This is a genomic window from Brevibacillus soli, from assembly GCF_044759095.2.
Taxonomy (GTDB): Bacteria; Bacillota; Bacilli; order Brevibacillales; family Brevibacillaceae; genus JBIYSM02.
In genome coordinates, this window is sequence record NZ_JBIYSM020000002.1 from 1 (window position 1) to 57,671 (window position 57,671).

Below are 57,671 nucleotides of genomic sequence, written 5' to 3' on the forward strand. Positions count from 1 at the left end.
TTCGGAATCTGGGCTCATAACCTCAGAAGAGCAGCCCAAATGGCCAAATAAGCAACGATTAACGGATACAGTTACACGGTAGCCCCCTGAGATTCACCACAATGAGATGCTTCTGCCAAAAAACGATTTTTTCAGGAGTAACTAGCTAGCGCTGCGCCGGGCGGGGCCCCGAACCCTTTCCTAGTGGCTGTATTGAATGTCCAATTTTATTCATTCTCATACACCAAAAAAGCGCCCCAAGCAATCAGGGCGCTATGGAGAGAACATCAGGAGGAACTATGAATACCAATCGAAAGGGGTCATTTCAGGATCTGAATGCCCTTTTTGTCTTTGGCGCATGTTCTGTCTTGCTGATTCACATCCTCGGCTTTTTCATCGAGGCTCAGGCAGAATATCCCTGGAATGACGACATTGAGGCTCTTGGCATTATCTTGTTCAGGTTTGGTCGTTCCCTTTTTATTTTTGCTACAGGCATGCTGCTGTTTTACTGGTACAAGCACAAGGACATGGACTGGGCAGCCTTCTGGCGAAAACGCTGGAAGGTCATCGTTCTGCCTTATGTGATCTGGACCGCCATCTATACGGTTTGCAAACTGCAGTCTCTGGACCCGACCGTCCTGGTTCCGCAGTTTTTGGACAGCCTGCTGACAGGCAGTTCGTTCTATCATCTCTATTACATTCCGCTGTACCTGCAATTGAATCTGCTGTTTCTCCTGTGCAAGCGGCTGTTTGAGCGGTATCTAACCTTCCCGCTCCTCACTTTTCTGTTCTTTTTGCAGATCGGTGTGTACCTTGTCTATCACTATCTGTTTGTCGATCCGCTCGTCTTTGGGATCGACTGGACGTCTCATCCGCTTCTGGAATTGGCTCAACACAGCTACATTTATGGGCAAAATTACGCCTATATGTATCTGTTTCATTTTTCTCTCGGCGCTTACGCCGGTCTGTACGTGGAAAACTGGCGGACATGGGTGAATCGTTTGCGGGTGCCGTTTTCCCTTTTGACAACGATTTTTGCCGTGTGGATTGCCGCACGATACCTAAGCGGCGATGCAACGTATGAGGACAGCCTGAACATCTTTCATCCGCTATACTTCGTCTATACTACGAGCTTCCTGGCAGCGTTCTACCCGGTGTCCTCGTTTCTCGGCAACATCCCCGTACTGAGCGGCTGGCTCTCGAAGCTGGCGAAACACAATATGGCGATCTATCTGGTTCACCCGTTCATCCTGTTTTTACTGGAAAGTCATGTCATTTTTCGATTGAACTGGTCGACGCCCGTTTTGATTGCAGTCATGTTTGTGATCACACCGCCGCTTTGTATTTTTCTGTACGAACACACCTTCCTCTCCTACTGGACACGGGGTGGACGCCCGAAACCGCAGAAGCGCCGTAATCTGGTCATAAAGACACACAGTGCCTAACGCTATTTTTCAAAACGCATCGTTTCCTCGCTGTACCGGAGCAGTTCGTATGAGCTTCTTTCCATCAGTGTCACTCCGGTAGCATCCAGCGTGCGCTCCAGTCGAAAATAGACCATTTGGTTGTTGCTCAAATCAAACTGTACGTTTCCATCGACGAGGTCAACCGTCTCTTGTGCCCTATGGCTGTGGGCCACGCCGCTCCACGCTTCGGCGTAGCCCTGAGGCGTCCAATGGATGACGTACAGTTTGTTGTCTTGTATGCCGGTTCCGCCGAATCCGCTGGTCAGCACCAGAAATTCACCCTTGCCGATCACCTGCAGGCCGTAAACCGGCTCCATTTTTGTATAGACAGGCTGGTACGCACCGTTTTGTTTCGCGTACAATACAAATACTCCGTTGAGACGATCCAACGAAATGTACGCGGCAATCTCCGGCTCCGGGTTGGTCTCCGGCGTTTTTGGCGCCATGTTTATCTGAACGGCGGTGATCAACTCTTTCCTGACCATCGATCTGGCGGGTTCGGGAAAACGTTCACGCAAATCATCTGCCAACCAGTCCGGCACAATCAGCTTACCGAAATCATCATCCGATTCTTCCCTCGCGTACGCCTCTGTCAACGGTTCCACTTGCTGCCAAAAAAGCGATCCCATCCCTGCTGCAAATAGAACCAGGATAAAGAGAAAACTCCACGTCTGTTTTAGCATGGCGTATCATCTCCAAAAAAAGGAATTTCCATCTTGCTTTAAGACGTTTGAAACAGTCTAAAGGTTACGCCTTCTTTCCTGCAATCTCCTAATGTATTTGCACAGGGATTTCCTGCATACTAGTCCTAGGAACGATGGGTTCCACACCTCGATACTTTGCCTAGCGACAAGCTAGGCATTTTTCTCGTACGGCTACCGATCTCACTCTACATACGGTATCATAGAAGGGTACGCTTCAAACAGAATCGATTTGAGTGGAAAGGTGGTGGACTTTGTTTGAATCAGGATGCGCGGTTTCTCAACACAAAAATCAAAGACCTGGTCATTGCCTCAACCAAAGTCGCTCACGTGCAATTGGGCAATTCGCTGGAACACGCTCTGCTTGTTCTGATCAAATCCGGCTATTCCGCCATTCCGGTACTGGACAGCTCGTACCGGCTGCACGGTCAAATCAGCACAACCATGATTTTGGAAAAGATTTTGGGAATGGAACGCTTCGAGTATGAAAACTTGCACCAGCATACGGTCGACCATGTGATGAACACCAATATCCCCCGAATGAAGGAGTCCGACGATTTTTTGAAAGCGCTCGAGCTCTCGATCAACCACCCATTTGTCTGCATCGAGGACGATCAGGGGATTTTCCAGGGGATCCTGACACGAAAAGCAATACTGGCTTTGGTGTACCGCCACTTCCGCCAGCTGACCTAAAGAAAAATCACCTGATCCCTCAGGTGATTTTTTGTTCCATCAAGCTCTTTGCATACTCCATCGGATGGCGGTACGTTCGCTCGAACATGTTGATTTCGCCTGCTTTGTAAAATGAATAACGTTGATCCCTCACGTTTACCTCGATCAGATAGGGATTCCCCTGCAGATCCACGCCCATATCCATCCCCAGATCGGCAAGGGATGGAAAGTGACTCCCGTACTGTTTGGCGATGGCAATTGCTGCCTGACTGATTTCATCCAGGACTCGCTGGTGCTCCTCCTGAGAAAACGACGGAGCAAGCGCCTGCGCGATTGGAACGGCACTCCCGCCGCGAGAAAGATTACTCAGCTTGTTCTTCTGGTTTGCCACTTTTGCCACCATGCCGGATACGGTCCACTGTCGCTCCGCGTTCTTCTGAACCGACACGCGAATGTCGAACGTCCTGCCTTCATACAGAGCCAACGGCACTCCTTGCTGGATGAGAAACCTTCTCTTTCCCACCCAGCGGGCGATTTCTCCGATTAGATCCCGCTTTGTCAATAAATGCCGATGCTTGGATGCGACAGAGAGGAATCGGTCACCCTGCCGCTCGATTCGGACGACACCGATCCCCACAGAGCCTATGGAAGGCTTTACATAGACGATGCGGTATCGGTCCAAAAATTGCAGAAGATTTGCACGCGTGTACGGAACGGTGTGAGGCAGGTATCTCCGTATCTCCGGATTTTTCCACAACATGTGATGCACTCTGCCTTTGTCCCTCACAACCAGACCATTGAACACCTTTCGTGTCCGGCTCAGAAACTGGATTACTCTTCTGCTTGCCGCGTCTCCCGTCAGCACCCGGTTGTGAATCACGCGGGGGAGCCGTGTCACGCGAGGCGTTAGCCCTTTTCCGTTCCAAAAGTATCCTTTTACAGTTTGGGCCTGCACATTGACGTGCCGCGGGTGAAAAAAGACGGGTTCCAGCCCCAGTTGGCTGCCTATCTCCACATAATAAGGCAAGTGTTCATACGTTTTGTTGCCCTGAATGGCACTTTCCATAATGGACCAGTCTAACATGATGCCAACTCTGTTCACGTATATCCCCCATCTGGCTGGCGCATCTGCGCCGGTTTTCTCCCATGCAAGCCAGTTCCGTCACGCGGAGGATGCTTGCAACAAATTCTCTTGTTAGGGTATGAGGGATCAGCAGGAAGAGCGTGCCTATTTTTGGATGGGTCCCCAAAAAAGCGCCGTTCCAGCTAGGAACGGCGCTCAACGGCCAACAGAAACGGTGCCTGGTTTTGTTGATTCAAATACTGATACTTCAGCACGAGGTACTCGGATTGATTCAACTGCCGACAATACTGTTCCACGGCATCCTTTTCCACCTGACCGGCAGGATGTCCCCAGTAGATCATGATGGTCATGATGCCTCCCGGGCGCAGCAGTGACAAACCTGCCTCAATGGCTCGCAGGGTACTCTCCGCTTGGGTGGTAATGTCCTTGTTGCCGCCGGGGAGATACCCGAGATTGAACATGATCGCCCCTACCGGCTCCGAAAGTTTGCTCATTTCCTCGTGGCTCGCCAGGAAGATTCTTACCCTCTCCAGCACGCCTTCCCGCTCCAATCGTTCTTTCGTTCGCTCAATTGCCTGAGGCTGGATGTCATACGCTGTGACGGTTCCCTCCCGTCCTACCAGTTGGGCCAAAAACAGGGTATCGTTACCGTTACCCATCGTCGCATCAATTGCGCGATCTCCCGCTGTCACCCTTTCGGCAATCAGCCGTCTTGCTACTTCCAGTACATTGGGAAACAACGCTCTTCCTCCTTTTCTGTCAGGAAAGTTCCAGTTGCAGACCGATCTCGGCGGCGTAGCAACGACCACAGGTATATGCGGCGGCTTCCGCCAGTACTTCATCGGATCGGTATGTATGATACAGATGCGTCACCATCAGAGAGCGACACTGCAATTTCTCTGCCACTTCCGCAGCTTGCCGCACGCTGAGGTGGCCATTAGGCTGGCTGGGCTTGTTTCGATCGAGATAGGTGCCCTCGCAGATAAACAAGTCCGCCCTTACGGCAAAGTCTTCCCACGCCGTATTTGGACCACTGTCTGCGCCGTATACCAAGGTTTTGCCATCCGCTTCGATCTTGACAGCGAAACAAGGTACGGCATGATCCGTCCGTAAAAAAGTAAGGATTGCGTCGCCCAGCCGAAGGGAGGTATTTTCGTCGATCGGATGAAAGCTGGTTGCCTGCCGGTAGCTCATGTTGCCTTCCGACACCTCTGGATCCCTCGGCCCGTAAATGGGTAGCGGTTGATCCTGCGGACGATCTCCGAACAACTGATGCACCATCATGCCGTACTGCAGCACACCTGTATCGGCGATATGATCGTGATGGTAATGGGACAGGATTACGGCATCCAGCTGATAAAGCGGACGGTATTTTCCCAGTTGGCTAATCACACCGCTGCCGCAATCCAACAGCAGGGAAAGGTTTTTCGTCTCGACCAGGTAACCGGGCGTCGCTCCACCCGGTCCCGGATACGGGGACTGGCAACCCAATACAGTTACGCGCATAAATGAACCGCTCCTTCACATAGGATGGATTAAGGTGGGACAGGAGGTTTGACATGCAAACGACATGGAAACCAATTTTGCAAATTGCCTTTACGTATATAGGAACTGTCGTGGGTGCCGGTTTTGCTTCCGGGAAAGAAATCGTGGAATTCTTCGTCCAGTACGGAACAAGGGGATTGCTGGGAATTCTTTTGGCTGCTTTTCTCTTTATCTGGGCAGGGGTACGTGTCATGATTATCGCCTACCGGATCCGGGCGGAATCCTACCAGGATATCAGCACCTACCTGTTCGGAAAAACCGTGGGTACCGTTTTTAACATGGTGCTTCTCACTGTTTTGTTCGGGACGACCTCCGTCATGTTGGCGGCCACGGGAGCCATTTTTATGGAGTCGTTTCACCTGTCACCGCAAATTGGCATCTGGTTAAGCATGATGGCGATCTTCGTGGTAGCCAAACGCGGACTCTTGGGCATTCACTCCGTCAATGGCCTGTTTGTTCCAATGTTGATCTTGTTTACCTTTCTCGTCTTTCTCTATACGCAGTCGTGGGAGACCGGCGAGGTTGTCGTGGAAACCGTACGCCCTTGGGTATGGTTGAGTTCACCTCTTTATTATGTTGCCTTAAACGTCTCTCTTACGCAAGCTGTTCTGGTTCCCATCGGCAGACAAAGTCGCAGCGAACGGCCCTTGATCTGGGGCGGATTGCTGGGAGGGGCCGGGATTGGTTTGCTCCTCTTCCTTGCGTACTGTTCCCTGTCAACGCGCATGCCGGAAATACTGGAAGCGGAAATGCCGATGATCTCCCTGCTGCACGGTTTGGGAATAGGCATTCCCACGCTGTTTGCCTTGCTCGTCTACGGAGAAATCTTTTCCACCCTGGTAGCAAATGTATTCGGATTGGCGGAACAGTTGAAACAGCTCACGCGCTTTCGCCCTCCCGTTATCCTCTGCGGCATTTTATCCGTTTGTTATCTGATCAGCTTCGTCGGCTTCGGCTCCCTTCTTCGCCTGTTGTATCCGCTGTTCGGGCAGTTTGTCGTATTGTTCCTGTTCATGCTCCTGTACCGTCAGTTGCGAAACCGTACAGTTTAAACCCACCCGGCAATCGCTACCGCTTCGCCTGGTGGGGGACGCACCGATTATAGAAAGAGAAACCTCCCCCGAACGGGAGAGGTTTCTTTTTACCCAACGTCTTATGCGAATTCTGCAACGAGCTTCGCGAAGTCTTCTTCGCTGAGACGAATGTCTTGGCCAGCCAGACCTTCTTCCTTGAAGCCGGGTACCATTTGCTCATAAGATTTTTGTTCGGTGTTTTGATAGATGAGACCCGTAATCAAGCCTTTGTACTGCATGGAGAAAGACATTGCCTTGATGCGGTCGTGCGGATCGTAGCCTTCGATGCTGTCAACCGGCACGATATTTTCCTTGAACCAGTCGTAGGTGTTTACCTTGTTGTAGGTCACACACGGGCTGAATACGTTGATCAGGGAGAAGCCTTTGTGCTTGATCCCCATTTCGATCAGCTCGGTCAGACCTTTCAGGTCGCTGGAGAAGGACTGCGCCACGAATGTTGCGCCCACGGACAGAGCCAGCTCAACCGGAGACAGAGCGGACTCAATGGAACCAGCCGGTGTAGACTTGGTTACGAAACCGGTCGCCGAACGCGGAGAGGTTTGACCTTTGGTCAGACCATAGATTTGGTTGTCCATCACGATGTAGGTGATGTCCATGTTGCGACGGATCGCATGGACGGTATGCCCCATCCCGATCGCGAAACCATCGCCGTCGCCGCCGGATGCGATCACCGTCAATTCACGGTTGGCCATTTTCAGCCCCTGCGCGATCGGCAGTGCACGGCCGTGAATACCGTGGAAGCCGTAGCAGTTTACATATCCGGAGATACGACCGGAACAACCGATACCGGAAACGATTGCCAATTGTTCAGGTTCGAGGCCGACGTTAGCAGCTGCGCGTTGAATCGCCGCCTGTACGGAGAAGTCACCACAGCCTGGACACCAGTTTGGCTTTACATTATTGCGAAACTCTTTCATAGTCGCCATGCTTAATCAGCCCCTTCACTTCTGTATAAATTTCTTTCGGCAAGAACGGGTTACCGTCATATTTCAGCACAGAGGAAATCTTCTCTGCATGACCTACATGCAGCTTGATGAGATCCTTGATTTGTCCGGTCGCGTTGTTTTCCACTACGACAACATGCTTTGCCTTTTCCACATACGGCTTGAGAACTTCAGCCGGGAATGGATGGATCAGACGAATTTGAGCATGATTTACTTTAACGCCCTCATTCTCAAGGCGTTGTTTTGCTTCCTGGATGGTGCCGCCAGTGGAGTTGATACCCACGATCAGCACGTCCGGTTCGTTATGCGCAGCGTCGAACAGGACAGGGTTTTTGAAGTTTTTCAGTACGCCTTCCATCTTCTTCAGACGCTTATCCATTTGCTGCTTACGGTTCAGGGCGTTTTCGGACGGACGACCGGTTTGATCGTGTTCAACACCTGTTACATGGTGCAGACCGTACTTTTGACCTGGAATGACGCGCGGGGATACGCCGTCTTCTGTCAGTTCGTAACGCTTGAACAAGTCGTTTTGCTCTTTCTCCGGCAATTCTTGACCGGCGAGCAGTTTGCCGCGGCGGATTTCCACCTTGCTGTAGTCAAACGGAGTTACGGTTTGCTTATTCAGAGAAAGAGTCAGGTCCGTCAAAACAATGACTGGCAGTTGGTACTCTTCCGCGATGTTAAACGCTTCCACTGTGTCATAGAAGCACTCTTCCACTGTGCTAGGGGCGATGACAACTTTCGGGATTTCCCCGTGAGTGCCATAGATCATTGCATTTACGTCGGATTGCTCCTGTTTGGTCGGCAGACCGGTGGATGGACCGCCACGCTGAGTATCCACAATCACTACAGGGGTTTCAGTCATACCGGCAAGGCCGATCGCTTCCATCATCAGGGAAAGACCAGGACCTGCGGACGCAGTCAGAGCACGAACACCGCCGTAATTGGCGCCGATCGCCATAGTGATCGCAGCGATCTCGTCTTCCGTCTGAATAACGGTACCGCCGAACTTCGGCAGCTTTTTAATCAGGTATTCCATGATTTCAGATGCTGGCGTAATCGGATACGCCGGCATGAAACGGCAACCTGCCGCAACCGCACCCAACGCGATCGCGTCGTTTCCGATCATGAACAGTTGCTTCTGGCCTTCTGCTTTTTCCAGCTGGAACTCTGGGAGTTGTCCACCTGTTTGTTCATTTACAAAATCAAATCCGCGGCGAATGGCTTCCATGTTCTTTTCGACCACTTTTTCGCCTTTGCGGAGGAACATATCTTCAACAATGTTTCGATAACTTTCTACGGAAATTCCGAGAATGGCACTGGAGGCGCCGATGGAAACCATGTTTTTCATCAGGGATGTACCCAGCTCTTCCGCAATTTCGGTCAGGGGTACAGCAAACAGGCGAACCGGCTGCAGGCCTTCCGGAAGCTTCGGATTGAACTTCGCATCTGCAATAATGACGCCGCCTTCGCGCAGTTCGTGAGCGTTTACGTCAATGGTCTCCTGGTCAAACGCGACGAGAATATCAAGTACATCGGAAATCGCGCGCATTGGTTTCGTGCTAACGCGAATTTTATTGTTGGTGTGTCCACCTTTGATTCGGGAGGAGAAATGACGATAGCTGTACAGATGATAACCCATCCGGTTCATGGCCATCGAGAAGATTTCGCCGGTACTTTCGATACCCTCCCCTTGCTGTCCTCCAACTTTCCAAGAAAGTTGATTAATCATTACGAATTCCACCCCTTCAGTGACTGTGAGAAAAGCTGTCCCCACCTTACCCGACAGGGTTCGATGAGATGTGACAAAATTGTGCATGAGACTGTACCAATTGTAGTCCTAGCTATGCAAAATTGCAAGTGCTTTTACTGAAATTAGTTTTGATCTCGATTAAACGTTGAACTTGGTACATTAATGTTCTTGCTTTTATTGTAGCACGTTTTGAAAAACGCGCAACCAGTTTTCATGCATAAATTTCTTCACTTCCGCCTCTTTGTAATGCTTCAGAAGTGCCTCTGCCAGCACCGAATAGTCGCCTGCCCGTGTGAGATCTCCAAACGTCTCGGTAATGCCGTCAAAGTCGGAGCCAAAGCCTACATGATCCACCCCGCCCAGGGAACAAACGTGATCGAGGTGTCGCAGCAGGTCGTCAATCCATACCTTCCGCTTCTCACTGGTAACGAAAAAGTCGACGAACGTCAACCCCATCACGCCTCCTTTGGCAAACAGGGCTTTCATCTGCTCGTCCGTCAGGTTGCGCGGATGATCACACAGCCGCTTCACGTTGGAGTGCGAAGCGATGACCGGAGCGGCAGACAACTCCAGCGTATCCCAAAAACCGGGTTCCGCGATGTGCGAGACATCAATGATCATACCCAATCGATTCATTTCTTCGACTACTTTTCGTCCAAACAGGGACAGGCCGCTCGGGTTGGGTTCATGGCATCCGTCTGCCACGGCATTACGGTGGTTCCATGTTAGTGTCATCCCCCTGACACCGAGACGATGCCAGGTGCGAAGCTGAACGAGGCTTTCTTCGAGAGCGTGCGCGCCTTCTACAAACAGAATAGCCCCTTTCCGATTCTTTAATACGCATTGTTCCAAATCGTTTCGGGACTGAATCGGGAGCAGTTTTTCACCCGCCACCTTTTCATAGAAGAGATCGAGCATCTCTAGCACGGCATGGTAGCGCCGTCCGAATGGTATGGTGGATGGAACGTAGCAAGCCAGCACCTGTATGGAGACATTCCCCTTCTCCATTTCGGGAAAACTGACCTGGAGCCGTTCATTTTCCCGGTAAAAATCGAGGTCGCGCTCCTCCCATAATTTAGACAGTGCATCGCAGTGCGCATCAAATACTCTGATCATCTCACTCATCCTTTTTTCCTTTAATCTGGCTGTACAAGCCATTTTGCACACGAAAAAAACCTGTTCATTCTACGAACAAACAGGCAGGTCAAGCAGTCTTCGAGAAGCACGCTTATCTCGGTTCCACAATCAATTTTATCGCTGTCCGCTCTTCTCCATCAATCACGATATCGGTAAAGGCTGGAATGCAGATGAGGTCAACTCCACTAGGCGCTACGAACCCTCGTGCGATCGCTACGGCCTTCACAGCTTGGTTAAGTGCCCCAGCGCCAATGGCTTGAATTTCGGCGGCACCGCGTTCGCGAAGTACGCCTGCAAGGGCACCAGCAACGGAGTTGGGGTTAGACTTTGCTGAAACTTTTAATACTTCCATCCTTTTGAACCTCCCGTCTGATAGGATTACTGTTATCATTAGAATGATATTCGCATAACCCCTAAAAATTCCTGCATTCACACAGGAAAGATTCGAAAAATTCAAATCTCATTCATATTATTCCATAAACGGGTGGTTGGCGTCAATTCTGATTCTCTCCAGCTTCCTTGTCTGACCTGTATTCTTATCCAGCGTAATCAGGACAGCGTTTAACTGGGCAGGACCTGTCGCCACTTCAAAGCGGACGGGCAGCTGGGTCAAAAACTTCTTGATGACCGCTTCCCTTTCCATCCCGAGAATGCCGTCCATCGGTCCGCACATGCCGACATCGCTTAAATAGCCGGTCCCTTGCGCCAGCAATCGTTCGTCTCCTGTTTGGACGTGCGTGTGCGTCCCCACCAGTGCGCTGATCCGACCATCGAGGTACCACGCCAGAGCTTGCTTCTCCGAGGTCGCCTCGGCATGAAAGTCCACAAAGATCAGTTTTGTTCGCTTTCGCGCCTGTTCTACCAAGCGGTCAGCCACGTTGAACGGGCAGTCAAGCGGCGGCAAAAAGGCGCGGCCCTGCAGATTGATCACAGCCAGTTCCCCTTCCGGCTGTTTGATGTATGTAATGCCCTTCCCTGGCGCCCCTTCGGGAAAGTTGGCGGGACGGATCAGGCGCGGTTCACTGTCGATATAATCAAAGATTTCTTTATTGTCCCAGGCGTGATTGCCCAATGTGATGGCATGGACGCCCGCATCGAACAGCTCTTTGGCAATCTTTTCTGTGATCCCTCGGCCGTGCGCGGAATTTTCCCCGTTTGCGACGATAAATGCAGGTTGAAATTTTCGCTTCAGAAGCGGAAGGTATTCCTTTACGATCTCGCGGCCCGGCGCCCCCATGATGTCTCCGATAAACAACAGCTTCATTGCAGAATCACCCCACTCCTAGTATACCTAAAATACCCACCCGGCGATAGCTAACGCTGTGCCGGGCGGGGCCCCGAACTCTTACCAAGGGGCTGTATCTGATGATTAGTCAAAAAAGAAAGTGGCGCTTGCGCCACTTTACTTTGCGTACTCGACCGCCCGCGTTTCGCGGATGACGGTGACTTTGATATGTCCCGGATAGTCAAGTTCGTTTTCAATTCGCTTGGTAATTTCCCTTGCCAGACGAACCGCTTCCGCATCGTCAATTTTTTCAGGCTGAACCATGACGCGAATCTCGCGGCCTGCCTGAATCGCGTACGATTTTTCAACTCCATCAAACGCCTCTGAAATCTCTTCCAGCTTTTCCAAACGCTTGATATAGGTTTCCAGCGTTTCACGGCGAGCCCCCGGACGCGCTGCAGACAATGCATCTGCGGCCCCAACCAGCATGGCGATCACGGAGGTTGGCTCCGTATCCCCGTGGTGGGAAGCAATACTGTTGATCACAACAGGGTGCTCATTGTACTTCTTCGCTAATTCCACACCGATTTCCACGTGGGAACCTTCCACTTCGTGGTCAATGGCCTTACCGATGTCGTGGAGAAGACCGGCCCGTTTCGCCAGTTTCACGTCTTCCTTCATCTCAGCCGCCATCAGGCCGGCGAGATGAGCTACTTCCATCGAGTGTTTCAGCACGTTTTGACCGTAGCTGGTTCGATAGCGCAATCGGCCCAAAATTTTGATCAAATCAGGATGCAGCCCATGAACGTCCGTTTCGAACGTAGCTTGTTCACCGTATTCACGGATGCGCTCATCCACTTCGCGACGAGCCTTGTCCACCATCTCCTCGATGCGGGCCGGATGGATCCGGCCATCGGCAACGAGCTTGTCCAAGGCGGTTTTCGCAATTTCACGGCGAATCGGATCGAAGCCGGAAAGAATCACCGCTTCCGGCGTGTCGTCGATAATCAGGTCAATACCGGTCAATGTCTCCAGTGCGCGAATATTGCGCCCTTCTCGACCGATAATCCGCCCCTTCATCTCGTCGTTTGGCAGCGTCACAACCGAGACGGTCGTTTCGGCAACATGATCAGCAGCGCAGCGTTGGATCGCCGTCGTGATGATTTCACGGGCGCGCTTGTCTGCTTCCTCTTTTGCCTGCGTTTCAATCTCCTTGATCATGACCGCCATCTCGTGGCGAACGGTATTCTCGACGTTGGTCAGAATGATGTTCTTCGCTTCCTCCTGGGTCAAACCGGAAATGCGTTCCAATTCTGCCACTTGCGCTTTATATAATTGCTCTGCCTTGCTTTGGAGTTCCGCAACGTTCTTGTCACGCTCGACAAGTTCTTCTTCCCTGCGCTCCAGCTGCTCCAGCTTGCGATCGAGCGACTCCTCCTTTTGCAGCAGACGACGCTCCTGGCGCTGAATTTCGTTGCGGCGTTCGCGCAGCTCATTTTCCGCTTCAGATCGAAGCTTGAACACCTCGTCCTTCGCTTCCAGCACCTTTTCCTTCTTCACTGCTTCGGCATCCCGTTTCGCTTCCTCCACGATCTGCTTGGCGGCTTCCTCCGCACTGGAGATTTTCGCTTCCGCAATGGATTTGCGAATCAGGTAGCCGATGCCGAATCCGACTCCGAGCATGGCGAGCAACAAAATAATCACGATTGGATGTAACAAAATGGCACTCATCGTATTTTCTTTTCACCTCCTTATTGTGAGACATCTCCCCGCTTTCCAAGCATTCATTTTCCATGGTTGTCACATTTGCATGTTCATGATGCAGCCTATACAAAGGAACCTAAAAAACAAGACCGATGCTACTCGGTCCGCTGAATCCGTACAAAGCGCTACGGATGTTCAGTTTTTCCATTGCATACAAGCGAAAGAATTAGCGAAAAGGCATGAAACACCAAGTAAATACACACCTATTTTATTATTTGTGAACAAGAATTGTCAAGAACATGCAAAAAGCATTGTCAGCCGAGTCCGCCTTCCCGCCATTCCCGGCGCAGTCCCTGGATGATCGAGGAGGAAAATCCCTTTCGCATCAGCATCGCCATCAGCTTGCGTTCCGTCTCAGAATCCGGCGGACCGTCGCTGTTTCGGAATCGTTTTGCGACCAATTTCCGGGCTGCTTCCAGTTCCTGTTCCCGGCTGATGGAACCGACAGCCTCATCAACAATCTCCCCGGCTACTCCAAGCTGCTTCAGTTCCATGCGCAGCACATAGGAGCTTCGCGGTTTTAATCGCAACCGTTCCTGTACCCATTGCTTGGAAAAGGCTTCGTCATTGATGTATCCCTGCTGCTTGCAGCGCTCGCAGATGTCTTGGGCCAGTTCCGGAGAAAAGCCTTTTTCCTGAAGGTATTTGATCGCCTGCTGAGCGGTGCGGGGCCGGATTCCAAGATAGCGTAGCGCCAGAAGATACGCTTTGTGTGCTTCTTCGGCCAACAGGATCTCTCGGCAAAACGCTTCGTCCAGTTCCGCTCCCTTCAAAAGGTTGTATTTCACCAGAATGTCTTCGTGGACGGAAAAGGCAAACTCGTCATCCACGTAAAGGTGGTAGCGGTGCTTGTTTTTCGTATCCTGATGAACTGCGCTAATCCGCCCGCTTTTCATCTGCATGTGCTCCTTTCCGTCGAAGAGAATGAGGAAAGCCTGTCATGGAGACAGGCTGCATAGCTTCCCTATTAGTCTAAATCAAACGCCGGCTCTTCGTCCTGCTCCGGATCGTGTACTGGTTCTGCGGAAGGGATCGAGTTCGGGTTGAGGCTGAAATACTCGCGCACTTTGGCTTCGATCTGGCTCGCAATAGCCGGGTTTTCTTTCAGGAAGATCTTCGCGTTTTCCCGTCCCTGACCCAGGCGATCGTCATTAAAGGAGTACCAGGCGCCGCTCTTTTGAACCACGTCGATCTCCGCACCGATATCGAGGATGCTGCCCTCTTTTGAAATGCCTTCACCGTACATGATGTCCACCTCTGCCGTCTTGAACGGAGGTGCCACCTTGTTTTTCACGACTTTGATCTTGGTTTTGCTGCCGACCACGTCGTTGCCCACCTTAATTGATTCTGCCTTGCGAACATCAAGTCGAACGCTGGCGTAGAATTTCAGAGCGCGGCCTCCCGGAGTGGTTTCCGGATTGCCGAACATGACTCCCACTTTCTCGCGCAGCTGGTTGATGAAGATGGCAATTGTCTTGGACTTGTTGATTGCACCGGAGAGCTTGCGCAGCGCCTGCGACATGAGCCGCGCCTGCAGACCGACGTGAGAATCGCCCATCTCGCCTTCAATCTCTGCCTTCGGAACGAGCGCAGCTACCGAGTCGACGACAATGATGTCCACCGCACCGGAACGAACCAGTGCTTCGGCAATTTCCAGCGCCTGTTCGCCAGTGTCCGGCTGGGAAAGCAGCAGTTCTTCAATGTTCACGCCAAGCTTTGCAGCATAGACGGGATCAAGCGCATGCTCCGCATCGATGAAAGCGGCTTGTCCGCCTTGCTTTTGCACTTCCGCGATGGCGTGCAAGGCAACGGTTGTTTTACCGGAAGACTCCGGTCCGTAAATCTCAACAATCCGTCCACGCGGGAAGCCGCCCACGCCGAGCGCGATGTCAAGCGCCAGCGCACCGCTGGAGACGGTGGAAACCTGTACGTTGGCCATATCTCCCAATTTCATGATAGAGCCTTTTCCAAATTGTTTTTCTATTTGACGCAATGCACTTTCCAAAGCAGCGCGACGATCTGACAAGAGATACACTCCCTTTCAACATTCGTAACTTCTTGTTTTCATCATACATCGAGACAGAAGGATTTGCCAAGCTTTTTTTGCGAACAAATATTCGCATCAAAGAAAACACCACCACATCCCGGCGGGGGACTGGTGGTGGTGAGGCTCATTACGAACGTTTGCCGCGCGGCTTCGCCGGCTCCAGGTTGATCCGCTTGCCGTTGATGCGGGTCTGGCGCAGCGATTCGTACACAAACGGAGCCACTTCCTCCGGCACTTCGACGAACGTGAAGTTCTCGAAAATATCGATGCGGCCGACCGCTTTCCCGGGGATGCCAACCGATTCCGAGATTTCCCGAACCAGGTCCTGCGGCTTCACGTTGGCGTTCCGACCTACGTTCAGGAAAAAGCGTACCATGCCCTTCGCGGCACCTGTTTCGCCGAAGTTGTACGCCTCCGTTTCCTCCGTATCGCCGATCTCGCTGTGGAAGGAGAGGTGCAGGGCGGCAGCCGCCACTTTCTCTGCCGGATATTGGTCCATCAGCGATTCAGCCACTTTGACGTACATGTCGGCGATCCCGTCGCTGTCCAAGAGCGCAACAAGCTGTTCGCGAAGCTGTTCCTGCTTGCGTTCTGCCACTTCTTCAAGCGATGGGACATTGCGGGAAATGATTTCCGCCCGGGTCTGCTTTTGAATGAACATCATTTGCCGCATCTCGCGCGGTGTTACCAGTGTCATCGCGATTCCCTTGCGCCCGGCTCGACCGGTGCGACCGATGCGGTGAACGTAGCTTTCTGAATCCTGCGGAATGTCGTAGTTGATCACGTGTGACACGTTGCCTACGTCAATACCGCGTGCAGCCACGTCTGTGGCAATGAGAAGCTCGATAGTACCTTCGCGGAATGCGTTCATCACCTTGTCGCGCTGTGCCTGGGAGAGGTCGCCATGCAGTCCGTCGGCCAGGTAACCGCGGGCTTGCAGCACTTCGGTCAACTCGTCAACCCCGCGCTTGGTACGGCAAAAAATAATGCCCAACTCCACGTCTTCGCTGTCGAGAATACGGCAGAGACTCTCCACTTTGTTTCGCTCGAACACCTTGTAATACACTTGTTCAATCAGCGGAGCAGTCACTTCCTCACGACTGACTGCGATTGTCTCCGGCTGTTTCATGTAGCGGTGTGCCAAACGCTTGATTTCCGGAGGCATGGTGGCCGAGAACAGCAGGGTTTGCCGCTCTTCCGGCAGATGGTTGATAATCGTTTCGATATCGTCAATAAAGCCCATGTCGAGCATTTCGTCCGCTTCGTCGAGCACCAGCGTGTGCACGTGATCCAGTTTCAGCGTCTTCCGGCGCAAGTGGTCCAGCACGCGGCCCGGTGTTCCTACCACCACCTGTACTCCTTGCTTGAGCGCACGGATCTGGTGGCCGATTGACTGGCCGCCGTAGATGGGAATGGTGCGGATTTTTTTGTACTTCGCGATACGCAGCAATTCGCCCGCCACCTGAATGGCCAGTTCGCGGGTCGGGGTCAGCACGATCGCCTGAACGCGATTGACCGGGGTGATTTTTTCAATCAACGGAATACCGAAAGCAGCCGTCTTACCCGTACCGGTTTGAGCTTGCCCGATCAGATCCCCGCCAGCAAGCACCTTTGGGATGCACGCCGCCTGAATGGGCGACGGCTCCTCAAAACCCATGTCATGAATCGCCTGCTGGATCAATTTATGTAAAGGAAAATCAGAAAACATCGTCATGTTTGTCACCTTTCTTTTATTCGTTGAAGCGCGTAAAACAACGCAAACTTTGCTGCGCGCCCAATGATCGCCTGTCGTCTTCCCGCCAGTCGAATCTCTTTTACAATCGTAGACTGGCCTTCGCTGGCTATTCCGATATACACCAGTCCCACCGGCTTTCCTTCCGATGGATCAGGGCCTGCCACGCCTGTCACGGCAACACCGTGGGTTGTCCCCAGTTTCACTCGCACGTTTTCAGCCAGCCTGCGGGCTGTTGCCTCACTGATTGCTCCGTGTGTGGCCAAAATGTCTTGGGGAATATCGAGCAGTTGGTGCTTCACCTCATCGGTGTAACAGACGATCCCTCCGTGGAATGCCGCGGAACTTCCGGGAACGGAGGTGAGCAAGGATGCAACCGTTCCGCCCGTACAGCTCTCCGCGCAAGCTATTGTCTCACCGCGCTCGGTCAATTCTTTCACTACCACTTGGTTCAGGGAGGTCTCACCTGTCGCGTAGACGTATTCCCCCACGCGTTCACGGATCTTCTCTTCCACGGGGACAATCAGGCTTTCCGCCTGCTCCACCGTAGCCGCACGTGCCGTAATGCGCAGGGTGACCTCGAATTCTTTGGCATACGGAGCAATGGTCGGGTTTGATTGCTGCTCGATCAGGTCGAGCAGCCGCTCTTCCAAAGCCGATTCCCCGATTCCGTAAAAACGCAGCACACGGGAATGAAACACCTGCTTTTGTGGCAAGAGTCCGGTCAAAAACGGCATCACGTAACGGTCCACCATCGGATACAATTCGCTCGGCGGTCCGGGTAACAGCACATAGGTCTTTTCCTCGTGGCTGACTGCCATTCCCGGTGCCATGCCGTGGTCGTTGTGAAAAACGGTACTGCCCTCAAGGACGAGCGCCTGTTTCCGATTGTTTTCCGTCATGGCAATGCCACGCTGATCAAAAAACGACTGAATCCGCTCCATGGCAAGCGCATCGGTTTCCAAGCCGACGCCGATATGCGCTGCCACCGTTTCCTTCGTCAAATCATCCTGGGTAGGGCCCAGTCCACCGGTAAAGATAATCAGGTCCGACCGTTCAGCCGCCTGTCTGATTACTTGAGTCAGGCGCTCACTATTATCGCCCACAACTGTATGGAAGTAAACGTTTACGCCAAGTTCAGCCAGTTTTTGCGAAAGGAATTGGGCGTTTGTATTGGCGATCTGGCCGAGCAACAGTTCCGTACCGACAGCAATTATTTCCGCTCTCATGTCCCATCATCCATTCTCTCTTGTACTGAAAAAAAGAGACCAATACCACTAGATTAGGAGTATTGGATGACATTGCGATTTTTTGCAAAATAGTCGTAGCCGGAGTAAATGGTGATGATCACCATTGCCCAAATCGCCACGGTATCAAACGGGATGCCAAAAATTTCAAACGGAAAATTGCGGATAATGACTGCTGTAATCGCGACGATCTGTACCCAGGTTTTCAGTTTGCCAAGTGCGCTGGCCGCGATAACCTCCCCTTCCGCAGCCGCCACCAGCCGCAATCCCGTAACCGCAAATTCACGGCTGATGATAACGATGGCAATCCACGCCTCCAACCGCTGCATTTCCACGAGAGAGATAAGAGCGGCGGAAATAAGCAGCTTATCCGCCAATGGATCGAGGAATTTCCCCAAGTTGGTAACGATTTTGCGCTTCCGGGCGATATACCCGTCGAGGCCATCCGTACTGGCAGCCAAGATGAACACCAATGCCGCAATCAGCTCGTTATACGTCATCGTCAGGCTGCCAATGGTAAAGGAGCCAAATTGATAACGTACGAGCAAAAAAAACATGACAACTGGCACCAGGAAAATCCTGGCAAGAGTGATGCGGTTGGCGAGATTCACCTAGACTACCTCCCCGGCCAAATCGTATTCGTACGAATGCGTAATCCTCACTTTCACAATATTGCCAAGCTCGCCCTTGTAGCCGGTCACAAACACTTCCCCGTCTATCTCAGGCGCGTCGTACTGCGTACGTCCCACGTAAATGTCGTTGCGACCTTCATACCGCTCGATCAATACATCCAATTCCTGACCGACAAAACGGCTGTTCCGCTCCGCGGCGATCTCCCGCTGAATTTCCATCAGGATGTTGGCACGCTTTTCTTTGGTCTCTTCGTCCACGTGGTCCGGAAGGCGAGTCGCCGGCGTGTCGTCTTCGTTGGAATAGGTAAAGACACCCAGACGGTCGAACTTGATCTCCTTTACGAACTCACAAAGCTTCTGGAAATCTTCTTCCGTTTCTCCCGGAAATCCGACGATCAGCGACGTGCGGACAGCCACGTCGGGCACTTGACTGCGAATTCGCGCCACCAGTTCGCGAATGTCGCGCTGACGGCCTGGGCGCCGCATTTTCTTCAGGATGTGGTCTTCCGAGTGCTGCAGCGGCATGTCGATGTATTTGCACACCTTGGCGTTGGCCGCGAACGTTTCAATCAGCTCGTCCGTAAAAAATCCCGGATAAGCGTAATGCAGGCGTATCCACTGGATGCCCTCCACTTCCGCCAAACGGTTCAACAGCTCCGGCAGCATGTGTTTGCCGTCGTAGATGTCGGTTCCGTAGTTCGTCGAATCCTGCGCAATCAGACTGATTTCGACGATGCCTTGCGCAGCCAGATGGCGGGCTTCCTCCACGATCGACTCGATGGTGCGGCTGCGGAATGCGCCGCGCATTAGCGGAATGCTGCAAAACGTACAGGCGTTGTCGCAGCCCTCGGCAATTTTAATATAGGCGGAGTATGTGCCGGCTTTCACTTTTCGCTTTACGACTTCCTCGTAGGTAAAAGCCGGATTTCCCACATAGATCGGCTTCTTGCCGGCGAGGGACTCTTCAATGATATCGGTAATCGACATAAAGTCCCCTGTTCCGACAATGCCGTCTACTTCCGGTATCTCCTGCAGAATATCTTCCTTGTATCTTTGTGTGAGACAGCCTGCAACCACCAGGGATTTCAGCTTGCCCGACTCTTTCAGATCCGCCATGTCCAGGATTTTGTTCACGGACTCTTCTTTGGCGGCATCAATAAAGCCGCATGTATTGACAATCACCACGGTTGCTTCTTCCGGATTGTCTACCAATTCGTAGCCTTTTTCATCGATCAGATGGGCCATCATGTCCGAATCAACAAGATTTTTCTCACAGCCCAACGTCACAATCGCGACTTTTTCTCGCGTCTTTTCTGTCATTTGATTTCCTCCAATTACGTCGCACCTACCCAGATTACACCTATCCAGTATAATATAAGCCCTTGGGAGTGTCAAAAAAAGTAGCGCACGCAAAAAGGCAAGCATTTCGCTCGCCTATTGTGTCAATGTTGGTTGGATTTTTACTTGTATGTTAGATGTAACCTTCATTTTCGCTGTCTCTACGGGTTGATCGTTTACTGTCATCTCTACCGCAGACGGTTTTCCGAGTCTGACGAAAGCGGTTTTTCCCAGTTCGACGACTTTCTCTTCTCCCTTTTGAAGCGTTCCCTCTACTTTAAACTTCTTTCCTTTTGCTTCGGCAACTCCAAACCAGCATTTATCCTGAACGGCCTTGAGTTTTACCGTGATTTTCTCCCCGCCCGCCAGCGTGTAATTGTACAGCGTTCCTTGCTGAGATTCAAAAGCAAGCGCCGGTTTCTGCTCCTGTGGTGCCGGTGTGGTTAACGGGGGCTGTTCAGTGGTTGCCGGAGGCTGCGGTGCTTGAGCGGCCGGGGGCGGCGTTACCGGGGTCCCAGCGGCTCCCTGCGGCTGAGTCACTTCCGGGACGATTGCGTTGTTGTTGCCGGGAACCGGCCTCGTCTCCAGGTCGTTGCTGTTGACAACGGCGATGTAAATCACACCGATAATCAAGGCAATAAACAGCACCAGCAGTGTCTTCGTTACCCAGCGGCCCGCCTGCAGCGGCTGACTGGCTGCGGCAGCCCGTCTGCGCCGCAATCGCTCCACCTGTTCTTGAGGAGGATGAGCCGGGAGATCTGACTGGAAGTGGCTCATGATGTGGTTGGGGTCGAGTCCCACTGCCTCTGCATAGCTTTTGATAAAAGCCCGGGCATAAAAATGGCCGGGAAGTACGTGGAAATGCCCCCTCTCTATCGCTTCCAGATACCGTCGCTGTATCTTGGTGATCCGTTGGATGTCGTCAAGTGAGATACCCTTTTCCTCACGTGCCCTCTGCAGAACTTGGCCAAGCTCAGACACAACTTACCCTCCTTACGTCATTTCAAAAGTATCAAAACCGCGATTGGTGATCAGCTCGTACGTGATCTCCTCATCCGGATGGTGGCGCAGCTCGATGATATAGTGAAAATCGGACAGTTCGTACTCCGACTCGCGTACGAAGATATCAGGGTGTTCAACAATTTTTGCCGCCGGAAAGTTCATGATTTCCCGCAACAACGAATGGTGTTTCTCTGTCGAGCGAAGTGTCGACACAATCCCATCTATTAAATATACATGATCAGGCGTCATCTCATCAACGGCAAGCGAGCTGCGCACAGTTTGCCGCAGCAGTGTAGAAGAAATGAACGTCCATCTTTTGTTGGCGGACACGCTGGCAGCAATCATCGATTCAGTCTTGCCCACACGCGGCATGCCCCTTATGCCGATCAGCTGATGTCCTTCCCTTTTCAAGATCTCAGCCATAAAATCAACGAGCAAGCCCAATTCGTCGCGAATAAAGCGAAATGTCTTCTTGTCCTCACTGTCGCGTTCTATGTATCGCCCGTGGCGAACCGCCAGACGGTCCAGCATGGTTGGCGGTCGCAGCCTTGTAATGGTTATGTTGTCCACTTTTTGTACGATGCTGCGCAAGATCTCAATTTTTTCGTCGTCGTCTGTTGTCATCAACATTCCGCGCCGACTGTTTTCGACACCGTTAATCGTGACGATGTTAATGTTGAGCATTCCCAATATAGAGGCTACATCACCGAGCAGACCAGGACGGTTCCTGTAGATTTCGTATTCCATGTACCACTCTTTTTGTTCTTTTGCTTCCATGGCGATCCTCTCCAGCACCCAAAATTCTCTTCTTAGTATAACACGTTCCGAACAATCGACAATGAAAGAAAAGAAAAATCCCCAGGTTGTGGGGATTTTGCGGGTCAGTTTCCTTGCGTGACATTGTCGGGGCTTTGCACCAGTTTTACCATCATGGCAGCCAGAGCGCGTCTTTGCTCTTCATCACCGGCTTCCCAAAGCTGCTTCAACAGGCGCTCCTGATCGTTTTTCGGTTCTACTTGCGAGGACAGATAATCTCCGACTTGATACGCAACGTTTTGAAGCGTATCGCTTTTTATCCCCGCTTGCGTCGCCTGCTCTACACGTTCACCGAGAAATTGCTTCCAGTCTTGAAAATTGTCAAGAACCGACATCGAGAATTCCCTCCTTCAGATCTTTACGAACAGAATTCTGCCCGCACACAGGTAGAATTCCATCTTCGCGAGGAAATTATGCATCCATCACCCTACGTGTACCAGCCCCCGTTGGGACTGATGATCTGCCCGGTGAGATAGCTCGATTCCGGGGAAAGCAGAAACCGTACGACAGCTGCGACTTCTTCCGGAGTACCCAATCGATTGGCGGGAATTTCTTCGGCAATCATCCCGATCTCGTCCGGAGAAAAACGCTGCATCATGCCGCCCTCAATCGCACCTGGAGCCACGGCGTTGACGGTAATCCCGTTGGGGGCGAGCTCCTTGGCGAGCGCTTTGGTAAAGGTGTTGACGGCTCCCTTTGTCAAGGAATACAACACCTCACAAGAGCCGCCCGTCAATCCCCAGATGGACGAGATGTTCACGATGCGGCCATAGCGCTCCCGCAGCATGGCGGGAAGTGCAGCCTGTGTCACAAAAAAAGCGGAGCGCACATTGAGGGATACCAGCTCGTCAAACAAGACCGGCGTGACATCGGAAAAAAGTCCGACGTGATCGGCTGAGGCGTTGTTGACGACCAAGAGCGGCTCCACCGGCATCTGCTGATACATCGCGGCAATCTGCTGGACGTCGCGCAAGTCAGCCTGCAGGGCAAGGGCTGGAACTCCCCGTTCATGACAGAACTGTAGAATTGGTTCCAGCTTGTGGCCTGCCTGATGATAATGCAATACCAGCGGAATTCCTATCTGGGCCAGCGAGAGACTAACGGCCTGACCGATCTGACCTGATGCCCCTGTAATCAGCGCCCATGGCGTTTGCTGCATGGATATTCACTACTCCTGTTGCGCGGCAGAACGAACGATGGAAACGGACATTTGCTGTGGCTGAAAGTGCTGTTTCAGTCGCTCTTCCACCTCTTCGCGCGTAATCGACTCGAGAAGCGGCACTACGGAGAACAATTCGTTTCCGTTAAATTTATAGCTGGTAAACTGGTTGGCAATGAACTCCACCGAGTTGAGCGAACGGAGATAATGACCAATTTTTTTCCGCTTGCTCCGCTCAAAATCATCCGCTTCGATCCCCGTTTGCTGCAGGGTAAGGAGTTCCTGTTTGATCGTCTCCACCAGCTTTTCCGGATCAGGCGTATCGCCGCCCAAAATGGAATAGGCGTAGTCACGCTCACTGCTGTAGTCGCAATCAAAGTTTTCCGTAATCATTCCGCTGTCGTACAGTTTCTGATACAAAGCGGAACTGCTGCCGAACACGATGTCCAATAACAGTTTAGTCGCAAGCTCCCGTTTTAACAAGGCTTCTCCGGTCAAACCCGTGTCCGCTTCCTTAAAGCCGATCAAACACTTGGGGAGTCCGACTGCAAGGTGATGCTCCACCCGTTCTTTCGCCACTGGTGCGGGTTCTTCCGGGTAGATTCGCTCGATCTGCGGTGCCGGAGGAAACTCTTTTTTCGCCTGATTGTCTCGAATCAACAGCATGACCGCTTCCGGTTCAAACGAGCCAACCACCAGCAGGAGCATGTTGGCCGGGTGATAGAACGTTTCGTAGCACTGGTACAGCATGTCTTTTGTAATCTTGGAGATGGACTCAATCGTTCCGGCGATCTCGATCTTGATCGGATGTTTCTGGTACATGGCCTTCAGCAGATTCATGTACACTTTCCAATCCGGATTGTCGTCGTACATCGTAATCTCCTGCCCGATTATGCCCTTCTCCTTTTCTACGCTTTGCTCGGTGAAATACGGCTCCTGGACATAATCCAACAGCAGATTCAGGTTTTGCTCCAAATTGTCCGTGCAGGAAAACAGGTAAGCCGTCCGGTTAAAGCTGGTAAACGCGTTGCATGAAGCCCCGTTCTTGCTGAACGCATGCATGACGTCCATGTCTTTTTTCTCAAACATCTTGTGCTCGAGAAAGTGGGCGATCCCGTCCGGAACGTGGATTTCTTCTCCTGCTCTGGTTTTAAAATGACTGTCGATGGAACCGTATCTCGTAGTAAACACGGCGTAGGTCTTGCTGAAGCCCTGCTTGGGAACGAGATAGACCTGCAGACCGTTGTCCAGCTTGTCGTGATATACCGTTTCCTGCAGTTGTTCAAAGGTAGTCGTTTGCACGGTTACGCTCCCCCTTTCTTGTCACGCAACAGGTAAATCGTATCCATTTCGACCTTTTCGGCGACACGGCGCACATCGTCTACGGTGACGCTTTCCATCTGGTTCAGCATTTCTTCCAACAGCCGTTTCCGTCCGCTGATGATGCCGTTGTACGCAAAGTCAATCATCATCCGCGCGCTGTCCGACAGCTCGCGGAACTGGTTGGCCAGCGTTGCCTTGGTCTGGTTCATTTCCTCTTCGGTAATCTTCCCCTGGCGCATGAGTTCCAGCTGTTCTTTTATGATGGTGACCGCCTTTTCGTAATTGGCGACATCGATTCCGGACATCATCATCAGGATGCCTTTGTGGCTTTCCAGCCGGGAGACCGCGTAATAGGCCAGACTTGCTTTCTCCCTCACATTGACAAACAGCTTGGAGTGGGGAAAGCCGCCCAGTACGCCGTTGTAGACCAGCAGGGCGGGATAATCGTCATCCTTGACCGTAATGTTCGTTCGGCAGCCGATGTTCAGCTTGGCCTGATTGACATCCAGACGTTCCACTACTTCGCGGACCTCAGCCACCTGTTTCTGCACAGTGGCGTCCGGCAGCGTCCTGGTTTGCGAGCGCTCCAGCTTCAGATGCCTCTGTACGAAATCCGTTACACTTTCCTGGTCCACATCACCGACGACGAACACGTCAACCGGGTTTTGCGAAGTCAACTCCCGAAAGTACTGGTACAGATTTTCCCCGTTGATGGACGGCAGATCTTCCACGCGACCGTTAACCAGCAGGGCAAACGGCTCTCCCTTGCACATCTCGGCCGTCACCCGCTGGTTGGCATACTTCATCTTGTCGTCGATCAAACTCTCAATCCGCTTGCGAAGAGATTCTTTTTCCGCACTGACGTACTTCTCGGCAAACCCGTTCCCTTCCCGGTACGGACGTGCCAGCATGTCTCCGACGAACTGAATGGCCTGCTCCAATAGCGACGTTTCACCGGACAGGAATTTTTCGTTCGGCACCTCCATGTACACGTGGAGGATTTGCCGTTCCCCCTTTTTTACGACATCCACATCAAAGATGGCGCCGTATAAAAAGTCCAGGTGCTCCCGCAGTTGCTTGGTGTCGGGAAAGCGCTCCGTCGCCCGTTTCATGACCATGGCCAAGAGCGCCGTCTTGGTTACATATTCTTCAGATAATTCCTGTTGAATCATGACAACGATCGTCGTTGTCTTAAACTTGGATGTAGGCAGGATATGTACGTTGATGCCGTTAACCTGAGACGAGTGAAACACAATCTCTTTGACAGGCGCGATCATGTTGACAGTCTCCCTTCTGTATCAACTTACTCTTCCTTATTGTAACCAATTGGAGGTGAAAAACCCACCCGGACATCGCTTTCGCTCAGCCGGGCGGGGCCCGGTATGTGCCGAGCGGGATCCCTTGCTGATGTCGGCTAGGGCCCCGACTCCTTATCTTTAGACTGTATACGATAAAAGGCGAGACTCATCGTTCTCGCCTCTTTCCTATTCTCATTGTTATGCGCCAAGGTACGTCTGTACCACTTTTTCGTCGTGCAAAAGCTCTTCGGCTTTTCCCGTCATTTCCACCGTGCCTGACGATAAAACGTAGCCCCGGTCGGCAATGGAAAGTGCAGCCATGGCCAGCTGCTCCACAAGAAGAATCGTCTTTCCTTCCTGCCGCAGCTGTGTGACGGTGTCCAGGATCAGCTTTACGTACAGCGGAGAAAGTCCCATGGAGGGTTCATCCAGTACGAGAAACTCCGGATCAGACATAAGGGCGCGGGAGAGGGCCAGCATCTGCTGTTCGCCTCCGGAAAGGGTCCCCGCTTGCTGTTTGGCCCGTTCCTTAAGCCGCGGGAAGCGGGTGTATTCCCGCTCCAGCCACTCTTTCACCTGCTTCGGCTGCTGTTTGATCCTGGTATAGGCACCGAGGATCAGGTTTTCTTCAACGGTCTGGTCGCCAAACACCTGCCTCCCCTGCGGAACGTGGCCGATACCCAGACGCATGATGGCGTGAGCCGGTTTGTCGTTCAGCCGTTCTCCATTGTAATGGATATCTCCCTGTCTGGCTTTTACCAGACCGGTAATCGCTTTGAGCAGTGTCGTCTTCCCTGCCCCGTTTCGGCCGATCAGCGCGACGATCTCCCCTTTTTCCACGTGCAGGTGAATTCCTCGAAGCGCTTCGGCCATCCCGTAGTTGACATGCAAGTTACTTACCGACAACAAGCTTCGTCACCTCCTCGCCGCCCAAGTACGCCTCAATGACCTGCGGGTGGCTTTGAATATAGGCTGGATCTCCTTCGGCGATTTTCTTGCCGAAATCAAGCACGGTGATGTTATCGCAGACGTTCATCACGATTTCCATGTGGTGTTCCACCAGCAGGATTGAGATGCCGATCTCCTTCAGGTCGCGGATGACCTTCATGATTTTTTCCACTTCGTAGTGACTGGCCCCTGCCGCCGGCTCGTCAAGAATCAGCAGCTGAGGTTTCACCGCCATCGCCCGCGCAATTTCCACCAGCCGCTGTTCACCGTAGGAGAGGTTGGCTGCAGTCTCGTGCGCCTTTTCCGCCATGCCGACGAAAGCCAGGAGACGAAACGCTTCTGCTTCAAACTGCCGCTCTTCTTTCCAGAAACCTCGCGTGTGCAGCAGATTGGAAACAAAACCGGTGCGGTAGTGCAGATGAAACCCGACCAGTACATTTTGCAGCACTGTCAGCTCGTGAAACAGTTGGAGGTTCTGGAATGTGCGGGTTATGCCTACCGTCGCCATCTGATAAGGGGGATAGGAAGTTACATCGCGGCCGTTCCAGAAAATGCTGCCTTTTGTCGGGACGTAAACCCCTGACAACACGTTGACAGTCGTACTCTTTCCCGAACCGTTCGGCCCGATCAGCCCCCGAACTTCCGGACCGCTCAGGGCAAAGCTGACTTCATCGACGGCCCGGTATCCGTCAAATTCCATGACCGCCTGTTCCACCTGCAGGGTCGTTTCGGACCGCTCAGCCGCCCAGTGAATTTTGCTGCCATCCTGCACCAAAACTTCCGGCCGTTGGGCTTCTTTCTCTTCCTTTTGTTTCAACAGGCGCTGGGCACCGCCAACGATGCCGTCCGGCAGTACGATCAAGCTGAACAAAAGAATGGCTCCGAAAATCAGCAAATGGTAATCGTACAAGCTTTGGACCCATTGCGGCAAAAGGAAGATAATCACCGTTCCAATGAGCGGTCCCAGCCGGGTTCCCGCTCCCCCGACGATGACGCCCACCAAAAACAGGATGGACTTGTCAAACGTAAACGTATCACTGTTGAAATAAGCATTTTGGAAGGCGAACAGCGCACCGCCGATTCCGGCAAGGCATGCGCTTAACGCGAAAGCTAGCACCTTCCAGTTGCGTACATTAACTCCCACGGTTGCCGCCGCAACCTCACTGTTGCCCATGGCCCGGAACGTGCGGCCGACACGTGAGGTAAACAGGTTGTCAACGAGGATGGTGACGACAATCGTGAGAAGACAGATGAACCAGTAGTAATGGACGACGTCCAGATGAAATCCGAACAAGTCAGCCTCGGGAAGGTAAAGCCCGGCCGGTCCGCCGGTCAAGTCAACCCAGCGGTTGGCAATGATCTCGATCAGCAAGCCAAACGCAATCGTCACCATCGCCAGATACGGACCTTTTGCCCTAAGCGACAGCATGGCCACGATGCCGCCGGCCGCCGCACACACAGCCATGCCAATCAACAGACTGATCACAAACGGAACCCCGGCAATGGTACAAAGCCCCGTCACGTACGCTCCGATCGCGTAAAATCCCGCGTGACCAAGCGATAGCTGACCGGACAGGCCAACCAGCAGATTGAGTCCGACTACGACGATGTACGTGTACAGAAAGCCTTGGGCCATGTGGACGTAATATGAGCTGGGCAACACCCATGGAAAGGCAAACAGTGCGACGCCGATCAGACCGTAGATGAGCCATTTTTTCATGTCAGAATTTCTCCTTCACTTTTTTGCCTAACAGCCCCTGCGGCATGAAAATCAGCACGATCAGGATAAGGGCAAACGCACTGGCGTCCTTGTACGCGGAGCTGTACAGAGAAAAGACCTGTTCGATGACTCCCAGGAGCAGTCCGCCCAACAAGATGCCGAGCGGATTTTCCAAACCGCCGATAATGGCGGCTGCAAACGCTTTTAATCCCAGAGTCGCTCCCATGAAAAAGGCGGTATTGGTAATCGGTCCGACAAGTATGCCTCCCAGTCCCGCCAATGCGGAGGAAAGGGCAAAGGCGAGGATCGCCATGCGACGCGGGTTGATTCCCATCAACGATGCGGCGTCAGGATTAAAGGCAACCGCAGCAAGCGCTTTTCCTAAAAGCGACTTGTTTAAAAAGAAAAACAGGCAAGCCATGATGACTACGGCGCTGCAGGCGACAAACAGCTCGTGCTTGGTGATCCCGATCTCCCCAAAACGGTATACTTCACTTCCAAAAGGGGAGGGGAAGGGAATGACATTCCTTCCCCAGATCAACATCGCGATATTGCGCAGCATGATGGAGACGGCAACGGTGCTTAAGATCCAGCCGATGGAGAGAAAATGCTGGAGTGGGCGGATCGCGATGCGCTCCAATCCCCATCCGAGCCCGCTCATCGCAGCGAATACCAGCACGATGGTGACGACGACGGCCAGGAAGACGTTGACCCCGGACGAGGTCAGCGCACCGAGAGAAGTAAGGCCGAGCAGCGCCCCCATCATGAGGAAGTCCCCTTGACCGAAGTTCATCGTCCTTGTGGTGATATAAGTGATGTAATAGCCTTGAGCAATAATCGCGTAGATGCTGCCCAAGATGAGGCCACTTACCACTGCTTGCAGCAAGTGAATCCCCTCCCCTCATAATGATGGATGACCAAATCTACGGTTTTACGATGATGCCTTCTTTGTAAGTGGCAAGGAACATGTTTTCACTGGTCAGCGCTTCATGCTGTTCCTTCGTAAACGGCTTCTCGCTGATAGCGGTCACACCTTCAAAGCCTTGCATGTTCTCAATCGCATCGCGTATGGCTTTCGGGTCGGTGCCTGCTTTTTTCACCGCTTCCAAAATCAGGCGCGTACAGTCATAACCTTGTGCAGAAGCGATTGGGAAGATATCCTCCCCGAATTTTGCCACCACTTTTTCGTGGAACTTCTTCGCTTCCTCGCTCTGATCCACGGTAAACGATTGGACCATGTACACATCCTTGTTTACCAGATCGCCAACCAGCTGTTTTACTGTCGGGTCGCCCATCGCCCAGGACGCAACGGTGATCGGGTAGTAGTTCAATTTTTCACGAGACTTCAGGTATTGCGCGGCTTCCGGTGCGAGACCGTAGAAGATGACGACCTCCACGTTGGCGTTGCGCATTTTGGTCAGCTGCGATTCCATGTTGGTATCGTTTACCTGGAAGCTTTCCACCGCCGTAAACGACAGGTTGTACTTGTCTTTCAGCACCGCCTCTGCGTCGGCTTTTCCGCCTTGGCCATAGCCGGTTGTGTCATGCAGCAGACCAATTTTGGTAAATTTTTTCTCTTCCACGATCCACTTCAGCATGGTTTCCACTTGTCCACGATCGTAAGGACTGACGCGGAAGATATAGTTTTTGTCTTCTTTTGCATAGGTCTGGGTAATCGCCGTACCCGTCGCTACCGGAATCACTTCAGGGACACCTGCTTCTTGCGCGAACTTCACGTGTGCCTTGGCGTTGCCCGAGTTCGCCGGGCCGACAAAGGCTACGACCTTATCCTGCTGAATCAGCCGCTGAACAATTTCCACCGATTTTTCCGGTTTGGCCTCATCATCGTACACGACCAGCTTCGCTTTCATGCCATTGGCGCCGCCTGCGCTGTTAAACTCCTCCACTGCCATCTCAGCCGCCCGTTTAACGGCTTCGCCAAATTTGGCCGTACCTCCGCTAAACGAGATCGCCAGTCCGACATGAAACTCGCCGCCGCCGCTTTGTGCTGCAGTCGACGGACTTCCGCTCGGCTGCTGTCCGCCGGCCTGACCGCCGCTTGGCTGATCCAGCTTCGGACCACAAGCCGCTAAACCTAGAGTCAAAATCATTGCAATCGACAACCAAAGCTTTGCCTTTTTCACTTCAAGAACCCCCTTGTAATTTTTCTACATACAGAATGGAATGACAAATCAGTGCATGACATAACCGCCGGAAATATTAATCGCCTGCCCCGTAATCGATGCGGACTGATCGGAGGCGAGGAAAACCGCAAAATCACCGATCTCTGCAGTGTCTAGCAGACGATTTTGCGGCACCTGCTTGAGAATTACTTCTTCGAGTACCTTTTCCGGTGTCACACCGTAGCCGGATCCAAGGTCTTCCAGCTGATTGCGCACAAGCGGGGTATCGACAAACCCGGGACAAATCGCATTGCAAGTCACCCCCGAATCTCCCGCCTCTACCGCTGTCACGCGCGTCAAACCGATGATGCCATGCTTGGCGGAGCAGTACCCCGCTTTGAACGGCGCTCCTATTTTTCCGTTGATGGAAGAAATATTGATAATTCTTCCCCAGCGCCGTTCTTTCATTTTGGCGAACACGGCCTGCGTAGCTACAAACGGACCGACAAGCATGACGTCAATCAATTTTTGAAACATGGCAGGCTCAAAGCTCTCGATGGGGGCGACGTATTGAAATCCCGCGTTATTGACGAGAATATCGACGGAGCCCAACTGCTTCTCGCAGCTTTCCACCATTCGATACACGGAGCCGTAATCGCTCATGTCCGCCTGAATGGCAATCTTCTGCTGGCCCCCCTGGGCGGGCAATCCATTGATGGCCGCCTCCGCCTTGGCTGCATCCAGATCGGCGATCGCGATATGGCAGCCCGCTTCGTACATTTTCGTGGCGATGGCCAAGCCTATTCCGCTGGCGGCACCCGTCACGAGTGCTACTTTGTTGGCTAATGAGTAGGTACCCATAAGTCCTCCTTTCTCCCTTGTAACCGTTTTCAATCATGTGAAGTAGCAAATTGCGTGCCAACGCGGAACAGGGAAGAAAAGAGCGTAACTAATAGGCTTGTCGGACGGTATTTCAAGTAAGTGTCGCAAAAATGCAACTACTATATGTAGATAAAATGCGACATGTCGCAATATTGAGATGATTACACTTGCAGCAATTGGTGCTTCTCCAGCTTCCGGTATAAGCTGGCCCGATGAATGCCGAGCAGATGGGCGGCCTGTACCTTGTTGCCTTCACATCTCTTTAGCGCCGCTTCCAAAACCAGCCTTTCCGTTTTTGCCAATTCCACTTCCAAGTCAAGCGACAGCGACTCCCCTTCCCGCACAATCATCTGCCGATCCTGCAGGTATGGGGGAAGATGTTCAAGCTCCAACGGACCATCTTCAGCCAATTGAGCGGCACGTTCCAATACGTTGCGCATTTCACGGATATTGCCGGGCCAGCGGTGAGCCATGAACACGTCCTGTACCCGTTGAGTCAAGCCGGTTACACTGGTGTACAGCTCCTTGTTCAGCTTTTCAATCAGATGTTCGGCGGCCGCAATAATCGAGGTGCCCTGAACGCGCAGGGGAGGCAGATTTATCGTAAACACATGAAGTCGATAGTACAAATCTTCACGGAACTTCCCTTCTTTTATCAGCTGCTCCAGGGGGCGATGGGTGGCAGCAATGACGCGGATGTCGATCGGGATTGGACGGGTGGCGCCAATTCGCTCCAATTCTTTTTCCTGCAGGACCCTAAGAAGCTTCACCTGCATGTCCAACGGCATGTCGCCAATCTCATCAAGGAACAGGGTGCCGCCATGAGCAAGTTCAATCTTCCCAGGCTTCCCGCCCTTCTTTGCCCCCGTAAAAGCCCCATCCTCATAACCGAACAGCTCCGCCTCCATGAGATCCTTTGGGATGGCGGCGCAGTTCACCCTGACAAATGCAGCGTCGGCGCGGGAACTCGCTTCATGAATAGCGTGGGCAAACAATTCTTTGCCGGTGCCGCTTTCCCCGAGGATCAACACGGAGGATTTGGTTTTGGAAATCCGTTTCGCCAAACTGATGGCTTCCTTCATCAGCGGGTGATCGGCAAAAATGTGGTCAAAGGAGTATTTTGCCCCAACCATCCTCTTCAGCTCCTGCCGGTAAAAATCCAGCTTGCGCTCCATAATGTTGTAGCGCTCCACGATGCTTCGCAGCTCCCGCAAGTCACTGAACACGACCTTTCCCAGTGCTCCGACGATCTCGTCTCCTTCCCGAAGCGGCATCCTGCTGACGATGATTTCCCTGTCCCCAATGCGCATCAGTTGATCGATTTCCGCCTTTCCCGTTTCCAGAACGACGTGCATTCGCGTGTTCTCAATCACCTCGGTGACGTGCTTGCCGATCGACTCTTCAATGGTAGTCCCCAGGAAATCGCAATAACTCTGGTTAATCATCGTGATAATCCCGTCTTTATCACACATCAGGATGCCGTCGTACAGCTGTTCCACCAGTTCTTTCAACTGGCGCAGCTCGCTCTCCTGTTCCGAAATCTTGCGGGAGGCATTTTCATAATCCGTGATGTCCTGAAACACGGAAACACCGCCGACGATTTCCCCGTTTGCGGTGTAGGCCGTTCGGTCAACCAAAAACATCTTCTCGCCGAAGCGTATCTCCCGGCGCAGGCTCGGCTTCCCTTCGCGGAGCACCTGCAGCATATCCGTACCCGGTGCAATACTGGTAATGGAGCGGGAAAGTACCTCCTCTAGCTTCAACCCGAGCATCTGGCAGCCGGTGGTATTGACGTGTGTAATGATTCCTTCGCAATCGACGACGATGACACCGTTGTGAATCGATTCCAAAAATTCAATCAAATGTTTCTCCATGCCGCCCCTCCTCTCCCTTCTACTTTACATAAAAATAGGAAAAGAAAAAAGGAGCTAGTTTCCGCTCCTTGTAAAAAATTACAGATCACTGGTATTCCATTCTTTACCATCGTCAAGATCCATCTTGGTCTCAACAAAACGGCCGCAGTCCGGTTGCAGACACAGCATTCCGCGAAGCTGATCGTCCTGAAAAGGCTGACCGAGTGTCCCTCCACAATACGGACAGGTCCACATAGGCATTCTCCTCTGCGATAAGGTTTACCTGTAGTCTGCCCGTTAGAAGAGCTTGCTATTGATAAAAATTTCGCCCAGGAACCTTGGTCAGCCTCTCTAAAAAGCGCGTTAACGGGAGCCGGTTTCGTATGGCTTGCCCAGCGCTGCAGGAGCACTGGAGCGACCGACCACGCCTGCCAGAACGAGGATGGTCAAAATGTACGGAAGCATAAAGATGAATTCAATCGGTACGTATGCCGTCAGCCCGAAGACCTGTACGAGCGACTTGATCGCCTGTGCGACTCCGAAAAACAGCGCAGCTCCCATCGCTCCGCTCGGATGCCATTTCCCGAAAATCAGTGCTGCAAGGGCAATAAAGCCTTGTCCAGAGACGGTGTTGTGGGAAAAGTTGCTGGTAGTGGTGAGGGCAATCGTCGCTCCGCCCATGGCCGCCAGCGCACCGCTGATCATTACGGCGGTGTAGCGCATCCGTTTTACGTTGATCCCAACCGTATCGGCAGCGCGCGGGTGTTCACCGACTGCACGCAACCGCAATCCAAACGGTGTTTTAAACAGGACGAACCAGGAGATGGCCACCAGCGCGAAAGCCACAAAACTTGTCGGATATCCTTCAAAGATGGCGTGGCCCAGATACGGAATGTCTCCTAGAACCGGAATGTCCCACTTTTTGAAAACAGCGGACAACGTCGTGGTTTGACCCGCACCATTAAAGAGAATTTTCGTCAGGTAGACGGAAAGACCCATGGCCAGGAAGTTTAAGGCAACCCCGCTCACCACCTGGTCAGCCTTGAAGGTGATCGATGCGACCGCGTGCGGCAAGGAGAAGATCGCCCCTGCTACAATCGCCGCCATAAAACCGATCCACGGTGCCATGGTCGATGGAGCAGGAAAAGCATCCTGCATGTAAAAGGTGACGACGGCTCCGGTAAACGCCCCCATGATCATCATACCTTCCAGGGCGATGTTGACGACACCGGAGCGTTCCGAGTACATCCCGCCTAAGGCGGCGAAGATGAGGGCAGTCGAGAATACGATGGTATCGTGAACGAGGTTACCAGATATCAACAGCCAGTCCATCAGCTGCCCCCCTCCCTTTTCTTAGCCATCATTGGCTTCAACAAGAATTTCACGATGCCGTGTGCAGCGACGAAGAAGATGACCGAAGCGATCACGACTCGAATCAGCTCGACCGGTACGCCGGCGCCAAATTTCATGCCGGACGCGCCAAACGTCAGCATGCCAAACAGAACGGCACCGAGCACGACTCCGAACGGAGAGTTGCCGCCGATCAGGGCTACGGCGATTCCGTCAAAACCGTATCCTGGCATGGCCGCCATAATCGCCTGATAGTGAAACACCCCGAGGGTTTCGCAGGCACCGCCGATTCCAGCGAACATCCCGCCCATAAACATGGCGGTCATCACATTTTTGTTGACGTTCATGCCGGCATATTCGGAGGCGTGCGGATTCAACCCGACCGCGCGCAGCTCAAAGCCGGACTTGGTTTTCCACAGCAAGATATAGAAAAAGATTGCTGCCAGTACCGCTAACAGTGTCCCCCAGTGCAGTCGGGCACCGCCAAACATGTCGGACAGCCAGCCTACCGTAATGACAGCCGAATCCTTGACAAGCTCGGAACGTTGCTGTCCTTGCGGTACGAAAAACGATTTTAAAATGTAGTTCGCAAAGTACAGTGCAATCCAGTTCAACATGATCGTGGTAATGACCTCGTGGACTCCGCGGGCTGCCTTCAGATAACCGGCAATGGCGCCCCACAGACCGCCAGCCACCGCACCGGCCAGAATCGCCAGCGGAGCGTGAATGTACGGAGGCAAATCCAGAGAAATCCCCACTACTACAGAAGCGAGCATGCCCATGATAAACTGTCCCTCTGCACCAATGTTGAACAATCCTGTACGGAAAGCAAAAGCGACGGACAAGCCCGTAAAAACCAACGGCGTGATCTGCCGTATGGTTTCCCCGAAGTTGTAGGTGCCGCCAAATACTTTCGTAAGCAGCGACGAGTATGCCTTAATCGGGTCGAAACCGCCTGCCAGCATGGCTAACGCCCCCGTCAACAGGCCGAGGACGATGGCAGCAACAGGAACGAGAAACGATTCTTTCGAGAAAATCGTCAGTACTTTATTCAACGTTTCCCCCTCCTTGCATCCGTTTGCCGCCCGACATCATCAACCCCAGCTCTTGTTCCGAGGTCGTCTTCGGATCTACGATGCCGACAATCTGTCCTTCGTAAATCACTGCGATTCGGTCAGATACGTTCATGATTTCATCCAGTTCCAACGAGATCAGCAGAACCGCTTTCCCCTTGTCGCGCTGTTCCACCAATCGTCTGTGAATAAATTCAATGGCTCCGACGTCCAGACCCCGTGTCGGTTGAGCCGCAATCAGCAGATCCGGGTCTTTGTTCACTTCTCGGGCGATGATTGCCTTTTGCTGGTTACCGCCGGACAAGGCGCGCGCCGGAGTGTAGATGCTGGGCGTCCGGACGTCAAATTCCTCGATCAGTTTGGCCGCGTGCTCATCGATGGCCCTGTAGTCCAGGAAGCCGTTTTTGTTGAACGCAGGATGGAAGTAAGTTTCCAGCACCATGTTTTCGCTCATCGTAAAATCTAGCACCAGACCGCGTTTGTGACGGTCTTCCGGGATGTGGGAGAGACCGGATTCGGAGATGTCCCGCGGTGTCTGATTGGTGATGTCCTTGCCCTTTAACAGCACACGGCCCTGTTGGGCTTTGCGCAGGCCGGTCAGCACCTCGATCAGTTCGCTCTGGCCATTCCCATCAACGCCGGCAATCCCGAGAATTTCCCCTGCCCTCACTTCCAGGGAGAGGTTGTTCAGGGCATTTACTCCTCGGTTGCCAAGGGCAGTAACATTTTCTACGGCGAGAATGACTTCCTTCGGTTGGCTCGGCTGCTTTTCCACACGGAAGTTGACCTCCCGCCCTACCATTTTCGCCGCCAGGTCGTCGGGATTGGTATCCTTCACTGCGACCGAGTCGATCACTTTTCCGCGTCGGATAATGGTAACCGAGTCGCAGACAGCCATAATCTCTTTTAACTTGTGGGTAATCAGGATAATGGTTTTCCCCTCTTTTACCAGGTTACGCATGATTTCGATGAGTTCATGAATCTCTTGAGGGGTAAGAACTGCTGTCGGTTCGTCGAATATCAGGATGTCGGCTCCGCGGTAAAGCGTTTTCAAAATCTCCACGCGCTGCTGCATGCCTACGGAGATATGCTCGATTTTCGCATACGGGTCAACCTTCAACCCGTATCGCTCAGACAGCTGCTGCACTTCCTTAACTGCTTGCTGGATATCTATCTGTAACCCGTTCCTCGGTTCATTTCCTAATACAATGTTCTCGGTTACGGTAAAGGGCTCGACAAGCATAAAGTGCTGGTGGACCATTCCGATGCCAAGATCGTTTGCCACATTGGGGCTGGTGATGTTCACCGGTTTTTCGTTGATAAAGATTTCACCTTCGTCCTGTTGATACAAGCCGAACAGGATGTTCATCAAAGTAGACTTGCCAGCGCCGTTCTCACCAAGGAGGGCGTGGATTTCGCCTTTTTTTACGACCAAATTGATGTTATCGTTGGCGACAATGCCGGGAAAGCGTTTGGTAATGCCGCGCATTTCAACTACTGTTTGTACTGAATTCAATCGTATTCACCCCGTTCTCGTGGGTTCTTCCATGTAAAGAACAAGGCTAGCTTTCCACTAGCCTTGTCCGTGTACAGCATGGCTACTTTTATTTCTCAGGTGTCTCAGGTACTTTGATTTCGCCACTGATAATTTTTTGCTTGTATTCTTCTACTGCTTTCAAAACGTCTTCCGGAACGTTTTTCTTGGAGGTTTCGGGGAGTCCTACGCCGTTTTCAGCAAGACCCAGAGCCACTACTCCGCCCTTGAATTTGCCTTCAATCACATCTTTGGATACGCGGTAGACCGCTTCGTCAACACGCTTCATCATGGAAGTCAGGGTTACATCGTCGCCGAAGGTGATGGATTGGTCTTTGTCCACACCGATTACCCAAACGTTTTCGCCTTTTGACTTGCGGTCTTTCGCTTCGTTGAACACACCGTCACCGGTAGATCCGGAAGCGTGGAACACGATGTCAGCTCCTTGACCGAACAGTTGGGAAGCTGCGGATTTGCCAAGGTCAGGCTTGTCGAAAGCACCCGTGTAGATCGGAATTACTTGCGCGTTCGGATTGGCCGCTTTTACACCTGCGATAAAGCCTGCTTCAAAGCGTTTGATAACCGGAATGTCCATGCCGCCAACGAAACCAATTTTGTTGGTCTTTGTCATTTTCGCAGCCACGACACCAACCAGGAAGGAACCTTCATGTTCTTTGAACACAACAGATTCTACGTTTGGTGCCTCTACCACGGCGTCGATGATCGCCAATTTGGCATCCGGGTTCTCTTGTGCTACCTTTTTCACATGGTCACCCATCAGGAAACCGATTCCCCAAGTGAGATCCCACTTGTCCTTTACGAATTGAGTCAGGTTCGGGATGTAGTCAGCATCGCCGGTGGATTGCAGGTAGTTGACGTTTTCTTTCGGCAGGTTCATGTCTTGCTGCAGTTTTTGCAGACCTTCCCATGCACTTTGGTTAAAGGAGTTGTCGTTCACACCGCCCACGTCGGTAACCATACCGATACGAGCAGTCGGAGCTTGACCTCCAGCAGCTCCTCCTTGTCCCTGTTGTCCTTGATTTGTTGCGCCACCGCAACCAGCCAGTAACAGCGAAAGGCTCAGGGTTGCTACAGAAAGGACGGATAATACCTTTTTCATGCCTGAATACCCCCATTTTTCTTGTGGTGAACTAAAAAATTGTTGCGTGAGACTTCCCTCACATTTCATGGCCGTCTTCGCACGACGTGGAAGTGAAACTTGTCTGCCCGAAAGTAATTGTGCGAGTAAAGGACAGCCCGTTCACTCTCGTCGTAGTGAATCTGCTTCAGCAAGAGAAGTGCGGTTTTGGGATCACACTGCAGCAAGGAAGATACTTTTTCGCTGTATCCAATCGGTTCGATATGGGCAACAGCGTAGGCAATGCGAACTCCCGACACGTTCTCCAGCAGTTCGAAGATCGACTCACATTCCTTGCGATAACCTTCGGGCATGAAATGAGCAGGTATTTTATCAATGCAATAGACGACGGGTTCACCGTCGGCGGTTCGGATCCGCTCGACCGTCAGCACGCCCTCTCCCGCATTCAGGGAAAGCCTTTTTCGCTCGTCTTCCCCGGGCTCGGCGAATCCGGAATACAACAAGGTGGTACCCGGTTTCTGACCTTCTCGCTCAATCGCATCCGTCACACTAAAGAGTTCCCCAATACCGCCTGAAAAAACAGGCCGGGTGTTAATAAATGTTCCAACTCCATGTCGACGAAGGACGATTTTTTCTTCTTCCAGCAAGCGGAGTGCTTCTCTAAGCGTGGCCCGGCTTACGCCCAATTGCTTGGACAGAATGGACTCTGCTGGCAGCCGCTCGCCGGGCCGAAGAAGCCCGGATTCGATATCGCTTTTAATCTTGTCCATCACCAGCAAACAAAGCGATCGAAAATTCCCCTTAACACTCATCCCATTCACTCCTGGTCCCTACGAGCAAATCGCAATGGTAGGACGTCAGACCTCTCTTTCACAGTAGACGGCTAACAACAATTTCCTAAAGTCCGTAAAAAATTGTACCCCATGCGACGAGATTCATGCAAGCAAATTTTATCGATCCATATGCCGATCCTTCATATTTGTCAGGAGATGTTGCTCTCGGCAGTTGGTCGAGGCAGGCGGACTTCCCTTGGCTTGCTTCCCTCGTACGGTCCGACGATACCCTGCGCCTCCATCATGTCAATCAGACGGGCGGCACGCGTATAGCCGACGCGAAGACGGCGCTGCAGCAGGGAAGCAGAAGCCGTTTGCGCCTCCGCGACGATCTGCACGGCCTGGTCGTACAGCTCATCATCCACAACCGCCTGCGGTTCTTCCCCCACCTCTTCCGGAATCATCTCTTCCTGGTAGTGAACCTCTTGTTGTTCCTTGACAAACCGGACCACTTCCTCCACCTCTTTGTCGGAGACAAACGCCCCCTGAACGCGGGTCGGCTTGGAGGCACCCATCGGCAGATAGAGCATGTCTCCGCGCCCCAACAGCTTTTCGGCCCCGCCCATGTCCAGAATCGTGCGGGAATCGGCCATGGAGGATACGCCAAAAGCAATGCGCGACGGAATATTGGCTTTGATTACCCCGGTGATCACGTCCACAGACGGCCGCTGCGTGGCGATGATCAAGTGAATGCCGGCGGCACGGGCCATTTGAGCCAAACGGCAAATGGCATCTTCCACTTCTCCAGGTGCGACCATCATCAAATCGGCCAGCTCGTCCACGATGACCACGATATAAGGAAGAGGCGATCCTTGCGCTTGTTGGTTGTACATTTCAATGTTGCGGCTGCCCGTCTTGGCAAACAACGTGTATCGCCGTTCCATTTCCGCCACCACCTTTTTCAAGGCGACAGAAGCGCGGCGGGGGTCCGTGACAACAGGCGCCAGCAGATGGGGAATACCATTGTACACATTCAATTCGACCATTTTCGGATCGACCATCATCAGCTTTACTTCATCCGGCTTTGCCTTAAACAAAATACTCATGATGAGTCCGTTGATACAAACCGATTTGCCGCTGCCGGTTGCGCCCGCTACCAGCAGGTGCGGCATCTTGGTCAGGTCGGCCACAATCGGCTCGCCGGAAATGTCTCTGCCCAGCGCCACCGTCAATTTGCCCGGCGCATCCTGATACTGGGGCGACTCCAAAACTTCTCGCAGGGAGACGACGGCTACCTCTGAATTGGGTACTTCGATTCCGATAGCCGACTTTCCCGGGATGGGCGCCTCGATTCGAATATCCTTTGCTGCCAGAGCCAGGGCCAGGTCGTCCGTCAGACTGACAATGCGGCTTACCTTCACTCCGGTGGCCGGCTGCACTTCATAGCGGGTGACGGCCGGTCCGCGGTGAACTTCGGAAACAATGGCGCTCACACCAAAGCTTTTCAAGGTTTGTACCAGTTTTGCGGCATTGGAGGTGTGGTCGACGTCTTTTCCCGGCGTATACGGCTTCGGCCGCGAGAGCATGATCAAGTCAGGGATGACGTACGGAAGCGCAGGTTGGGCATCCGTCCCCTCCAAGGTACCGAATATTTCTTCATCCCCTTCCAGGGTAAACGTGATCTCCTTGAATGCAGCAGGCTTTGCAGGTGGATTTGTCGCTGTGTCAGGCTCTACCGCGAGGCGCTCGGCAAAGTCGCGGATAACCGGCACGACAGCCGTCTCCTCTTGCTCGCCGCCAGCCACACCGTCGCTGTCTTCTTCCTCGTCCGCGAGTTCGATTGCGTTCGGTTGAGCTTGCGTGCGCTTTGTCTTTTCCTCCCGCGCTTTTCCGGCTTTCTGTCTGCGCTTCTCGCCTTCCTCCTGCAAGAGCAGCACGGATTCCTTCACCGATTCCTTCAGCTTGAAGTAACCGTCTGCTGTTTTGTTTTTCACAAAAAGCAGAACATCGACGTATGACAGGTTAAAGAGGAACATGATTCCGGCCAAAAACAGCAGAATGATGATCAGACCGGTACCAGTTGCACCCACCAGGCCGTTGCACAGCGCGAAAAACAACGCTCCCAGCATCCCTCCTGCCACACCGGTCGTCGAAACGGTCTGACTGTGATCCAGCCACAACCGGTCCCAGGTTACGCGGAGAATGCTTTGATCGGCAAATCTTCCGTCCGCGGTAACCAGCTTGTACAACATCAGATGATCCCAGGTAAGCAAGGCGAGCAAAACCAGAAGGCAGCCAAGAACCCGGTACGTAAGCTGCGGAGGTTTTCGCGTAAACATCATATGTACGGCCATTCCAATCATGAAGAGCGGGATGGTAAAATCCCAGGATCCGGCAACAAAACGGAACAGGAAAGCGAGGACGTTTTTTCCCAACCAGCCGCTTTCCAACAAGCCGATCAGACTCAGAACGATGATGACCAAGCCTAGCAACTCAATTTTGACGACTGAGGCCCATGCCGCATTTGAACGTTTTTTCTCTTTTCTACTCATGGCATGCCTCCTCTTGGTAAAGGTGAAATAACCCACCCAGCTGGAGCTAGCGCTGCGCCGGGCGGGGCCCCGAACTCTTCCCGAGTTATTGGACAGGATGGTTGAATCGTATAATTACCTTCTGGCGAAAAAGGCAGCCGTGGGCCCGGCTGCATTTTAGCACTAGTATACCACAGGAAATAGACGGAAATACAGCGCTTCTTAGGATGGCCATTCCGGCTTGAACATAATTTTTTGTCCAGGAGCGTAGCGAGGATTCAGGTAGTCCTGCGGATTGGGGCTAATCAGGCGAATGATTTTGCCTTCGTATGCGCCAGTCGGCTCGATGAGCATGGTCATCTCTCCAAAAGACAGCTCACGAATCTCCTGTTTCTCCATCTGTTCGTGGTTCTGAAAGATCAGCTCCATGGGAACGATTGAGTAGATGATCATTGCAGCACACCCTCTTCCGAACGGGCTTTTTCGATCAGTTCGTTGAGCTTTTTCAATGCCTTGCCCAATCCGCCTACTTCGTCAATCAGCCCGTATTTGACTGCATCCGCTCCAATCACGTTGGTTCCGATATCGCGGGTAAGCTCGCCCGTACGCAGCATCAGTTCCTTAAATTTTTCTTCCGTGATTTTGGAGTGGCGGGCGATGAAGTTGACCACTCGATCCTGCATCTTGTCCAGATACTCGAACGTTTGCGGCACCCCGATGACCAGACCGGTTAACCGGATCGGGTGGATGGTCATCGTAGCGGTTTCGGCAATGAACGAATAGTCCCCGCTGACAGCGATCGGCACGCCGATACTGTGCCCGCCGCCCAATACCAGCGTAACGACCGGCTTGGAAAGGGAAGCCACCATTTCAGCAATCGCCAGTCCAGCCTCTACATCGCCGCCTACTGTATTGAGGATCACAAGTATGCCTTCGATCTTGCTGTTCTGCTCGGCAGCGACGAGCTGTGGAATGATGTGTTCGTACTTGGTTGTTTTGTTCTGGGGCGGCAGTTGGATGTGCCCTTCCACCTGCCCGATAATGGTGAGGCAGTAAATATTGCTCTCCAGTTGCGGCACATTGGTTTGGCCCAGCTGGGTAATGGTATCGAGAATCCGTTTTTTTGAATCGTCGGGGCCAGGCGTCTCTGCAGGTGTTCCAGGCGCGGTTTGGGGCGGGTCCGGCTGTACGGGCTCTTCCTGATTGTTGTTGACAAACGGCGGTCTGTTTAAAAAGTCTCTGTATCCATTCGGCATAGGCTATCCTCCTACTTAGTGGCGAAACTGCGTCGATTTGCATCCTTGCGAAGCCACATCCAGGTGCCCGCAGGGTGCTACTTAGTGGCGAAACTGCGTCAATTTGCATCACTCTCCTGGTTAGTATGAGTTGAGGAAGGGAAAATGATGCACAGCTGGAAAAGAAAGAAAGGCAGCGATTGTCTCGCTGCCTTTCCGTATTCCCTAGACTTCCATAATGATCGGGAGGATCATCGGTCTGCGACGCGTTTGTTCGTACAAGAAGCGTCCCAGGGCGTCCTTTACGTTGTTTTTCAAGGACGACCACTCGTTTACATTTTCTTCCATGCATTTGATAAGTGTTTGGGTTACGATGCGATTCGCCTCGTCCAGCAGTTCTTCTGATTCCCGCACGTAGACAAACCCGCGGGAAATGATGTCAGGACCAGATAAAATCGTGCCATTTTGTTTGCTGAGTGTAACAACAACTACCAGTATGCCATCTTGCGAAAGCAGTTTGCGGTCCCGCAACACGATGTTTCCTACGTCACCGACGCCCAAGCCGTCAATCAGTACGTTGCCTGCGTGGACTTTCGGGCCAAATCGTGCTTTTCCACCGGAGATTTCCACAGTGTCGCCGTTGTCCAGAAGGAAGATGTTTTCCGGCGGTATCCCAACCTGTTCGGCCAGAATGCCGTGCATGCGAAGCATCCGGTATTCACCGTGAATGGGGATAAAGTACTTCGGTTTCATCAGGTTGAGCATCAACCGCAGTTCTTCCTGGCTGCCGTGACCGGACACGTGAACGGTACCATTGGGGCCGTGTCCTCCGTAGATGACTTCAGCACCGATGCGATACAACTGATCGATGGTGCGAGCGACGTACTTTTCGTTGCCCGGGATGGGTGTAGCTGCGATGATAACAGTATCTCCTGGAAGGATGTCAATTTTCCGATGGGCGGATCGGGCCATCCGGGTGAGCGCAGACATCGGCTCCCCTTGACTTCCAGTAGACAGAATGACGACTTTTTCAGCCGGGAGCTTGTTTACCTCGTCCGGCTCGACAATCAAGCCGTTGGGAACGTTCAGATAACCCAAGTCCATGCTGATCGAAATGACGTTTTGCATGCTGCGTCCGACGACCGTCACCTTTCGGTTAAACTCCACGGCAGCGTCGATCACCTGCTGAATACGGTGGACGTTTGACGCGAAGGTGGAGACAACAATCCGTCCAGACGATTTACTGAATACGTCCTTGATTGCGACTCCCACGGAGCGCTCAGAACCGGTAAAGCCAGGGCGCTCGGAGTTGGTGCTGTCCGACAGCAAGCAGAGCACGCCGCGCTCTCCTATCATGGCCATTTTGCCGAGGTCAGCGGTCTGGTTGTTGACCGGTGTTTGGTCAAACTTAAAGTCACCGGTGTGGACGATATAGCCCTCCGGTGTTTCCAGACAAACTCCGACGCAGTCCGGTATACTGTGGTTTACGCGGAAAAACGTAGCCTTCATTTTTCCCAGTGCGATTTCGGAGTCGCTGTTGATCAGAACGCGCTTGGTATCGCTTAGGATACCCGCTTCTTTCAATTTTGCTTCAATGAGTCCCAGGGTGAGTTTGGTTGCGTATACGGGCACATTCAAGTGTTTCAACACATAGCTTAGGCCGCCGATGTGATCCTCGTGTCCGTGCGTAATAATGATGCCGCGAACCTTATCGCGGTTTTCCTCCAGGTACGTGATGTCCGGAATCACCATGTCAATTCCCAGCATTTCCTCTTCAGGGAATTTCAAACCGGCATCAATGACAACAATATCGTCGTCACACTGCACCACGTACATGTTTTTCCCAATTTCGCCAACTCCGCCCAGGGCGAAAATGAGAATCGAATGTTGAGATTTTGCCAAAACTTGTAACCTCCTATATTTAGTTGTCCGTTACACTCATAAAAAACCGCCCCAAATCACTTAGTCTCATTATACCCGATTGGAAAATAGGAAAACAAGTAAGAAAACCCAGCAGGTTCATTCCTGCCTCACCGCCTGCAGTTCCAAAAACAAAAGAGCCATCGGGTGATGGCTCTTTTTCTGAAAAGATCATGATGGCAGCAGTGAATGAACAAACGCTTTCTCTTGCTCGTTCAGCGCGACGAGCGGCAGCCGTACGCCTCCAACAGACACGCCCAGTTTCTCCAAAGCCGCTTTGGTAGGCGTCGGGCTGGGATATGCAAACAGGCCTTCAAACACAGGAATCAGCTTTCGGTGCAAAGCGGCAGCTTCCGCGTTCCTGCCTGCGAAGAATGCATTCATCATTTCCGTCATTTGCCGTCCTGCCACATGGCTGGCTACACTTACGATTCCGACCCCACCGATGGAGAGAACCGGCAGCGTCAAGGCGTCGTCGCCGCTGTACAGCTCAAACCCCTCCGGCGCGTGCTCAATAATTTGGGCCATTTGTGCCAGATTGCCGGATGCTTCCTTGATGCAGACGACGTTTGGAATCCGGGCAAGGCGGAGAGTCGTCTCTGCAGTCATGTTCACTGCGGTGCGACCTGGTACATTGTACAGCATAACCGGAAGACTGGTTGCTTCAGCGAGCGCTTTGAAATGCTGATACAACCCTTCCTGTGACGGACGACTGTAGTATGGAGCCACCAGCATGACCGCATCCACGCCAATTTTTTCGGCCGCTTGCGTGAACTCAATGCTTGCAGCCGTATCGTTGCTTCCGGTTCCCGCGATAATGTGGCATTTCCCTTTGGCATACGCCACGACGTGCTTGAACAACTCAAGCTTTTCCGTCTTGGAAAGCGTCGGGGATTCCCCTGTAGTGCCGCTCACGACGAGCGCTTCCGTCCCGGTTGCCAACAGATGGTCGATGAGCCGCTCCGTTTTTGCGAAATCGATTTGAAGCTGCTCGTCAAAAGGGGTTACCATCGCGGTAACCAAACGACCAAATCGTGCCATTGCCTATCCATCTCCTCTACATGTGTGAACTGCTTATGTGCGGCTTGTGTGCAACTGGAACTGCTGATGCAAGGCACGTACCGCCCGAACCATGTCCGTTTCGTGCACAAGCACCCAAATGGTGGTGTGCGAGTCGGCTGATTGTAGGATTTGAATATCTTGTTGCGTCAATGCCTCCACAATTTGGGCCATGACGCCGGGAACCCCGGTCATGCCTGCTCCGATTACGGAGACTTTCGCACAATGCGGCAGCAGCTGGGGTTCATATCCCATCTCGGTGAGAATTTGCGCTGCCTTTTCCCCCATTTGGTCATGCACGGTATAGGCGACTCCCAACGGATTGACGCTGATAAAATCCACGCTGATGTCGTTGTTGGCCATCGCTTTGAATACCTGCAATTGCGTGTCGTATTGGCCCTCTTTGTTCAGCACCTTGATTTGCGTGATATTCGGCACATGGGCAATCCCCATGATCAGTCGGTCCTGGACATCATAGCCCATCTTGCCGATTTCCATCAAGGTGGTCACAAGCGTACCCGGGTCGTCGGAAAATGTGGAGCGGACACGAATCGGCACATTCGTTTGCATGGCGATCTCAACTGCACGCGGATGGATCACTTTTGCGCCGAGATGGGCCATGTTGCAGATCTCCGTATAGGTGACGGTGGTGAGCGGCTGGGCCTCCTCTACAATCCGTGGGTCAGCGGTCATGATGCCGTTTACGTCGGTAAAAATATCGACCATTTCGGCCTGCAGCGCCACGCCCAATGCCGTAGCAGTGGTATCGCTGCCTCCCCGCCCCAGCGTCGTTATTTCCCAGTCGGCTGTGCGTCCTTGAAAGCCCGGAACAATCACAACGTTGCCCGCTTCCAGTTCCTGTCGAATCCGCTTGGGATCGATGCTCATGATCTGGGCGTTGGTAAAGTCCCCCGTCGTGATGATGTTCGCCTGCCCTCCCGTGAGAATGGTAGACGGGATCCCCCGGGCGTTCAGCATACTGCACATCACGGTTGCGGAAATGATTTCCCCCGTATGCATGAGCAAATCCGTCTCCCGATTCGGCAGACGGTTTCCGTTGTTGCGAATTAATTGTAAGAGAGTGTCGGTTGCGTACGGGTCTCCTTTTCGTCCCATCGCAGACACGACCACGACCAGGGCGTAGCCTTCTGCCAACGCCCTTTCTATATGTGTGATTGCGCGCAGTCGGCAATCTTCTGTTGTCAGTGAGGAGCCACCGAACTTTTGGACGAGAATTCTCACAGACCTCTCTCCTATGAATTAGCTTTGATGAGTTCCTCTGCAATTTGTACGGTATTCCACGCAGCGCCTTTCAAGAGGTTGTCAGATACAATCCACATGTGAAGTCCGCGTGGATGGTGCAGGTCGCGACGGACGCGTCCTACGAATACATCCAGCTTGCCAGCAGAGTCCGTCGCAAGCGGATATCGCTGTTCCTCCGGCGAGTCAACGAGAACCACGCCTGGCGCTTGCTCCAGCAGAGCTTTCACTTCCGCCAAATCGTATTCCTGTTTTAGTTCCACATAAACGGCCTCGCTGTGCCCGTAAACGACCGGGATGCGCACGCAGGTGGCGGAAACAAGTACATTCTCGTCACCCAAAATCTTTTTCGTCTCGTTTACCATCTTCATCTCTTCATAGGTAAACCCGTTGTCGGTGAACACGTCAATTTGCGGGATGGCATTGAAGGCAATCTGGTGGTGAACCGGCAGTTTTCCGACCGGAAGCACCTTGCACTGCGGTTCTTTTCCGTCCAGAACGTCACGTGACTGCGTCAACAGTTCCTCGATCGCGGACGCACCGGCACCGGATACCGCCTGATAGGTTGAAACGATGATGCGGTCTATGCCGTAACGATCATACAAGGGTTTCAAAGCAGCAACCATCTGAATGGTGGAGCAGTTCGGGTTGGCGATGATGCCCTTGTGCTTGAAGGCAGCATCCATGTTTACTTCCGGAACCACGAGCGGGACATCCGGGTCCATGCGGTATGCACTGGTATTGTCAATGACCACTGCACCGTGCGCGACTGCGTGTTTTGCCAACTCCTTGCTGACCGCGCCGCCTGCACTGAACAGGGCAAAATGCACGCCGGCGAAACTCTCCGGTTTGGCCTCTTCGATGACAACTTCCTGTCCCTTAAACATGACCTTCTTGCCCGCGGAACGACCGGACGCAAGCAGCTTGAGCTGGTTGATCGGGAAGTCACGCTGTTCCAAAAGTGAAATCATCTGCTGTCCGACTGCACCGGTCGCACCGACTACAGCCACATTGTACTTCAGTTGGTTCTCCATCTTTTTACCCCTCCAGAACGCGAATGAGCGTGATTTAGTAATTGAATCTTTCTATTAGCAAGGGTTGCAATTGTCTGCCTTCTAACGCAGCTTCACAGGTTTCCTTGAGCAATTCCATACGTGCGACGAGCGAATTCGGTTTTTTATCCGGAGCATCCTGCCCAAACGGGACGAAGTAAATGTTTTTGGATGCGAGCAGTTTCGCGATGTTGGCAGCGTTGAGCCCCAAGCCGTCGTTGGTGGAAATGGCGATAACCACCGGGCGCAGGTTGCGCATTGTCGCTTTCGCCGCCATCAGTACGGGACTGTCGGTAATGGCGTTGGCCAGACGGCTGGTCGTACTCCCTGTACACGGTGCGATCACCATTGCATCAAGGAGCTTGGAAGGTCCCAAAGGCTCTGCTTCCGGAATGGTCGTGATCAACTTTTCGCCCGTGATGTCCACCAACTGCTTTTGCCAACCCTCGGAGGTTCCGAATCGGGTGTCCGTGGTCAGGATGGTATTGGTGACGATGGGAATGACCCGGGCGCCGGCATCTATCAGCCGCTTGATCTGCGGCATTGTCTCCTCAAAGGTACAGTGCGACCCTGACAAGCCAAATCCAATGGTTTTTCCCTGCAAATCACTCATGTTGACTCCCCCTGGTGATGGATTGTTCGGCAATGAGACGAGACAGCGTATGGGCCAAAATCTGACCTGCTGTTTTCGGTGCGACAATACCAGGTAATCCGGGAGCGAGGATTGCTTTGATGCCTCGTCTTTCGGCATAGCGGAAATCTGTGCCGCCTGGCTTGGAGGCCAGGTCGAGAATGAAGGCAGACTGCTGCATTTGGGCGATCACTTCTGCAGTGAGTATCAGTTTTGGAATGGTATTGAAGATAAAATCCGCATTGCTCACCTGCTGCTTGACTTCGCTTATATGAAAGGGAGTAAGTCCCATCTCATAAACGCGTGCTAAGTGTTCCTGACGCCTCGCTCCTACCCTCACGCGTGCTCCTAATGCGTGCAAAGCGCGAGCCATGGACATGCCTGTCCGTCCCAACCCGAGCACGATTGCCTGTGACCCGTGGATCGTAATATCCGTATTTTGAATCGCCATCATCAACGCGCCCTCTACTGTGGGAATGGAGTTGTATATGGCCACATCATCACGATCTAACAGTTCCACCAGCGAAATTTGCTTCGCGGCAAACAGGTTTTTCAGGTAGGGTTTTGCCATGCCTGTATAGACGACACAGTGCTTTTGCAAACTGGCCGCGTGTTCTTCCACCAGTTGCAACGGCTTGGAGCAGAAAATGCTTTCGACGTAGCCCCTGTCATCGGAACCGACTATGGGAAGGATGAGAGCATCGGCGTCTTTCAACACGTCGCATGTTAATGGTTTTTTCGTTGCCCCTGTGAAAATACTCTCCAGGTTGTCAAAGCCAATCAACGTAACGCTTGCATCCAGCTGGATACACTTCTTGATGACTTCCAACTGTCGAGCGTCTCCGCCGATTAAGGCAACATGTATCCCCGTTAGCATGCTGCGTTCCCCTTTCCACACATTTTACTGCATTAAACAATCGAAACGCAAAGGTTTTTCCGTGTGAAAAAGAGTACGGAAATCGTTGCGGTCTACCCCCATCCTATTCGGTTACCAAAAGTTCGGTGACTGCGGCTTACTCCTGCTGGACCTTCACACTCTCCTTGTTCATCTGGATGATCATCATGTCCGGACCGACTTTCACGATGGCGTCCCAGGGGATGACGATCTCTTCCCGCCGTTTCCCGAAGCGAAACAGATTGCCGCCCGGCAAGATGATGGACGTGATTTCACCTGTAGCGGGGTTGATCTCCAGATCGGCATCCCCTACAACTCCTATGCGTTCCCCATTGTCCAATCCGATGATTTCCTTTCCGCCCAGATCGCTTAATCGCATAACCCTTCCTCCTTGTTAACCCGTAGTGGCGATACGATGTGATTTGTCCCGATTACCTGAAGAATACGCAAAAAAACCGGCGGAATGCCGGATTTTTCTACTTGACGAGCACGTCGCTTTTTACGTTGTCGGGGAACTGTTCCAATGGACTAACCATCGCAAGCGCCAACTTGGAGCGGAACAACTGCTGTGCGACCGACAGGACGGATTCGTGGGTAACGCGATCAATTTTGGCGATGATCTCATCCAGACTCAGATGGCGTCCCAGCAGCAGTTCATTTTTGCCGAGGCGGCTCATCCGGCTGTTGGTGCTCTCCAGGCTGAGCATCAGGCTGCCTTTCAGCTGTTCCTTGCCCTTTTTCAGCTCCTTGTCGGTGATGCCTCGCTCGGACAAGTCAAAGAGGACGTTGGTTACGATGTCGAACACCTGCCCGACGTGTTCCGGTGCCGTGCCGGTGTAGACACAAAACGTTCCCGCTTCCTTGTAGGACGAATGGTAGGAATACACGGAATACGCCAGCCCCCGCTCTTCGCGAATTTCCTGGAACAGGCGGGAACTCATGCTGCCTCCCAGGATGTTGTTCAGCAAAATGAGGGAGTACACGTCCTCGTGCCCAACGTGAAAGCCCGGCAGGGACATGCACACGTGAGCCTGTTCCGTCGTCTTGTGCTGCGCGATCGTATTGGCAACAAAGGCGGGCTTCGTCACCTCCAGAGTCTGCTCTTTGCGTTGAAACGCCGAGAAGCGGCGCTTAATCTCTTCAATCAAACCGTCATCGAAGTTGCCTGCGACGGTAATGACGGTATTGGACGGCAAATAACGATCTTCGATGTACGCGATCAGGTCATCCCGCTTCAGACTGCGAAGCACGTCCTCCGTACCGAGAATGGAGTATCCCAGAGGATGATCTGCGTAGCACGCGCGGGCGATCAAATCATGAACGAGGTCGTCCGGCGTGTCTTCGTACATGCTGATCTCCTCAATTACGACGTTTTTCTCCTTCTCCAACTCTTCCTCGTCGAAGACGGAGTGAAAAAACATGTCGGACAGCACGTCGAGCGCAATCGGAGCGTGTTGGTCAAGCACTCGTGCGTAGTAGCAGGTGTATTCCTTGGAAGTAAAAGCGTTGACGTTGCCGCCGATTTCGTCGAACGTCTCGGCAATCTCTTTCGCCGAACGGGTCGTTGTTCCCTTGAAGAACATGTGCTCCAAAAAGTGGGAAATTCCGTTGTTGCGTTCGTTTTCATATTTCGAACCGGTCCCGACCCAGATGCCGAGTGCAACGGATCGAACGGAAGGGATCTTTTCCGTTACGATGCGCAGACCGTTTTCGCACGTATGTCGTTGAATCACAGAAATCCTCCTCGGTTGTTCTTCTGTAAGAAAACCTCCCAGGCAAAAGCTATGATCAACCCACTCGGCAATACCTAGCGCTGTGCTGAGTGGGAACCCTTGCTCCGCCGGGCGGGGCCCCGAACCTTTGCTAAGGGGCTGATTCTCTAGTAAACACGTCTAACTATAGCAAAATTCCCCTGTCTCCACAACAAGATTGATAGCCACCGATGGGCTGGTTACGGGAGTCGCCTGCTGGAAATGACCTCCGATACCGTCGTAGGCTTCAGTCCTTTTTGTTTCGCAAGCCGAATCAACTGACTCAATGCTTCTGCCGAGGGAGCGGTCGGGTGCATCAGTACGAGTACGCCGTTTCCCATTTTCGGTTCGATGCGATGGATCAACGTCTGAACCGAGGGCTTCCTCCAGTCTACCGTATCGGCTGTCCATAGAATCGTCTTCATGCCGAATTCGCTTTGGGAGATGTTCACCACCGCTTGATTAAAAGCGCCTGACGGAGGTGCGAACAAAGTTGGCTTGATCCCGAGAGTCTTCTCGATGACTTGTTGCGTACGTCCAATTTCCTGGCGGATGCGGCTTTCTCCGAGCTTGCTCATGTCGGGATGAGAGTATGCGTGATTGCCGATTTCATGGCCGCGATCGGCAATTTTTTTGGCCAAATCGGGATACCGTTTCACCCACGATCCGTCGAGAAAAAAGGTTGTCTTCACCTGATAGCGGTCCATCGTGTCCAGGATCATGTCCAGATATTCGTTGCCCCATGCCACGTTGATCATGAAGGAAATGGCAGGCTTCTGCGGGTTGCCCTGGCGGATGGGATACCGGCCCAGCGTCTCCACACTTACGGCCGGAGGGACTTCCCGGTATATGAGCAGCTCCGGTGAGGGGCTTTCTGCTTCTTGCAGTTTCCTAAGCGACGCTTCCACATCCACGATACGCCCGTTATAACCGGGGATCGCCGCTTTCCAGACCGGATCGAGACGAGCATCGATCGGCGCCTGCTCCCGTCCTTGTTTCCACTCCTCGATTTGTCGTCGCAACGCTTCGTCATCATGAACGGGACGGTCTACTTTCTCTGTCTGGTATTTTACAACCTCAATGTAATGCTCAACCGGCTGGGAGTTTATCAGATAGACAAGAATCAGTGCACAGATGATAACCAACAAGTACCGGATCCCCGTTCGCTTTTTCATACTGCCAACCCTTTCTTGCACGATCTCCCACTGCATGCGAAGGTGCTCTTTGTCCAATGTATGAACGAAGCAGAAAGGTTAGAAGGCAAAAAGAAAAAGCTTGCGTACGCGAAGTATCCTTCGAGTAACGAAGCCTTTTGCTGCAATTCTTATTCAGTCTGTGCGGCAGCACCCTGGGCCGCGGCTGCCTGCTCTTTCAGAACCGCTTTGCGGGAGAGGTTAATCCGTCCTTGCTCATCGATTTCCGTTACCTTGACCATGATCTTGTCGCCGATCTTGACCACATCTTCCGTCTTGGCCACGCGCTCCTCTGCGAGCTGGGAGATGTGGCAGAGACCTTCCTTGCCGGCAAACAATTCAATGAAGGCACCGTATTTTTCGATGCGTTTCACCGTGCCGAGGTACGTTTGTCCCACAGCCACCTCGCGAACCAGATCCTCGATAATCTGCTTGGCGCGCATGTTCGCATCATGGTTAACGGAAGCGATGTAGATGCGGCCGTCTTGTTCAATATCGATTTTGACACCGGTCTCTTCGATGATCTTGTTGATGACGCGTCCCTGCGGTCCAATGACGTCTCGGATTTTCTCCGGATTGATCGTCATGGTGGTAATCTTCGGCGCGTACGGCGACAGCTCCTTGCGTGGTGCGGAGATGGTTTCCATCATGTGCTTCAGAATGGTCATGCGACCTTCTTTCGCCTGTGCCAACGCCTGCTCGAGAATTTCCCGGTTGATCCCGGCAATTTTGATATCCATCTGAATGGCAGTCACGCCCTTCTCGGTACCGGCCACTTTAAAGTCCATGTCACCGAGATGGTCTTCCATTCCCTGGATGTCCGTCAGGATGGAGAACGTCTTGCCGTCCGTATCCATGATCAGGCCCATGGCAATCCCCGCTACCGGAGCAAGAATCGGCACGCCTGCGTCCATCAGGGCAAGCACGCTGGCGCAGATGGAAGCCTGAGAGGTAGAGCCGTTGGATTCAATCACCTCGGAAACCAGACGAATGGTGTACGGAAAATCGCTTTCCGACGGAATGATTGGTTCAATGGCACGTTCGCCCAACGCCCCGTGACCGATTTCGCGTCGTCCCGGCGGGCGGAGCGGTCGAGCTTCCCCGACGCTGTACGGCGGGAAGTTATAGTGGTGCATGAACCGCTTGGATTCCTCCAGACCGAGACCGTCGAGAATCTGCACGTCGCCGAGAGCGCCAAGCGTACATACACTGAGCGCCTGTGTTTGTCCTCGCGTAAACAGGCCGGAACCGTGAGTACGCGGCAGAACGCCTACTTCGCTGGAGAGCGGTCGGATTTCGTTCAACGCTCGTCCGTCTGGGCGGATTTTCTCATGGGTGATCAGTCGGCGAACTTCTTCCTTGACAATGTTGTACAGCACTTCGTCGATCATCGATTCCTGCGCTGCATAGTTCTCGCCGAGCTGCTCCTGGAAGTATTCCTTCGCCTCTTTTTTCACAGCGTCGATGGCATCGGCGCGAGCCTGTTTCTCCTCAATACGGATTGCCTCGCGTAGCTTGGCGTCTGCGTAATCACGTACGGCCCGATCAATTTCGGGATCAACTTCATGCAGCACCACTTCCATTTTCGGCTTGCCGATTTCGGCCACGATCGTATTTTGGAAGTCGACGAGCTGCTGGATGACTTGATGGCCGGTCATGATCGCTTCCAGCATCACTTCTTCCGGCACCTGATTGGCCCCCGCCTCGACCATGTTGATGGCAGTACGGGTACCGGCTACAACCAGATGAATATCGCTCTTTTCGATCTGCTCAACAGTCGGATTGATGACAAACTGGCCGTCAATTCGACCGACGATGACTCCGGCAATCGGGCCGCCAAACGGAATTTCCGACACGCACAGGGCTGCCGAGGTACCGATCATCGCTGCGATTTCCGGAGAGCAGTCCTGGTCAACGGACAGAACGGTGTTGACCACCTGTACATCGTTGCGAAAACCCTCCGGAAACAACGGCCGGATCGGGCGGTCAATCAGACGGCTGGCGAGAATCGCCTTTTCACTGGGACGACCTTCCCGTTTGATAAAACCGCCAGGGATTTTCCCAACGGCGTAGAGGCGTTCTTCGTAGTTTACCGTAAGCGGGAAAAAATCCAGCGGTTTGGGTTCTTTCGAAACTGTCACTGCGGACAGAATGGCTGTTTCTCCGTAACGAACCAAGACCGATCCTTGCGCCTGTTTTGCCATTTTGCCAAACTCGAGCGTCAATTTGCGGCCTGCCAGTTCGAACTCATATGTACGGAATTGTTGCTCCATGTTACTAGCAGTCCTCCTTCAGGGCATATGTACGTACACATTCTTTTTCTACCTGTGTGTATTATTTCCTGCCATCGACAAAATTAAATAGGCTGCATAAATAATGAAAAAAGCGGGAATGTCCCGCTTTTTCACCAAGTTGCCGATTAGCGACGCAGACCAAGACGGTCAACAAGCGCACGGTAGCGCTGAACGTCGGTCTCTTTCAGGTAGTTCAACAGGTTACGGCGTTGACCTACCATCTTCAACAGACCACGACGGCTGTGGTGGTCTTTCTTGTGAGTGCGCAGATGCGCGTTCAGGTTGTTGATGTTCTCAGTCAAGATAGCGATTTGTACCTCTGGAGAACCCGTATCGTTGTCATGCGTACGGTACTCTTGAATCAGTTGAGTTTTACGTTCTTGAGACAGTGCCATCATGACTCACCTCCTTTTCATAATCCCCATCAGCCGAGTCTGCCGTCGGTGAGTGTCGGTCAGCCAAGCTGCGGTTTTTCTAAACAACATCTCGAATTATAGCACACGAGATGGGGAAAAGCAAAGAATCTTCTTCGGATCTAATAGGAGCCGGAGGCAAATTTTTTCCTTGCCGTTTCCACGTCTTTATGGATTTGAGCAATCAGTGCGTCAACGCCTGAGAATTTCTGTTCGTCCCGGATGAAAAAGAGAAACTCCACCTGTACCTCTTTGCCGTAAATCTCTTGCTGAAAGTCAAACACGTGGACCTCCAGCGACTTTTCCTTTTTCTCCAGTTCAAACGTCGGTTTGATCCCTACGTTCATGACTCCGAAATAGCTTTTTCCATCTACCTGAAAACGAACTCCGTATACGCCGTTTTTTCCGATCAAATACGGTTTTGTTATCTGCACGTTGGCGGTGGGAAAACCGATCGTCCGTCCCCGTTTGTCACCGTGAACCACTATCCCTTTTATCTTGTACGGTCTGCCCAGCAGATGGCGCGTTTGTTCCACGTCTCCGTGATGCAGGTATTCGCGAATAATGGTGCTGCTTACCTTTTCGCCCAAGCGGTTGACCGGACCGACGATATCCAGGCTGTATCGGCCCTTGCTCATTGCCTGAAGGGTTTGCGCCGTTCCCAGGCCGCGATAGCCAAAGGTAAAATCAAAGCCGACCACCACGTGCCTGCACTGCAGCGGCAGCAGACACTCCTCAATAAAATCTTCCGGATAAACAGAGGAAAACGGAATGTCAAATCTCATCACGTAGACGAGATCCACCCCCAGTTTGTCCAGCTGCTCCAGCTTGTCTTCCAGCGGGGTGAGGTATCTCGTGTAACCGGTCTGTCCCAGCACCTCCCTGGGGTGCGGATCGAACGTCATGACCGCGCTTTTCCAGCCTTTTGCTTTGGCTGCATCAATCGCTTTTTGAATCACTCGGCGATGACCGATGTGTACGCCGTCGAAATACCCGATGGCTATGGAGCAGGGATATGGCTCCAGCTCATGCGGCAGGGGATAGGTCAAATGTATCGTTCTCACGTTCCCACCTCAAACGGAAAAAACTTTTTCAGCTTTGGCGTAGGGGCCTTTGGGGCCGTAACAGACGCGATGGATGCCAAGCAGCTGTCCTTCGGAAAAGAGGCAGATGAGACTGCCTTCTTCCAAACTGACGCCCGGCAGCGCGGTCTCCAATCCGTTCAACACTGCTTTTTTGCGCTCGGGGGCGATCTCATACCGAGGCAAAAAGGAAAGGGCTCGCGGGATCGAAAGCAAAAAAGCGTTCGGGTCAGCGCCCTGCGCCAGTCTTTCCTCCAACTCTGCCAGCGGGATGGCATCCGCCAATGTAAACGGTCCGCTCTTCACCCGTACCAACTGTGCCATATGGGCAGGATATCCCAAGGCGCGTCCCAGGTCAACACATAATGTGCGGACATAGGTGCCCTTGGAACACGTACAGGCAAACGAAATCCTCACAGTGTCGCCGGTCGCTTCAATGGCATGCAGGGTCAGATCGTAGATGGTGACGCGACGCCCTTTTCGCTCTACCACGAGGCCTTCCCTGGCAAGATCGTACAGCCTCTTTCCGTTTACCTTGACGGCGGAGTACATGGGAGGAACCTGTTCCATTTCTCCAAGAAATTGCTGAAACACCGATCGGATACGTTCCTCGGTGATCGTCGAAGCGTCCACCGTTTTTGACTCTAGCACCTCGCCCGTAGCATCCTCCGTCGTCGTCGACACACCCAGCGTCATGACCACTTCGTAGGTCTTGGGCAAATCCTGTATGTACTCGACCAAACGGGTGGCATGCCCCAGACAGATGGGCAGCACGCCTGTTACCTCGGGATCAAGCGTACCTGTATGCCCGACTTTTTTCGTGCCAAAGAGACGACGGACCCGGGCCACACAATCGTGCGAGGTCATTCCTGCCGGTTTTTGCAGCACAAGTACGCCGTTGATATTACTCATCGGCAGACACTCCCAGCGCGTCGTTCAGCCTGGCAAACACCCGCTGTTCCACTTCAGCCAGTTCACCTTTGATTGTACACCCAGCTGCCTTGGCATGCCCGCCGCCGCCGAGGCTTTTGGCGATGCGGGA

The 57,671-nt window shown here is 52.7% G+C and carries 54 protein-coding genes (1 of these 54 running past the window's edge); 3 read left to right on the forward strand and 51 right to left on the reverse strand.

Features of this window, described 5'->3' with window-relative positions; all coding sequences use genetic code 11:
• Positions 1 to 278 precede the first annotated feature (278 nt).
• On the forward strand, positions 279 to 1,424 hold the full coding sequence (locus ACE99V_RS00915) for an acyltransferase (RefSeq protein WP_400489079.1): 1,146 nt from the start codon (positions 279 to 281) through the stop codon (positions 1,422 to 1,424).
• A gap of 2 nt (positions 1,425 to 1,426) precedes the next feature.
• Here ACE99V_RS00915 and ACE99V_RS00920 read toward each other — a convergent pair whose 3' ends face one another.
• The gene (locus ACE99V_RS00920) at positions 1,427 to 2,128 is read right to left on the reverse strand and encodes a hypothetical protein (protein WP_400489080.1); all 702 of its coding nucleotides are present in this window, start codon (positions 2,126 to 2,128) and stop codon (positions 1,427 to 1,429) included.
• 276 nt (positions 2,129 to 2,404) lie between these two features.
• Here ACE99V_RS00920 and cbpB point away from each other — a divergent pair, with 276 nt between their 5' ends.
• Complete coding sequence (gene cbpB, locus ACE99V_RS00925) at positions 2,405 to 2,839, forward strand: cyclic-di-AMP-binding protein CbpB (RefSeq protein WP_400489081.1); 435 nt, start codon at positions 2,405 to 2,407, stop codon at positions 2,837 to 2,839.
• A gap of 19 nt (positions 2,840 to 2,858) precedes the next feature.
• Here the strand turns inward: cbpB and ACE99V_RS00930 are convergent, their stop codons facing one another.
• From ACE99V_RS00930 to ACE99V_RS00940, 3 genes are all read right to left on the reverse strand, one after another.
• Positions 2,859 to 3,920 (reverse strand): YheC/YheD family endospore coat-associated protein, encoded by a 1,062-nt coding sequence (locus ACE99V_RS00930; protein WP_400489082.1) that lies wholly within the window; start codon positions 3,918 to 3,920, stop codon positions 2,859 to 2,861.
• A gap of 164 nt (positions 3,921 to 4,084) precedes the next feature.
• The gene (gene mnmM / locus ACE99V_RS00935; protein WP_400489083.1) at positions 4,085 to 4,642 is read right to left on the reverse strand and encodes a tRNA 5-(aminomethyl)-2-thiouridylate-methyltransferase MnmM; all 558 of its coding nucleotides are present in this window, start codon (positions 4,640 to 4,642) and stop codon (positions 4,085 to 4,087) included.
• 19 nt (positions 4,643 to 4,661) lie between these two features.
• Positions 4,662 to 5,408: an MBL fold metallo-hydrolase gene (locus tag ACE99V_RS00940; protein ID WP_400489084.1), complete on the reverse strand. Its 747-nt coding sequence runs from the start codon at positions 5,406 to 5,408 to the stop codon at positions 4,662 to 4,664.
• A 53-nt stretch (positions 5,409 to 5,461) separates the two neighbouring features.
• On the opposite strand from ACE99V_RS00940, the gene ACE99V_RS00945 reads away from it, so the two are divergent.
• Entirely contained in the window at positions 5,462 to 6,499 is a 1,038-nt protein-coding gene (locus ACE99V_RS00945; protein WP_400489085.1) for a YkvI family membrane protein, read from the forward strand.
• Between the two features lie 101 nt (positions 6,500 to 6,600).
• Here the strand turns inward: ACE99V_RS00945 and ACE99V_RS00950 are convergent, their stop codons facing one another.
• The 47 genes from ACE99V_RS00950 to ACE99V_RS01180 all read right to left on the reverse strand — a co-directional run.
• Positions 6,601 to 7,467 (reverse strand): 2-oxoacid:ferredoxin oxidoreductase subunit beta, encoded by an 867-nt coding sequence (locus tag ACE99V_RS00950; protein ID WP_400489086.1) that lies wholly within the window; start codon positions 7,465 to 7,467, stop codon positions 6,601 to 6,603.
• Positions 7,439 to 9,217: a 2-oxoacid:acceptor oxidoreductase subunit alpha gene (locus ACE99V_RS00955; RefSeq protein WP_400489087.1), complete on the reverse strand. Its 1,779-nt coding sequence runs from the start codon at positions 9,215 to 9,217 to the stop codon at positions 7,439 to 7,441. Before ACE99V_RS00955 ends, ACE99V_RS00950 begins: the two co-directional genes overlap by 29 nt.
• A gap of 195 nt (positions 9,218 to 9,412) precedes the next feature.
• On the reverse strand, positions 9,413 to 10,396 hold the full coding sequence (locus ACE99V_RS00960; protein WP_491624834.1) for a dipeptidase: 984 nt from the start codon (positions 10,394 to 10,396) through the stop codon (positions 9,413 to 9,415).
• 70 nt (positions 10,397 to 10,466) lie between these two features.
• Positions 10,467 to 10,727, reverse strand: a complete 261-nt coding sequence (gene spoVS, locus ACE99V_RS00965; RefSeq protein WP_003385776.1) for a stage V sporulation protein SpoVS — start codon at positions 10,725 to 10,727, stop codon at positions 10,467 to 10,469.
• Between the two features lie 117 nt (positions 10,728 to 10,844).
• Entirely contained in the window at positions 10,845 to 11,639 is a 795-nt protein-coding gene (locus ACE99V_RS00970) for a TIGR00282 family metallophosphoesterase (protein WP_400489089.1), read from the reverse strand.
• Between the two features lie 138 nt (positions 11,640 to 11,777).
• Positions 11,778 to 13,331, reverse strand: a complete 1,554-nt coding sequence (rny, locus tag ACE99V_RS00975; RefSeq protein WP_400489090.1) for a ribonuclease Y — start codon at positions 13,329 to 13,331, stop codon at positions 11,778 to 11,780.
• Positions 13,332 to 13,618: 287 nt separating this feature from the next.
• The gene (locus ACE99V_RS00980) at positions 13,619 to 14,260 is read right to left on the reverse strand and encodes a RecX family transcriptional regulator (protein WP_400489091.1); all 642 of its coding nucleotides are present in this window, start codon (positions 14,258 to 14,260) and stop codon (positions 13,619 to 13,621) included.
• A 71-nt stretch (positions 14,261 to 14,331) separates the two neighbouring features.
• Positions 14,332 to 15,390, reverse strand: coding sequence for a recombinase RecA (recA, locus tag ACE99V_RS00985; RefSeq protein WP_400489092.1), 1,059 nt, complete (start codon positions 15,388 to 15,390; stop codon positions 14,332 to 14,334).
• A 148-nt stretch (positions 15,391 to 15,538) separates the two neighbouring features.
• Positions 15,539 to 17,125, reverse strand: coding sequence for a DEAD/DEAH box helicase (locus ACE99V_RS00990; protein ID WP_400489093.1), 1,587 nt, complete (start codon positions 17,123 to 17,125; stop codon positions 15,539 to 15,541).
• A gap of 5 nt (positions 17,126 to 17,130) precedes the next feature.
• Positions 17,131 to 18,372: a competence/damage-inducible protein A gene (locus tag ACE99V_RS00995; RefSeq protein WP_400489094.1), complete on the reverse strand. Its 1,242-nt coding sequence runs from the start codon at positions 18,370 to 18,372 to the stop codon at positions 17,131 to 17,133.
• A gap of 53 nt (positions 18,373 to 18,425) precedes the next feature.
• Positions 18,426 to 19,001 carry a CDP-diacylglycerol--glycerol-3-phosphate 3-phosphatidyltransferase gene (gene pgsA, locus ACE99V_RS01000; RefSeq protein ID WP_400489095.1) on the reverse strand — a complete coding sequence of 192 codons (576 nt, stop codon included), beginning with the start codon at positions 18,999 to 19,001 and terminating at the stop codon, positions 18,426 to 18,428.
• On the reverse strand, positions 19,002 to 20,342 hold the full coding sequence (gene rimO / locus ACE99V_RS01005) for a 30S ribosomal protein S12 methylthiotransferase RimO (protein ID WP_400489096.1): 1,341 nt from the start codon (positions 20,340 to 20,342) through the stop codon (positions 19,002 to 19,004).
• A 114-nt stretch (positions 20,343 to 20,456) separates the two neighbouring features.
• The gene (locus ACE99V_RS01010; protein ID WP_400489097.1) at positions 20,457 to 21,341 is read right to left on the reverse strand and encodes a helix-turn-helix domain-containing protein; all 885 of its coding nucleotides are present in this window, start codon (positions 21,339 to 21,341) and stop codon (positions 20,457 to 20,459) included.
• A gap of 12 nt (positions 21,342 to 21,353) precedes the next feature.
• Entirely contained in the window at positions 21,354 to 22,139 is a 786-nt protein-coding gene (locus ACE99V_RS01015; protein WP_400489232.1) for a DUF3388 domain-containing protein, read from the reverse strand.
• A 104-nt stretch (positions 22,140 to 22,243) separates the two neighbouring features.
• On the reverse strand, positions 22,244 to 22,513 hold the full coding sequence (locus tag ACE99V_RS01020) for a DUF3243 domain-containing protein (protein WP_400489098.1): 270 nt from the start codon (positions 22,511 to 22,513) through the stop codon (positions 22,244 to 22,246).
• Positions 22,514 to 22,605: 92 nt separating this feature from the next.
• Entirely contained in the window at positions 22,606 to 23,343 is a 738-nt protein-coding gene (gene ymfI / locus ACE99V_RS01025) for an elongation factor P 5-aminopentanone reductase (protein WP_400489233.1), read from the reverse strand.
• Positions 23,344 to 23,346: 3 nt separating this feature from the next.
• Complete coding sequence (gene yfmH / locus ACE99V_RS01030; RefSeq protein WP_400489099.1) at positions 23,347 to 24,639, reverse strand: EF-P 5-aminopentanol modification-associated protein YfmH; 1,293 nt, start codon at positions 24,637 to 24,639, stop codon at positions 23,347 to 23,349.
• Positions 24,640 to 24,641: 2 nt separating this feature from the next.
• Positions 24,642 to 25,937 (reverse strand): EF-P 5-aminopentanol modification-associated protein YfmF, encoded by a 1,296-nt coding sequence (yfmF, locus tag ACE99V_RS01035; protein ID WP_400489100.1) that lies wholly within the window; start codon positions 25,935 to 25,937, stop codon positions 24,642 to 24,644.
• 219 nt (positions 25,938 to 26,156) lie between these two features.
• Complete coding sequence (locus ACE99V_RS01040; protein WP_491624833.1) at positions 26,157 to 26,867, reverse strand: ABC transporter ATP-binding protein; 711 nt, start codon at positions 26,865 to 26,867, stop codon at positions 26,157 to 26,159.
• Positions 26,851 to 28,626, reverse strand: coding sequence for a branched-chain amino acid ABC transporter ATP-binding protein/permease (locus tag ACE99V_RS01045; protein WP_400489101.1), 1,776 nt, complete (start codon positions 28,624 to 28,626; stop codon positions 26,851 to 26,853). The genes ACE99V_RS01040 and ACE99V_RS01045 overlap by 17 nt, the downstream gene beginning before the upstream one ends.
• 1 nt (position 28,627) lies before the next feature.
• A complete protein-coding gene (locus tag ACE99V_RS01050) occupies positions 28,628 to 29,512 on the reverse strand; it encodes a branched-chain amino acid ABC transporter permease (protein WP_400489102.1) in 885 nt (294 codons plus the stop codon).
• 37 nt (positions 29,513 to 29,549) lie between these two features.
• Positions 29,550 to 30,770, reverse strand: coding sequence for an ABC transporter substrate-binding protein (locus ACE99V_RS01055; RefSeq protein ID WP_400489103.1), 1,221 nt, complete (start codon positions 30,768 to 30,770; stop codon positions 29,550 to 29,552).
• Between the two features lie 48 nt (positions 30,771 to 30,818).
• Positions 30,819 to 31,610 (reverse strand): 3-hydroxybutyrate dehydrogenase, encoded by a 792-nt coding sequence (locus tag ACE99V_RS01060; protein ID WP_400489104.1) that lies wholly within the window; start codon positions 31,608 to 31,610, stop codon positions 30,819 to 30,821.
• Positions 31,611 to 31,792: 182 nt separating this feature from the next.
• Positions 31,793 to 33,505, reverse strand: a complete 1,713-nt coding sequence (locus ACE99V_RS01065) for a sigma 54-interacting transcriptional regulator (RefSeq protein ID WP_400489105.1) — start codon at positions 33,503 to 33,505, stop codon at positions 31,793 to 31,795.
• A 78-nt stretch (positions 33,506 to 33,583) separates the two neighbouring features.
• Entirely contained in the window at positions 33,584 to 33,739 is a 156-nt protein-coding gene (locus tag ACE99V_RS01070) for a hypothetical protein (protein WP_400489106.1), read from the reverse strand.
• 108 nt (positions 33,740 to 33,847) lie between these two features.
• A complete protein-coding gene (locus ACE99V_RS01075) occupies positions 33,848 to 34,816 on the reverse strand; it encodes an ABC transporter permease (RefSeq protein ID WP_400489107.1) in 969 nt (322 codons plus the stop codon).
• Positions 34,816 to 35,889: an ABC transporter permease gene (locus ACE99V_RS01080; RefSeq protein ID WP_400489108.1), complete on the reverse strand. Its 1,074-nt coding sequence runs from the start codon at positions 35,887 to 35,889 to the stop codon at positions 34,816 to 34,818. The genes ACE99V_RS01075 and ACE99V_RS01080 overlap by 1 nt, the downstream gene beginning before the upstream one ends.
• Positions 35,882 to 37,423, reverse strand: a complete 1,542-nt coding sequence (locus ACE99V_RS01085; protein WP_400489109.1) for an ABC transporter ATP-binding protein — start codon at positions 37,421 to 37,423, stop codon at positions 35,882 to 35,884. Before ACE99V_RS01085 ends, ACE99V_RS01080 begins: the two co-directional genes overlap by 8 nt.
• A gap of 88 nt (positions 37,424 to 37,511) precedes the next feature.
• Complete coding sequence (locus ACE99V_RS01090; RefSeq protein WP_400489110.1) at positions 37,512 to 38,561, reverse strand: BMP family lipoprotein; 1,050 nt, start codon at positions 38,559 to 38,561, stop codon at positions 37,512 to 37,514.
• Between the two features lie 65 nt (positions 38,562 to 38,626).
• Positions 38,627 to 39,352: a GntR family transcriptional regulator gene (locus ACE99V_RS01095; protein WP_400489111.1), complete on the reverse strand. Its 726-nt coding sequence runs from the start codon at positions 39,350 to 39,352 to the stop codon at positions 38,627 to 38,629.
• Between the two features lie 170 nt (positions 39,353 to 39,522).
• Positions 39,523 to 41,865, reverse strand: coding sequence for an FtsK/SpoIIIE family DNA translocase (locus ACE99V_RS01100; protein ID WP_400489112.1), 2,343 nt, complete (start codon positions 41,863 to 41,865; stop codon positions 39,523 to 39,525).
• Between the two features lie 201 nt (positions 41,866 to 42,066).
• A complete protein-coding gene (locus tag ACE99V_RS01105; RefSeq protein WP_400489113.1) occupies positions 42,067 to 42,297 on the reverse strand; it encodes a YlzJ-like family protein in 231 nt (76 codons plus the stop codon).
• Positions 42,294 to 43,100, reverse strand: coding sequence for a ClpP family protease (locus tag ACE99V_RS01110; protein ID WP_400489114.1), 807 nt, complete (start codon positions 43,098 to 43,100; stop codon positions 42,294 to 42,296). Before ACE99V_RS01110 ends, ACE99V_RS01105 begins: the two co-directional genes overlap by 4 nt.
• Before the next feature lie 204 nt (positions 43,101 to 43,304).
• Positions 43,305 to 44,981, reverse strand: coding sequence for a ribonuclease J (locus tag ACE99V_RS01115; protein ID WP_400489115.1), 1,677 nt, complete (start codon positions 44,979 to 44,981; stop codon positions 43,305 to 43,307).
• 189 nt (positions 44,982 to 45,170) lie between these two features.
• Positions 45,171 to 46,040 carry a 4-hydroxy-tetrahydrodipicolinate synthase gene (dapA, locus tag ACE99V_RS01120; RefSeq protein WP_400489116.1) on the reverse strand — a complete coding sequence of 290 codons (870 nt, stop codon included), beginning with the start codon at positions 46,038 to 46,040 and terminating at the stop codon, positions 45,171 to 45,173.
• A 33-nt stretch (positions 46,041 to 46,073) separates the two neighbouring features.
• Entirely contained in the window at positions 46,074 to 47,300 is a 1,227-nt protein-coding gene (dapG, locus tag ACE99V_RS01125) for an aspartate kinase (protein ID WP_400489117.1), read from the reverse strand.
• An 11-nt stretch (positions 47,301 to 47,311) separates the two neighbouring features.
• A complete protein-coding gene (locus ACE99V_RS01130) occupies positions 47,312 to 48,352 on the reverse strand; it encodes an aspartate-semialdehyde dehydrogenase (RefSeq protein WP_400489118.1) in 1,041 nt (346 codons plus the stop codon).
• A 34-nt stretch (positions 48,353 to 48,386) separates the two neighbouring features.
• A complete protein-coding gene (locus ACE99V_RS01135) occupies positions 48,387 to 48,983 on the reverse strand; it encodes a dipicolinate synthase subunit B (RefSeq protein WP_400489119.1) in 597 nt (198 codons plus the stop codon).
• Positions 48,976 to 49,878 (reverse strand): dipicolinate synthase subunit DpsA, encoded by a 903-nt coding sequence (gene dpsA / locus ACE99V_RS01140; RefSeq protein WP_400489120.1) that lies wholly within the window; start codon positions 49,876 to 49,878, stop codon positions 48,976 to 48,978. Before dpsA ends, ACE99V_RS01135 begins: the two co-directional genes overlap by 8 nt.
• A 136-nt stretch (positions 49,879 to 50,014) precedes the next feature.
• Complete coding sequence (locus ACE99V_RS01145; RefSeq protein WP_400489121.1) at positions 50,015 to 50,275, reverse strand: YlmC/YmxH family sporulation protein; 261 nt, start codon at positions 50,273 to 50,275, stop codon at positions 50,015 to 50,017.
• A 97-nt stretch (positions 50,276 to 50,372) separates the two neighbouring features.
• Complete coding sequence (locus tag ACE99V_RS01150) at positions 50,373 to 51,629, reverse strand: M16 family metallopeptidase (RefSeq protein ID WP_400489122.1); 1,257 nt, start codon at positions 51,627 to 51,629, stop codon at positions 50,373 to 50,375.
• 218 nt (positions 51,630 to 51,847) lie between these two features.
• Positions 51,848 to 52,822 (reverse strand): polysaccharide deacetylase family protein, encoded by a 975-nt coding sequence (locus ACE99V_RS01155; RefSeq protein WP_400489123.1) that lies wholly within the window; start codon positions 52,820 to 52,822, stop codon positions 51,848 to 51,850.
• Positions 52,823 to 52,971: 149 nt separating this feature from the next.
• Positions 52,972 to 55,113, reverse strand: coding sequence for a polyribonucleotide nucleotidyltransferase (gene pnp / locus ACE99V_RS01160; RefSeq protein ID WP_400489124.1), 2,142 nt, complete (start codon positions 55,111 to 55,113; stop codon positions 52,972 to 52,974).
• A gap of 146 nt (positions 55,114 to 55,259) precedes the next feature.
• Positions 55,260 to 55,529, reverse strand: a complete 270-nt coding sequence (rpsO, locus tag ACE99V_RS01165; protein WP_400489235.1) for a 30S ribosomal protein S15 — start codon at positions 55,527 to 55,529, stop codon at positions 55,260 to 55,262.
• Positions 55,530 to 55,669: 140 nt separating this feature from the next.
• Entirely contained in the window at positions 55,670 to 56,611 is a 942-nt protein-coding gene (locus tag ACE99V_RS01170) for a bifunctional riboflavin kinase/FAD synthetase (protein ID WP_400489125.1), read from the reverse strand.
• Positions 56,612 to 56,620: 9 nt separating this feature from the next.
• Positions 56,621 to 57,541 carry a tRNA pseudouridine(55) synthase TruB gene (truB, locus tag ACE99V_RS01175; RefSeq protein ID WP_400489126.1) on the reverse strand — a complete coding sequence of 307 codons (921 nt, stop codon included), beginning with the start codon at positions 57,539 to 57,541 and terminating at the stop codon, positions 56,621 to 56,623.
• Positions 57,534 to 57,671 carry the end of a DHH family phosphoesterase gene (locus ACE99V_RS01180; protein ID WP_400489127.1) on the reverse strand. 858 nt of this gene lie beyond the right edge of the window, so 138 of the gene's 996 nt are visible here — the last part of the coding sequence; the start codon falls outside the window, past its right edge; its stop codon occupies positions 57,534 to 57,536. The genes truB and ACE99V_RS01180 overlap by 8 nt, the downstream gene beginning before the upstream one ends.

What these genes read in the sequence shown, in the direction of transcription:
- ACE99V_RS00920 (WP_400489080.1), bottom strand. Translation starts at nt 2,128, where the DNA reads ATGCTAAAACAGACGTGGAGTTTTCTCTTTATCCTGGTTCTATTTGCA.
- rpsO (WP_400489235.1), bottom strand. Translation starts at nt 55,529, where the DNA reads ATGGCACTGTCTCAAGAACGTAAAACTCAACTGATTCAAGAGTACCGT.
- dapA (WP_400489116.1), bottom strand. Translation starts at nt 46,040, where the DNA reads ATGGCACGATTTGGTCGTTTGGTTACCGCGATGGTAACCCCTTTTGAC.
- ACE99V_RS01065 (WP_400489105.1), bottom strand. Translation starts at nt 33,505, where the DNA reads ATGGAGAAACATTTGATTGAATTTTTGGAATCGATTCACAACGGTGTC.
- ACE99V_RS01070 (WP_400489106.1), bottom strand. Translation starts at nt 33,739, where the DNA reads ATGTGGACCTGTCCGTATTGTGGAGGGACACTCGGTCAGCCTTTTCAG.
- ACE99V_RS01015 (WP_400489232.1), bottom strand. Translation starts at nt 22,139, where the DNA reads ATGGAAGCAAAAGAACAAAAAGAGTGGTACATGGAATACGAAATCTAC.
- ACE99V_RS01145 (WP_400489121.1), bottom strand. Translation starts at nt 50,275, where the DNA reads ATGCGATTAAGCGATCTGGGCGGAAAGGAAATCATCGGATTGGACAAT.
- ACE99V_RS00990 (WP_400489093.1), bottom strand. Translation starts at nt 17,125, where the DNA reads ATGACGATGTTTTCTGATTTTCCTTTACATAAATTGATCCAGCAGGCG.
- ACE99V_RS00945 (WP_400489085.1), top strand. Translation starts at nt 5,462, where the DNA reads ATGCAAACGACATGGAAACCAATTTTGCAAATTGCCTTTACGTATATA.
- ACE99V_RS00995 (WP_400489094.1), bottom strand. Translation starts at nt 18,372, where the DNA reads ATGAGAGCGGAAATAATTGCTGTCGGTACGGAACTGTTGCTCGGCCAG.
- ACE99V_RS01090 (WP_400489110.1), bottom strand. Translation starts at nt 38,561, where the DNA reads ATGAAAAAGGTATTATCCGTCCTTTCTGTAGCAACCCTGAGCCTTTCG.
- ACE99V_RS01155 (WP_400489123.1), bottom strand. Translation starts at nt 52,822, where the DNA reads ATGAAAAAGCGAACGGGGATCCGGTACTTGTTGGTTATCATCTGTGCA.
- ACE99V_RS01045 (WP_400489101.1), bottom strand. Translation starts at nt 28,626, where the DNA reads ATGAAAAAATGGCTCATCTACGGTCTGATCGGCGTCGCACTGTTTGCC.
- ACE99V_RS01135 (WP_400489119.1), bottom strand. Translation starts at nt 48,983, where the DNA reads ATGAGTGATTTGCAGGGAAAAACCATTGGATTTGGCTTGTCAGGGTCG.
- ACE99V_RS00970 (WP_400489089.1), bottom strand. Translation starts at nt 11,639, where the DNA reads ATGAAGCTGTTGTTTATCGGAGACATCATGGGGGCGCCGGGCCGCGAG.
- ACE99V_RS01105 (WP_400489113.1), bottom strand. Translation starts at nt 42,297, where the DNA reads ATGATCATCTACTCAATCGTTCCCATGGAGCTGATCTTTCAGAACCAC.
- ACE99V_RS01060 (WP_400489104.1), bottom strand. Translation starts at nt 31,610, where the DNA reads ATGGGTACCTACTCATTAGCCAACAAAGTAGCACTCGTGACGGGTGCC.
- ACE99V_RS01130 (WP_400489118.1), bottom strand. Translation starts at nt 48,352, where the DNA reads ATGGAGAACCAACTGAAGTACAATGTGGCTGTAGTCGGTGCGACCGGT.
- rimO (WP_400489096.1), bottom strand. Translation starts at nt 20,342, where the DNA reads ATGACAGAAAAGACGCGAGAAAAAGTCGCGATTGTGACGTTGGGCTGT.
- pnp (WP_400489124.1), bottom strand. Translation starts at nt 55,113, where the DNA reads ATGGAGCAACAATTCCGTACATATGAGTTCGAACTGGCAGGCCGCAAA.
- ACE99V_RS00915 (WP_400489079.1), top strand. Translation starts at nt 279, where the DNA reads ATGAATACCAATCGAAAGGGGTCATTTCAGGATCTGAATGCCCTTTTT.
- spoVS (WP_003385776.1), bottom strand. Translation starts at nt 10,727, where the DNA reads ATGGAAGTATTAAAAGTTTCAGCAAAGTCTAACCCCAACTCCGTTGCT.
- ACE99V_RS00960 (WP_491624834.1), bottom strand. Translation starts at nt 10,396, where the DNA reads ATGGCTTGTACAGCCAGATTAAAGGAAAAAAGGATGAGTGAGATGATC.
- ACE99V_RS01095 (WP_400489111.1), bottom strand. Translation starts at nt 39,352, where the DNA reads ATGAGTGTTAAGGGGAATTTTCGATCGCTTTGTTTGCTGGTGATGGAC.
- ACE99V_RS00955 (WP_400489087.1), bottom strand. Translation starts at nt 9,217, where the DNA reads ATGATTAATCAACTTTCTTGGAAAGTTGGAGGACAGCAAGGGGAGGGT.
- ACE99V_RS01110 (WP_400489114.1), bottom strand. Translation starts at nt 43,100, where the DNA reads ATGCCGAATGGATACAGAGACTTTTTAAACAGACCGCCGTTTGTCAAC.
- yfmF (WP_400489100.1), bottom strand. Translation starts at nt 25,937, where the DNA reads ATGATCGCGCCTGTCAAAGAGATTGTGTTTCACTCGTCTCAGGTTAAC.
- truB (WP_400489126.1), bottom strand. Translation starts at nt 57,541, where the DNA reads ATGAGTAATATCAACGGCGTACTTGTGCTGCAAAAACCGGCAGGAATG.
- ACE99V_RS01020 (WP_400489098.1), bottom strand. Translation starts at nt 22,513, where the DNA reads ATGTCGGTTCTTGACAATTTTCAAGACTGGAAGCAATTTCTCGGTGAA.
- ACE99V_RS00940 (WP_400489084.1), bottom strand. Translation starts at nt 5,408, where the DNA reads ATGCGCGTAACTGTATTGGGTTGCCAGTCCCCGTATCCGGGACCGGGT.
- ACE99V_RS00950 (WP_400489086.1), bottom strand. Translation starts at nt 7,467, where the DNA reads ATGGCGACTATGAAAGAGTTTCGCAATAATGTAAAGCCAAACTGGTGT.
- ACE99V_RS00980 (WP_400489091.1), bottom strand. Translation starts at nt 14,260, where the DNA reads ATGAAAAGCGGGCGGATTAGCGCAGTTCATCAGGATACGAAAAACAAG.
- dpsA (WP_400489120.1), bottom strand. Translation starts at nt 49,878, where the DNA reads ATGCTAACGGGGATACATGTTGCCTTAATCGGCGGAGACGCTCGACAG.
- rny (WP_400489090.1), bottom strand. Translation starts at nt 13,331, where the DNA reads ATGAGTGCCATTTTGTTACATCCAATCGTGATTATTTTGTTGCTCGCC.
- ACE99V_RS01100 (WP_400489112.1), bottom strand. Translation starts at nt 41,865, where the DNA reads ATGAGTAGAAAAGAGAAAAAACGTTCAAATGCGGCATGGGCCTCAGTC.
- ACE99V_RS01075 (WP_400489107.1), bottom strand. Translation starts at nt 34,816, where the DNA reads ATGGACTGGCTGTTGATATCTGGTAACCTCGTTCACGATACCATCGTA.